Below are 57,671 nucleotides of genomic sequence, written 5' to 3'. Positions count from 1 at the left end.
TCGTGGCCTTTCCTGCTGCGCTGGCAAGCTCCTGAACCGCGGATGCCAGATGATTGATGCAGCTGCGCTGTAAGGGAGGGAGGTCATCAAAGTCAACCAGCACGACTTTAGGAAGGTCTGCGCCGGGCGCTACCAGCAGCAATTGCTGCCAGCGGTCTTCCGCCGTGACGCAACCCAGCTGGGTAATTTTGCGCTCAAAGCTACTGAGCCAGCGTGCAAAGGTACTGCAGTTAGCATCCAGAGTGAATTCGCTTTTTACGGCGGTGGCCTGCATATCCACCCTGGCGCGTAACAAATTGCCTCTGGCTTGTTTTGCCAGGTCTTCTGCTGAAGATGTCTGCAGCAGCCTGTAATCGCCATTTTGTTGTCGGTCCGCCGCAATGACTTTTGACCAAAGCTCTTTTTCCTGCAGTAACGATAGAGAGGTTTTAGGCTCGATATCGCCAGACACTATCGCGCTCTGCCAGCAAGCCTGCAGCCAATGGTCCAGAGCTTTGACCGCAACGGGCTGCCAGACTGACTTGCCCGCAGCGATTTGCAGGCGATCCCATTCGGCTTTGATTCGACGCGCCAGACGCTGGTTCGGCGTAAGTAACAAATACCCGCTCTCTAGCCACGGCCGCAGGCGCGTAAGGTCAAAGTGTTTGGAGGAACTGCTGGAAGAGCTATCTGTGGGCACTGTTAAAAGCCTCCTGCTGCGCCAGGGCCGGCGCCTACCCAAATCCGGTGTGCTGCTATAGAATAGCGCGCCCTTCCCTTCTGGGGTCAGGCGTCAACGTCGAGATTTACTGTATCAGGTAACAAGCATGAGCAACAACGAAGTACACAATATCAATGTCGATTCCCAGGGAGTTTTAGTGACCCCCGAGCAACTTTGGGAAGCCCTGCCCATGTCTGACGTCGTAAGCCAAACGGTCGCAGACAGCAGAGAGGTACTTGCGAACATATTGGACCGTAAAGACCACCGTCTGTTCGTGGTGGTCGGTCCTTGCTCCATTCACGATACCGACGCAGCCATGGATTATGCTCGCCGCCTGAAAGCACTGGCAGATGAACTGGATGACACTCTTTACATTGTGATGCGAGTCTACTTCGAGAAGCCTCGCACCACCGTGGGATGGAAAGGCCTGATTAACGATCCCCACCTGGATGATTCTTTCAAAATTGAGGAGGGTCTGCATATAGGTCGCAAGCTGCTCCTTGATATTCTTGAGCTCGGCTTACCTACATCCACTGAAGCCCTGGATCCAATTTCTCCCCAGTATCTGCAGGATCTGATCAGTTGGTCCGCGATCGGCGCTCGCACCACCGAGTCGCAAACTCACCGTGAGATGGCCAGCGGCCTTTCGTCTGCTGTGGGCTTTAAAAACGGCACCGATGGCGGGCTAACCGTCGCCACTAATGCCCTGAACTCAGTCTCCAAACCACACCGGTTCCTGGGTATTAATCGCCAGGGCCAGGTCTCTGTTTTTACCACCAAGGGCAATAGTTACGGACATATTGTGTTGCGCGGAGGCAGTGCAGGACCTAACTACGATTCGGTGCACATTCGTCTGTGCGAGGAAGCCCTGGAAAAAGCCGAGCTCGCCAGCAATATCATGGTCGACTGCTCTCACGCCAACTCCAGCAAAAAGCCCGAGTTACAACCGCTGGTTGTCGAAAACGTGGCCAACCAGCTGGTTGAGGGCAATAACTCAATAGTGGGCCTGATGATCGAGTCAAACATCAATGCCGGCAACCAATCGATCCCCGACAACCTTGGCGAGTTGCACTATGGCGTCTCGGTAACGGACGGCTGTATCGATTGGGAAACGACTGAAAGTTGCCTGCGAAAACTGCAGGACAAGGTAAAAGCAGCGTTAAAAAGTCGCCAGAAAGACGTGTAAGGGCGTGATGGCAGGCCTGCGCATTGCAGGGCCGCTTGCTCCGGTTATCCCCGCGCAGGCGGGGTTCAAGAAATTCGCTTAGTAGTACGCCTGCGACTTATCTGTGTGATCTGTCATATCGCGTACGCCGGCTAATTGTGGCAATTGCTCCAGCAGAGTCTTCTCTACCCCTCCCTTCAGGGTTTGGTCAACCGCAGAACAGCCCTGGCAACCTCCGCCAAAACGTAACACTGCAAAGTTGTCCTCGGTAATTTCAACCAGACTCACTTCGCCGCCATGAGCTGCTAGAGCCGGATTCACCTCGTTATAGAGCACGTAGTTAATCCGGTCCTCCATGGGGCTATTCTCGTCTACCCTCGGCATTTTGGCATTCGGAGCCTTGATTGTCAGTTGACCACCCATACGATCTTTCGAGTAATCCACCAGCGCGTCTTCGAGGAAAGGCAGCGAACGACCCTCAAACCAGGCGGTAAATTTTTCAAACTCGTGCACCTCGTCCTCGTCTACCACATCGCCTTCTCGACAATAGGCAATGCAGGTCTCCGCGCGCGGCGTTCCGGGTTGGTTGATAAACACTCTTACGCCCAGGGCGTCTTCCTGCTTGGTTAGTAGCTCAGCCAGATAATCCTGGGCAGATTCTGTGATTGTTACCATGTCTCGCTCAGTCCGAGTAATTCAGTCAGGTATTCTAAGAGAAATGGGGCGTTCAGGCGAGTTTTCAAGTCCGAATAGACCATCAATCTATATCAAAATATTTTGATATAGATTGATGGCTCTGCTAGGATGCGCTTCTTTTCAGTATGAGCAAACACCGCCCCATGAGTAAAACTTCCGAACAACACCTCATTCAATCACTACAGCAGCGCATTCTGGTAATTGATGGCGCCATGGGCACTATGATTCAGGAAGAAGGTCTGGAAGAAGCCGATTATCGCGGAGAACGCCTTGCCAGCCATTCGTTGGACGTGAAGGGAAATAACGATCTACTTTGCCTCACGCGTCCAGATATTATCGAAAAAATCCACCTTGAGTACCTTGAAGCGGGAGCAGACCTAATTGAAACCAATAGCTTCAACGCAACTTCTATCGGTCAGGATGATTATCAGCTGGGGCATCTGGCTTACGAGCTAAACCTCGCTTCGGCTAAAGTCGCGCGCAAAGCTGCGGACGCGGTGACGGCGCGGACACCAGAAAAGCCCCGATTTGTTGCCGGCGTGCTTGGCCCAACACCGAAAACTGCTTCAATCTCACCGGACGTTAACGATCCAGGCGCACGCAGCATCACCTTTGACCAACTCAGTGAGGTATACCTCGAGGCGACCCTGGCATTGATAGAGGGCAATGTAGATTTACTGCTTATCGAGACGGTTTTTGACGCACTAAATGCAAAGGCGGCGATTTTTGCGGTAAAGGAAGCGTTCGATAAAACGGGCATTGAGCTTCCCATCATGATTTCGGTCACTTTTCCGGATATCAGTGGTCGCGTGCTTTCAGGACAGAATCCGGAAGCATTTTATAATGCTATCGCTCACGCTAACCCGCTGATCGTAGGCAGCAACTGCGGGCGCCGGTACAGCGAAATCCGCCCGTTCCTGGAAGAACTATCGAATGTCAGCGATTGCTACTTCAGCGCGCACCTCAATGCCGGCCTCCCCAATGCTTTTGGCGAGTTCGACGAAACTCCTGAAATCATGCACGACGACTTTCGCGAATTTGCTCAACGTGGCTTTCTTAACCTTGCAGGTGGCTGCTGTGGCACAACTCCGGCGCATATCCGCGCTATTGCAGACGCTGTAGCAGACGTCGAACCAAGAAAACTCCCTGATATCGCTCCAGCATGCCGTCTGAGTGGTCTCGAACCTTTCAACATTAGCGCTGACAGCCTGTTCGTCAACATAGGTGAGCGCTGTAACGTAACCGGCTCGGCGAAATTCAAGCGGTTAATCCTGGACGACGATTATGAAGCCGCACTGGAAGTCGCGCGGATTCAAGTCGAAGATGGCGCACAAATTATCGATGTCAACATGGATGAAGGCATGTTGGACGCCGAAAAAGCCATGGTTACATTTGCAAATTTGATCGCCTCAGAGCCGGATATATCCCGGGTCCCCATCATGGTTGACTCCTCAAAGTGGAGCGCTATTGAAGCTGGATTAAAGTGTATCCCCGGCAAACCCGTGGTCAACTCGATAAGCCTTAAAGCCGGAGAAGAAGAATTTATCGAACAAGCTCGACTGTGCCTGCGCTATGGTGCTGCGGTAGTGGTGATGGCTTTCGACGAAGATGGCCAGGCCGATAATCTAGAGCGCCGCAAGCAAATCTGTAAGCGCTCTTATGATCTGCTAGTCGATAAAATTGGCTTTAACCCCAGAGACATTATTTTTGATCCCAATATTTTTGCGGTCGCCACCGGTATTGAGGAACACAACAATTATGCCGTGGATTTCATCGAGGGTACCCGCTACGTCAAGCAAGCACTCCCTGGTGCACTGGTTTCCGGTGGCGTCTCCAACGTTTCGTTCTCGTTCCGCGGCAACAATGCGGTACGCGAAGCTATTCACTCGGTATTTCTCTATCACGCAATCAAGGCCGGAATGGATATGGGCATCGTCAATGCCGGCCAGTTGGCTGTGTATGACGACCTACCTGACGACCTGCGCGATGCCGTTGAAGATGTGGTGCTCAACCGACGTGAAGATGGTACGGAAAGACTACTAGACGTCGCTGAGCAGTACCGGGAAACCGGCGGAGCAGAAGGCCGCAAAGAAGATCTCTCCTGGCGCGAGCAAAACGTTTCCAAACGAGTTGAACACGCCCTGGTCAAAGGTATTAACACTTACGTCGTTGAAGATGCGGAGGAAGCGCGACTCCAGTTTGATCGCCCCATACAAGTCATCGAAGGGCCACTGATGGATGGCATGAACGTGGTCGGCGATCTGTTTGGCGAAGGAAAAATGTTTTTGCCGCAAGTGGTAAAAAGCGCGCGAGTAATGAAACAGGCTGTGGCTCACTTGCAACCCTTCATCGAAGAAGAAAAATCCGGAGGGTCTACCAGCAACGGTAAAATCCTGATGGCCACGGTAAAAGGCGATGTGCATGACATCGGCAAAAACATTGTTGGTGTTGTGCTGCAGTGTAACAACTTCGAGGTCATCGACCTGGGCGTCATGGTAGCCTGCGAGGAAATTCTGCGCGTGGCCAAAGAAGAGCAAGTCGATATTATCGGGCTTTCCGGCTTAATCACGCCATCCCTGGACGAAATGGTTCACGTGGCGTCTGAAATGCAGCGACTGGACTTTCACGTTCCACTGCTAATAGGCGGCGCAACTACATCTAACGCGCATACCGCTGTGAAAATTGAGCCACAGTATAACAATGACATTGTCGCCTACGTGCCCGATGCTTCACGCAGTGTATCGGTGGCAACGCAATTAATGAATGAGACTAAAAACAGGTTCATTACAGAGCGTCGAGAACAGTACAAGACCGTACGTGAGCGCATCGCCAATCGGGAGCCAAAGGCAAAGCGACTCAGCTATGCCGAGGCAGTTTCTCGCGCACCGCAACTGGAGTGGGACAATTACCAGCCTCCTCGCCCCTCCTTTGTAGGCACCCGGGTGTTTGACGAATTCCCCTTGCAGGGCCTGATCGACACGATTGACTGGACACCTTTCTTCATTACCTGGGAATTGGCTGGCAAGTTTCCCGCGATTCTCGAAGACTCCATTGTCGGTGAGCAGGCAACAGAACTCTTCCGCGATGCGCAGGCCATGCTGAAGCGAATCGTCGACGAGGATCTACTGACGGCTAAAGGGGTCATCGGATTTTGGCCTGCCGCCCGCAAAGGCAGTGACGACGTGCAACTGTTTAGTGATGAATCTCGCGGCGAGACCCTCGCCACCCTGCACCATCTGCGCCAACAAACAGACAAACCAGGCGGCAAACCCAACCTGAGTCTGGCAGACTATGTTGCACCCGAGGGCAGTGGTATCGAAGACTATGTCGGTGGGTTCTGTGTTACTACCGGCCATGGGGTCGATGAACTCGCGGCCCAGTTCGAGGCTGATCATGATGATTACAGCAGCATTATGCTAAAGGCACTGGCCGATCGGCTGGCAGAGTCGTTTGCCGAGCACATGCACAGGATGGTGCGCAAAGAGCTATGGGGTTACGCTCCACAAGAGTCGCTGGATAACGCCGAACTGATTCGTGAGCGCTATCAGGGCATTCGCCCTGCCCCCGGTTACCCAGCATGTCCCGATCATACCGAGAAGGCGACACTGTTCAAGTTGCTGGACGCAACCAAAAACGCCGACGTGACATTATCAGACAGCTACGCGATGAGTCCCGCCTCCTCAGTAAGTGGCTTCTACTACGCGCATCCGGAGGCAAAATATTTTGCCGTCGGTAAAATCGGCAAAGACCAGGTTGAGGACATCGCCACTCGAAAAAATGAGTCGTGTGCTACCATCGAGCGCTGGCTGCGCCCCAACCTGAACTACTGATAAGAGAGTTTCTACAATGAGCGAACAGGACAAAAACGCCGACAGCAAGTCCTTAAATCCGTTTCAGGTAATCTCCAGCGTGTTCGCTGCCGGCCTCGGCGTTCAAAGTAGCAAAAACAGAGAGCGAGACTTCAATCAGGGGCGTGCAGGCGTGTTTGTTGCAGCCGGGGTGATTTTTACCCTGGGCTTTATCGCGGTGATGGTGGTGATCGTACAGTTGGTGATAAAAGGAGCGGGTCACTAAATTAGCGCCGCTCCTTTGGATGTCAGGATGGCATTCCTGAAAGCCACAGGTACATGGTCAGAACGACCAGTGAAATTACCGCTGTGGCGGCTATCGCGTCTGCTGAGCCGTCGCCATCTTCTTGGTTGTTGATATCTTCAGTCATTCTAGGGTTCCTGTAGTGGGTCTTGGGCGGTCGCCATTATAGCAGCTCGTCAAAGAATCCCAAGCACAGACTTGCTCCTGATATATTGTTCTAACCTTATGAAAATTATAACTATTTGACTGGATGCATTTTCTGGTAAAGTGCCGCCTGCTAAAACTGCGCCACACCCTGCCACAGAAACACAGGAACCGTAGATGTACGTTTACGACGAGTACGACCAGAAAATTGTTGATGAGCGTGTCTCCCAATACCGGGACCAGACACTGCGTTATCTGGATGGAAAGTTAAGCGAAGAGCAGTTTCTCCCTCTGCGCCTGCAAAATGGTCTTTACGTCCAACGCCTGGCACCGATGTTACGGGTCGCAGTCCCCTATGGACTCCTCAATAGCCATCAGCTTCGCAAGGTGGCTCAGCTGTCGCGCGACTATGATAAGGGCTACGTTCACATCAGCACGCGGCAGAACATCCAGTTCAACTGGCCGGCGCTGGCAGAAGTGCCTGACATGCTGGCGGAACTGGCAACCGTGCAGATGCACGCTATACAAACCTCGGGCAATTGTATCCGCAACACCACTACGGATCAGTACGCCGGTGTCGCCACCGATGAGCTTGAGGACCCCCGCCCCTGGTGTGAGATTATTCGCCAATGGTCTACCCTGCACCCCGAGTTTGCATTCTTGCCCCGCAAGTTCAAAATCGCCGTCTGCGGCAGCGACGAAGACCGTGCGGCTATTCATGCACACGATATTGGCATTGAGCTGGTGCGCAACAACGAGGAAGAGAGTGGCTTGCGTATACTGGTGGGCGGTGGCCTTGGTCGCACGCCCGTCATAGGCGTTGAAATATGCGACTTCCTAGAGCCCAGCCATCTACTCACCTACCTGGAAGCGATTTTGCGGGTTTACAACCAGCACGGACGTCGCGACAACAAATACAAAGCCCGCATCAAGATTCTCGTCAAAGCCATGGGTATCGCTGCATTCCGTGAGGCGGTAGAACAGGAGTGGAAAAGCCTGAAAGGTGGGGCAAGCACACTCACCCAGAATGAAATAGATCGCGCCAAATCTTTCTTCACTGAACCCGCTTACGCCAAGCTGGATGCTGCTGAGACAGCCGCCACGCTCAACTCACAATGCAAGATTGATCTGATTTTTGCTAACTGGGTCAAGCGCAACACGGTGGCACATCGGGTCAGCGGTTACCGAATTGTTAACATATCACTTAAAGCCACTGGCTACGCACCAGGTGATATCACCGACACACAGTTAGAATTAATCGCCGACCTCGCGGACAAGTACTCTTTTGGCGAGGTTCGCACTACGCATCAGCAAAACCTGGTACTGGCGGATGTGGAGCAAACCCAGCTCAAAGATTTGTGGCATTCCCTGCAAAAAGCCGGACTTGCCACGGCTAACATTGGCTATCTGACAGACATGATCTGCTGTCCTGGCGGAGATTACTGCTCTCTTGCCAACGCCAAATCTATTCCCGTTGCGGAGGCAATACAGTCGCGTTTCGACGACATGGACTATGTTTACGACCTTGGCCCTCTGGAACTAAACGTCAGTGGATGCATGAACGCCTGCGGGCATCACCATATTGGCCACATCGGTATTCTCGGGGTTGATAAAAAAGGCCAGGAGTTTTACCAGGTAAGCCTGGGGGGGCACCAGGGCAAAGATGCATCCATAGGCAAAATTCTCGGTCCCTCCTTCAAACAAGACGATATGCCTGAGGTGATCGACAAGCTTCTCACTACGTTTGTGGGCTTACGCCAGCAAGAAGAAACTTTTCTAGAGACTTATCGCCGGGTCGGCATCGGTCCCTTCAAGGAGCGTGTTTATGCCTAAGCTAATTAAGAACGGCAAGATTATTGAAGACCAAAGTCCGGAGGTATTGGATCTGGAGCAATGGCTACAGGCGAATGACAGGGCCACCCGCGCTGTGATGCTGGAGCCCGGCGAGACCCTCGCGCCGCTGCTGGAGCACATAGACGACATTCCACTGGTACTGGTCAACTTCCCGACCTTTATGGATGGCAGGGGGTTTTCCTACGGTAGAGAACTGCGCGAGCGCGGATACCGGGGCGAATTGCGAGCCGTTGGGCACTTTATGCGCGACCAGCTAACCTATCTTTCTCGCTGTGGCTTTGACGCCTTTCAATTTGAAGATGAGCAAGAGTTAGAAGAGGCACTGGCAAGTCTTGCCGATTTCAGCGAATACTATCAGGCATCTGTTGACCAGCCAGAACCCCTGTTTCGGCGTCGCGCCTGAACGGATTTCCTATCCATCAGTGGATTGTTACACTCTCCCTGTAATTGTTGCTCCCCTGCGGGCGATAATGCGGTAGTTGCAAGAATAGAACCTGGAGCCACTGGGTTGCCGTCGTTGCGGAGACAACGAAAGAAGATCAACCGGAGCCGCGCCTGAATGGATGTATCGATCACATTCTCTTTTTTCCTGATATTCACCGGGGCCGCTGTCTTTGCTTCCCTGGCGCTGGCCACCCGGCAGCCGCTGCTTATCGCCTACATCGCCCTGGGCGCATTTATCGGGCCCTATGGTCTTTCTCTGGTGACAGACACCAAGCTATTGGCTGACATCGGTCACATCGGCATCATCTTTCTGCTATTTTTGCTGGGACTGGACATGCAGCCCCAGGCGCTCTGGTCTACCTTACGAAAGTCTACGGTCGTTGCTCTGGCAAGTTCCGTGTTATTTCTCGCCATGGGCTTCGTCGTTGCCAAGCTGTCTGGCTTCTCCGACCTCGATGCGCTGATCGTCGGGACGGCAATGATGTTCTCCTCGACTATTATCGGCATCAAGCTACTGCCAACCACTGTGCTTCATCATCGTCATATAGGTGAATTGATGATTGGCATGCTATTGCTCCAGGACTTGCTGGCGATTCTGGTATTGGTAGTACTGTTTAGTGCTGCGGGAGAAGGCGATGGAATGGGCAGTGCACTCGCTCTCTCGATGCTCGGCTTGCCCTTGCTTGCTGGAAGTGCTCTGGTCATTGTTCGCTTTGTTCTGCTACCCTTAATCACGCGCTTCGACCGCTTTCATGAGTATATTTTCCTGCTGGCACTGGGATGGTGCCTGGGCATGGCAGAGGCCGCAAAGGCATTGGGACTGTCGGAAGAAATAGGAGCGTTCATTGCCGGTATCACCATCGCTACCAGCCCTATTTCCCAGTACATTGCCGTTAACCTGAAACCATTGCGCGATTTCTTCCTGATCTTATTTTTCTTCTCCGTGGGTGCGCGATTCGACCTGACAATGCTGCAATTGGTGTGGCTACCGGCAGTCGTTCTCGCGACTCTGGTACTGACCGTAAAACCTGCAGCTTACCGCTGGTTACTCAAGGGGGTGAGCGAAAAGCGAACCCTGGCATGGGATCTTGGTTTCAGGTTGGGGCAGGCATCGGAGTTCTCGCTATTGATTGCCTACGTTGCTACGAGTGCGGCACTCATCAGCGATAAAGCCTCGTTATTGATACAGGCAACGACGATCATAACGCTGGTCGCTTCTTCTTACATTGTCGTATTCAACTACCCTACTCCGATCGCCATTAGCGACCGTCTGCGGCGAGACTGAGCTAGAACGTTTCGCCGGGGCTAAGGGACTTAAAAAGGAGGTCGACCTTGCCAAGGCGCAACGTATCCCCATCAGTCAATACGCCCCGGTCGATTTTCTCACCATTGATACGTGTACCGTTAGTAGAGTTCAGGTCCTCCACATGCCAGGTATTTGACTGGAGATTCACCCTGGCGTGCACAGAAGAGATGGTGATATCGGAAACTTCAAGGTCGTTGGAGGTAGCGCGACCCAAGTCCCATGTGCTTTTACCAGCGGGCAGCGGCAGCAAAGTATTGCGCCCCGACTGACTGACAATCATGAACACCGCGGCATTTTTATCAGCGCCCACAGATTGTTGCCGCAGTTGATCCACTAACACACCGAGTAGCTTGCTGTTGGTTTGTTTGCTATCAACGGGGGTTTCGTCTTCCGACCAGCCAGGCGGTTTGGGGTAAGACATTCTTAGGCCCGTCACATTGGGATCGAATTGATCAACAACATAGTTCTCATCGATCGCAGCCAGTCGGCCGCCGACGATGGTACCCTGATCGGAAGCGCCCGAGTCCACGACCAAATAGTAGACCTGCCCAATATAAATAATATCGCCGCCGCCAATAATCTCTGGCTTTCTCAGTTGCTGCCCATTTAATGTTGTGCCATTTGTAGACCCGAGATCCTCTATCGTGAGGCGCCCGTCTCGGCGGGTGATCTTTGCATGCTGACGAGAGGCTTCACTGCAATCAACTACAATTTCGCATTCCGGACCCCGGCCCAAAGTAACAGAGCTGCTGATAAGTGGTATCGCTTCACTACTGCTCATGTTCTTAAGGACAAAATAATCTTTCATAGAGGCATTCCTTAACCGGGCTATTGCCGGTGGATACATCCTTAGCTTCGAGACAGTGACCCGGAGACCCTTAAGTCCTTGGGTCTCGCGTAATAACAAACCAAAAAAAACCGGCCTGATCGGCCGGCTTTCACTGGCTCCAGTCCGAATTATAGCTTACTTTCGAACTCAGGCAGTGCATCGAATAAATCCGCGACAAGTCCATAATCCGCAACCTGGAAAATGGGGGCGTCTTCATCCTTATTGATCGCGACAATAACCTTCGAATCCTTCATGCCGGCCAGGTGCTGGATCGCACCGGAGATCCCCACGGCAATATATAAGTCAGGAGCAACAATCTTGCCGGTCTGGCCGACCTGCATGTCGTTTGGCACAAAGCCTGCGTCAACAGCGGCGCGAGATGCACCGATTGCTGCACCCAGCTTGTCAGCAATACCGTCTAACAGCTTGAAGTTTTCGCCATTCTGCATACCGCGGCCACCGGAGATAACAATATCGGCGGAGGTAAGCTCGGGGCGATCTGATACAGCGACTTCTTCACCAACAAACGAAGAAATGCCGGCATCGTGCGCTGAGTCAACCGCTTCAACCGCAGCTGAACCACCTTCAGCTGGTGCTGCGTCAAAAGCAGTGATACGAACGGTGATCACTTTCTTGGCATCTGCGCTTTTAACGGTAGCGATAACATTGCCTGCGTATATCGGACGCTTAAAAGTGTCAGCTGATTCGACAGAAGTGATCTCGGAAATTTGCGCGACATCCAGCAAAGCGGCAACCCGAGGCATCGTGTTTTTGGCATCGGCTGTCGCCGGGGCAATAATGTTGTCGTAGCCAGCACCAACTTCTGCGATCAGCAGGCTAACATTCTCAGCCAACTGGTGCGCGTAGGCCGCATTGTCGGCAACCAGCACCTTACGGACGCCGGCGACAGAGGCTGCTGCCTGGGCTGCACCATCGCAACCTGCACCTGCGATCAGAATGTCGATGTCGGCGCCCATAGCCTGGGCTGCGGTCACCGCGTTAAGGGTGGCACTCTTCAGAGAGCCATTGTCATGTTCTGCAATTACCAGAGTACTCATGAGATCACCTTCGCCTCGTTCTTCAGTTTATCGATCAACTGATCTACATCTTCAACTTTGATACCCGCCTGACGCTCGGCTGGTGGCTCGACACCTACCTGGGTCAAGTGGGAAGTAACTTCAACACCCAGATCAGCGGGTGTGAAAACATCCAGCGGCTTCTTCTTTGCCTTCATGATATTGGGCAAGGAAGCATAGCGCGGTTCATTTAGTCTCAGGTCAGTGGTCACAATTGCTGGCAGGTTCAGAGACAGAGTTTGCAGACCCCCATCTACCTCACGGGTGACATTCATTTTGTCGCCATCGATCACTATTTCTGAAGCAAAAGTGCCCTGGGGCATGCCGGCTAGAGCGCCCAACATTTGTCCGGTCTGATTGTTGTCGCCGTCAATGGACTGCTTGCCAAGAATAACCAGCTGCGGCTCTTCTTTAACGACAACGCCCTTGAGCAATTTGGCAACAACCAGAGGCTCTACGGCGCCCTCGGTTTCTACCTGTATACCACGATCGGCACCCAGCGCCAGCGCAGTGCGAATCTGCTCCTGACAGGGCTTATCGCCAACGGAAACGGCAATAACTTCAGTCGCTATGCCTGCTTCTTTAAGGCGCACGGCCTCTTCAACTGCAATTTCACAAAAGGGGTTAATAGCCATCTTGACGTTATTAAGGTCAACATCACTACCATCGGCTTTGGCGCGCACTTTGACGTTGTAATCAACGACGCGCTTAACGGCAACAAGAACTTTCATGGAATCTCCATTAGTTCAGTAGGGGTGGGTTTACGGTGCCGGAGTGATCAATACATCCCCCCGGTACGTGCTAATTCGGCGAGCTATGGTGCCCACATTGTACCTCCGGGTCAATAGCCATTCGCGACATGAAAATGTTCCAAATGAGACAGACCAAGGATATCCATCATTCATCCCTGTGATGGCCTTTTATCCATCAAAATTATATACTTGCGACCTTTTTTGGAAGCACTGATGCAGGCCTTACCGGAGTGCAGTGCACACAAGTAAAAGTGCTATAGGGCACAGGCCCTGATGATAGCCCGTTACGAGAGAGGACACCGCTGTGGAACGCGAATCTATGGAATTTGATGTTGTGATCGTTGGCGCAGGCCCTGCGGGCCTGTCCGCTGCCTGTCGCGTCATGCAACTGGCTCAGGAAAAAGAGCAGGAAATCACGGTATGCGTGGTAGAAAAGGGCTCTGAGGTCGGAGCGCACACTCTGTCAGGCGCTGTTCTGGAACCACGCGCTCTGAACGAGCTATTCCCCAATTGGGAAGAGATGGGCGCTCCACTAAATACCAAAGTCAAAGGTGACAAGTTCTACTTTTATACCAGTGCTACCGGCGCCATTACTCTGCCGAATTTTCTTATTCCCAAGCCTACCCATAACGAAGGCAACTACATCGTCTCTATGGGCAACGTCTGCCGCTGGCTGGCAGAACAAGCTGAAGTGCTGGGCGTAGAGGTTTATCCTGGTTTTTCCGCCGCTGAGGTGCTGTTCAATGAAGATGGCAGCGTCAAGGGCATCGCTACAGGCGATATGGGGATCAGTGAGTCTGGAGAACACAAAGACAGTTACATGCCAGGCATGGAGCTACATGCAAAATACACCTTGTTTGCAGAAGGTTGTCGTGGCCACCTGGGCAAGCAACTAATACAGAAGTTCGCACTGGACGCAGGCAAAGATCCCCAACACTACGGACTCGGGATCAAGGAAATCTGGGAAATTGATCCCTCCAAGCACGATGAGGGTACCGTAGAACATGGTCTCGGTTGGCCCCTGTCAGAAAATAGCGCAACGGGCGGCGGCTTTTTGTACCACGCTGAAAACAACCAGGTGTATCTGGGGCTAATTACCGATCTCAACTACTCAAACCCGCACCTGAGCCCGTTTGAAGAATTCCAGCGCTGGAAACATCACCCTAGCGTGAGCAAGTTACTGGAGGGCGGCAGTCGCCTGACTTATGGTGCGCGCGCGATCACCAAAGGCGGGTACAACTCACTGCCCAAAATGCACTTCCCCGGTGGCCTGATTATTGGCTGCGACGCAGGCACGCTCAACTCAGTGAAAATCAAAGGCAACCATACGGCGATGAAAAGCGGCATGATTGCGGCAGAGTCGGTGGTAGACGCAATCCTCCAGGGCGAAGACCGCAAAGCCGACCTCGATAGCTTTGCCGAAAGCTTCGAGGCCTCCTGGGCCTATGAGGAGCTCTACACCACTCGCAACTTCTCCGGCTTCATGCATAAGTTTGGCTTTCTGATCGGCTCCGCCATGGTGTGGCTGGACCAAAACGTGTTTGGTGGCAAACTGCCCTTTACGCTCAATGATGACAAGCCCGACTACGCCACGATGAAACCCGCTGCAGAGTCAAAGAAAATTGACTATCCGAAGCCTGATAGCACTATCAGTTTTGACCGTTTGTCTTCGGTTTTCCTCTCTAACACCAACCATGAAGAAGACCAACCCTGTCACCTCACATTGATAGACCCCGAAGTTCCGATCAATGTAAACCTGCCCACGTGGGACGAGCCAGCACAGCGCTATTGCCCGGCAGGCGTTTACGAAATAGTTGAAGACGACGCAGGCAAGCGTTTTCAAATCAATGGCCAGAACTGCGTGCACTGCAAGACGTGCGATATTAAAGATCCTTCGCAGAATATTGTATGGGTAACACCTGAAGGTTTTGGTGGGCCCAACTACCCCAATATGTAGCGCTCCATGCTCCGGCGTTAAAACCAGGGGACTGCAATGATCTAAGGCGAGCTAAGGTTCGCCTTTTTTATTGAGCTACCGGGCTGACTCCAACGAGTCAAGAACCTAAGTGAGCTGGAAGGAAAATGCGCCGGCAGACACCAGTCCGTTGTCATCGGCACAGGCTGCCAGACGATACCAGGCGCCACGAGAAAACAGGGCAGTCAGACCATGCCAGAGCGTGACTGCTGCGACATTATCGACGGACGGGTCGACAAATAACTGATATTCGTCGCCAGGCGTAATCACTTTTCCGGTATTTAACGTTAACTGTAGATCGCCGTCGCCAATCTCTGCGTCGGTCACGATTAACGGATGCAGTTCTACCTGTATTCGCCACTTTTCGGCAGGCGTAACAAGATAGTATTCACCGTCTTCTTCTCGTCGCAAAATACTGGCAAACAAATTACGGAGGGACTCCCTGCGAATAGGCTCTCCGTCATGAAACCAGGTGCCGTCGCGAGCAATACGAATGTCTATATCCCCGGAAAATTCCGGCTGCCAGAGGTGCAAAGGAGGAAAGTCGAAATCGCGACTTCCCTCGACCTGCTGGCTGATAGCCTCTAAATCATCTGCCATCTCTGTGTCGCTCAGAGGCGCCCGGAGTCAGGCGCAGTCACCAATCATGCGGACATTAACAACGCCTTCCAGCGCTCGCATTTTATCCAGAACTTCATCTGAAGTATGGCCCACTACATCAATAAGGTTGTAGGCGATATCATTACGGCTTTTATTGAGCATATCGATGACGTTAATATTTTCATCCGCTAGGATGGACAGCACACTGCCAAGAATCTTGGGAACGTTTTCGTTTGTAACCGACAAACGACAACCGGAAACACGTTCCAAAGACAAGTTGGGGAAATTAACCGAATTGCGAATGTTGCCGTTTTCGAGAAAATCCTTGAGCTGATTCGCCGCCATGATGGCGCAATTATCCTCTGCCTCGTCGGTACTAGCGCCAATATGTGGCATCAGAATCACATTATCTCGACCAATAAGCGCCGGTGAGGGAAAGTCGGCGATGTATTTGCGCAATTTGTCACCATCAAGCGCCTGCACCAAAGCTTCCTCATCGACAATTTCCTGGCGGGCGAAGTTCAACAGACAGGTTCCCTCCCGCGTTGACGAGAGAAGCTCAGCGTTGATAAGCCCACGTGTGGAATCCAGTACAGGAAGATGCAGAGTAATGAAATCACAACGCCCAAACAGCGCTGACAGGGTGTCCGCCTTGCGCACCTGACTCGAAAGCCGCCACGCAGCTTCAACAGAAAGCGCTGGGTCGTAACCGACCACGTCCATTCCCATCGTCAGCGCCATTTCAGCAACCATTGAGCCAATAGCACCAAGACCGACAACGCCTAGCGTTTTACCCTCCAACTCACTGCCCTTGAACTGCTTCTTTTGCACTTCGAGAGTCTTGTTCATCTCGGTCTTATCAGCCATTGCAGACAAGGTATCAACGTACTGTATTCCCTCGACGATTCCGCGCGAGCCGAGCAGCAGACCCGCAGCCACCAACTCTTTTACTGCATTGGCGTTGGCGCCCGGTGAATTGAAGACCGGAATACCACGCTGGCTGCATTCGGCGACCGGAATGTTATTAACGCCAGCGCCCGCTCGGCCAATGGCTAATACCGAGTCGGCGATATCCTGTGCCTGCAGCTTATGACTACGCAACAAAATTGCATCCGGGTGGGAAAACTCGCTGGCGATCTCGTAGCTATCCCGCGGCAGTCGCTCCAGCCCCTTGAGTGAAATCTGGTTTAGTGTCAGTACCTGCTTGGCCATGTCTGTATAGTTTCCTTGATTACAATACGCTGATATCAGCAGAGTCTTGTAGACCTTGCCTGTATTCATTGTCGATCAGCTGGCCGTATTCGCCACCCACAATTTGTTCCAAACCAGCGCGATCAGACTCCGGCAAGCTCGCGAGCTCTCCCGGGCTAACCCTGGTCACTTCATAAACCAGCGCGTCGCCGTTGGCGCTAAGAACGTAATCAATAACTGAACTTCCCTCAGCGGGCGCCGCTAATTGAAACGCGCTCTGCAGTATGTCGGGTGGCACCATCGTGTTGCGACGATCCGCCGCCAATTCGACCTGCCACTGGTACCCCGCACTTGTGGCATAGGCTTCAACCTGCTCTCCAGCTCGCAAGCTGCTCGTCGCCTGCACCGCAGCTGCGTCGACCGCGGCCCTGGCACGCTCGTCAGTCAACTGCGCGACAATAACTCCCTGAACGTCCTCCAGCGGCATCACCTCTGCCGGATGATGCGCTCTAACACTCAGGACTACCCAGTGGTCCTGATCCAGCTCAATGACATCACTGTTGTGACCGGCATTGAGCACATCGTCAGAAAATGCAGCAGCGATGAGTTTGGCGTTTGCAAACAAACCGTCTTTCTGGTCTCTACTGATCTTCTCGGTTTGCCCTATTTGCAAGGAAAGTTCAGTGGCCGGATCAGCGAGGCTCTCTGCATTAAAAGCCAGATCTTTTAACGTCTCAACCATCCGCAACAGCTCAACTCGTGCCTCAGACATGGCCAACTGCTCTTCCAGGCCAGCGCGCAACTCTTCCAGCGGAGGCGCTTCGCCACTGCGGCGCTCGGTCAGTAAAATAATGTGCGTTCCGGCATCGGTCACCACCGGAGTTGATATCCCGTTTAAATCAAGCTCTGCGATGGCCTCTTCCATCTCTGCTGGGAAAGCATCGCCGCTGGTAAAACCCAAGTCACCTCCTGAAGAAGCCGAACCGACATCATCGGAAAGCTCCTGCGCGACGGCAGCAAACGCTTCACCTGCAGCAAGCCTGGACTGCGCGTCTGAGAGTCGCTCCTGGTAGGACGAATCACTTTCATCACCGCCCTGCTCAAAAAGGATGTGAGAAACGCGATTCTCTGTTTGGTACTGACTATTGGCAATTTCCTGCTCATAGGCATCAACAATCATCTGCTCTTCCACAGCTTCACGAAAGCTGTCGCTGCGCAGTTCAATATAATCCAGTTCAACAGCCTCTTCAGAGAGGAAACTGTCAGAGTTGTCAGCATAATACTGCTGGATCTGTGGGTCGCTGATAATCGCTTCGCTGGCATGAGCTTCCAGTGGAATTGTGATGTAACGCAGGTCGCGCTGCTCACCCACAATGCGCGCATTTAACTCAAGTTCGCCGGGAGTCGCAAATTCACTGCCAGCGAGTCCGCTGCGTACCTGACCCACCTTGATATCGTCAGTCAGCGTCGTCTTGAACAATAGAGGGGTAAAGCCTGCCTCTCCGAGCCTTGCACGATACAGCTCCGGGGAGAACTGACCATCCAGCTGAAATTGCTCCATACTGCCAATCAACGCACCGACCTGCGTGTCAGAAACAGTCAGACCCATATCGTTCGCGGACTGCACCAGCAACTTGCGCGAGATCAGCGTCTGCATTGCTTGCTGGGACAGTAACTGATCATCCAGCATTGCCGGATCCAGGTTTTCTCCCATCATTGAAATCAGCTGACGCTTTTGGTTGTTTACGGCCTGTTGTAGTTCCTGCGGGGTGATTTCTTCACCATTCACTTCGGCCACGGCACTGCCGCCGCCGCCCAACAGGATAGATTCGATACCAAAGCCGGCGAAAGCGACGACAATGATACCGACGATGATCTTGGCCAAGGTGCCCTGGCTATTTTTGCGTATGTCTTGGAGCATGGGTTGTTCTCTCGACTCTTAAAAAAAAAGCGCACCTGATAAGTGCGCCTTTCTATGCGTTCAAGGCCTCACCGTCGTGACATAGCAGTCAGTCGCAACGGATGAGGGATGCCTTAGGAGTTAACGGCGTCCTTGAGTGCTTTTCCGGCCTTGAAGCTAGGCACTTCAGACGCCTTGATTTCGATGGCGGCGCCAGTTTGTGGGTTGCGTCCTGTGCGGGCACTGCGGTGCTTCACAGAAAATGTACCAAAGCCAACCAGAGAAACCTGGTCGCCCTTCTTTAAGGCATCGGTCACGCTGTCGACGACTGCGTCCAGAGCACGGCCAGCATCGGCCTTGGACAGGTCCGCGGCAGCGGCGATTGCATCAATCAGTTCAGTTTTGTTCACAGTTATCCCCTTGGAATAGTGGTCAGCTTAATAAGTTATCTTTCGGCCCAGGGTGGGCTAACAGTTCATTTGTCTATTTTCATGCAAGATAGGCTGCAAGCCTTGTTGTAACAGCGTTTGAGCAACTCTGGCAGACCCAAGAACTGTATAACAGAGCGGGAATCCCGGTCAACAACGAACCCGTCTGTTAATGCGTATTTATGCGATTTTTTTCCTCTTCGGCCCCTTCCGGGCCTCCAGAGATGGAGCTTGCCATGTAGTCTTCGTCGCTCAGCGGCTCTGGCATAGATTCCAGGGCGATTGAAAGCACCTCGTCAATCCACTTAACGGGACGAATATTGAGGTGCTCCTTGATATTGTCCGGAATCTCTTTCAGGTCGCGTTCATTTTCCTTGGGAATGATGACTGTTTTAATCCCGCCACGGCGAGCAGCCAGCAATTTTTCCTTCAGCCCGCCAATAGGTAAAACCTCACCTCGCAACGTGATTTCGCCGGTCATCGCAACGTCTGCGCGCACTGGAATTTCAGTGAGCACGGAGACCAGCGCTGTGCACATGGCAACACCCGCACTTGGACCATCTTTAGGCGTAGCACCCTCGGGGACGTGGATGTGAACGTCGTGCTTCTCGTGATAGTTTGCTGGAATACCCAACATCTGCGAACGACTGCGAACAACGGTTGTAGCAGCCTGAATCGACTCCTGCATGACATCGCCCAGAGAGCCGGTTTTGACGTGGCGCCCCTTACCGGCGACCGCCACAGCCTCAATCGTTAGCAGCTCACCACCCACCGATGTCCAAGCAAGCCCGGTGACTTGGCCAATCTTGTTTTCTTCCTCAGCTATGCCGTAGTTATGCTTACGAACCCCCAGCAGTTCACTGAGCATCTCTGCATTGACCGAGCTGCCGCCCTCTCTCTCCTCAAGCGTAATCGCTTTTACCATCTTGCGACAAACCTTGGCTACTTCACGTTCCAGAGCACGCACACCGGCCTCCCGCGTGTAATAGCGAATAATGTCAGTGACTGCGTCTTCTGCAATGAACAGTTCGTCCTTCTTCAGGCCGTTGAGCTTAATTTGCTTGGGAATCAGGTAGCGCTCGGCAATATTGAGCTTTTCGTCTTCGGTATAACCCGGGATCCGAATCACTTCCATTCTGTCGAGCAGCGGTCCCGGTATATTCATGGTATTAGAGGTACACACAAACATCACGTCGGAGAGGTCGTAGTCCACCTCCAGGTAATGATCGTTAAACGCGTGATTTTGCTCAGGGTCCAGCACCTCAAGCATCGCCGAAGCTGGATCACCGCGATGGTCCATACCCATTTTGTCGATTTCATCCAACAAAAATAGAGGGTTTTTGACCCCCGCTTTGGACATTTTCTGCAACAACTTGCCTGGCATAGAACCGATATAGGTGCGGCGATGACCGCGAATTTCAGCCTCGTCTCGCACGCCACCCAAAGCCATGCGCACAAACTTGCGATTAGTCGACCGGGCAATCGATTCACCTAGCGATGTCTTGCCTACACCAGGAGGGCCTACCAGGCACAGAACCGGCCCCTTCACTTTGCGCACCCTCTTCTGCACCGCAAGGTATTCGACGATGCGGTCTTTGACCTCATCCAGGCCATAGTGATCTTCATCAAGAATACGAGTGGCGCGTTTAAGATCATGCTTGACCTTGCTGCGCTTGGTCCAGGGTACGCTAACCATCCAATCAATGTAGCTGCGAACGACCGAAGCCTCTGCGGACATCGGTGACATCATTTTTAACTTGCCCAACTCTGCCTCAGCCTTTTCTTTGGCTTCGGAAGGCATCTTGGCGTCTTCAATGCGCGTTTGCAGTTCATCGAGCTCATTGGGAGCCTCGTCCATTTCGCCCAGCTCTCGCTGAATAGCCTTCATTTGCTCATTGAGGTAGTACTCGCGCTGGCTTTTCTCCATCTGTTTTTTGACGCGACCACGGATGCGCTTTTCCACCTGAAAAAGGTCGATTTCCGCCTCCATCAATCCCATCAGGTGCTCTAGACGGCTGCGAATACTGGAAATTTCAAGGATGCGCTGCTTTTCTTCCAGGTCTACGCTCATGTGTGCTGCAATGGTGTCAGCCAAACGACCTGGTTCGTCAATGCCGGTCAGAGAGGTAAGTACTTCCGCCGGCACTTTTTTGCTCAGGTTGACGTATTTCTCAAACTGGCTGTTGGTAGAGCGAAGCAAGCCCTCAACCTCACCTTCGGGAATATCATCACTGACAATCTCGCGCACGCTGGCTACGGCAAATTCACCCTCGTCATCTACTGCATCGACCGCAGCGCGAAAACCGCCTTCAACCAGTACTTTAATCGTGCCATCTGGCAGCTTAAGTAGCTGCAAAATATTAGAAACAGTTCCTACCTGATAGATGTCATCTGCACCCGGGTCATCATCAGACGCATTGCGCTGAGCCGCCAGTAGCACCTGCTTATCGTTAGCCATGGCATCCTCTAATGCCTCGATAGACTTTTCCCTCCCCACGAACAGGGGCAGCACCATGTGTGGATAGACAACCACATCGCGTAATGGCAGCAGAGGAAGCTCAATAACAGAGGATGAACCCATAATAATCTCCGGGTTGGGCGGAAAAACAATCGTTGTATATCAGTAATGGGGTTTGTTACCCGAAATACAACCGCCAGGGGCTCGCCCTGGCAGATAAACCTGCGCCCACCAGAAGTGGACGCGGACTAACTATTCTTCAGTGGAGGCGGTGCGAACCGCAGGTTCACTGCTCTGATAAACCAGCAAGGGTTCAGAATCGCCCCGAATGACTGACTCATCGATAACCACTTTACTCACATCATCCCGCGAGGGAATATTGTACATGGAGTCCAGCAATATGCCCTCGAGAATAGATCGCAAACCGCGAGCACCGGTTTTTCGTTCCATGGCTTTTTCAGCCACAGCGTGCAGACCGTCTTCCCTGAAGTCGACTTCCACTCCTTCCATCTCAAACAACTTGCTGTATTGCTTGGTCAGCGAATTTTTAGGCTCTGTAAGAATCTGTACCAGCGCTTCTGCGTCCAGCTCTTCAAGCGTCGCAATGACGGGCAGACGCCCGACAAACTCTGGGATCAGACCATACTGCACCAAATCCTCTGGCTCGAGTTCGAACAGAAGCTCGCCTATGTTGCTGGTCTCGTCCTTGCTCTTGACCTCGGCACCAAAGCCAATGCCGCCTTTTTCTGAGCGGTTGCGAATCACCTTGTCCAAGCCGGCAAATGCACCGCCGCAGATAAACAGGATATTGGATGTATCAACTTGCAGGAACTCCTGCTGGGGGTGCTTTCGCCCGCCTTGAGGAGGCACAGAGGCCACGGTACCTTCAATAAGCTTCAACAGTGCTTGTTGAACTCCCTCTCCTGAAACATCTCGAGTGATGGAGGGGTTGTCTGACTTGCGAGATATCTTGTCAATTTCGTCGATGTAAACGATGCCCACCTGAGCCTTCTCTACATCGTAGTCGCACTTCTGCAACAGTTTTTGAATGATATTTTCCACGTCCTCGCCCACATACCCAGCCTCAGTGAGGGTGGTGGCGTCAGCGATCGTAAATGGCACATCCAGCAGACGGGCGAGCGTTTCGGCCAGCAGCGTTTTACCGGACCCGGTCGGGCCGACCAGCAGGATGTTACTTTTGCCCAATTCCACCTCTTCCCCGCGGGTCTGGCTTTGGGCGTGACGCAGGCGTTTGTAGTGGTTATACACCGCCACTGACAATACCTTTTTGGCTCTTTTCTGACCGATCACATACTCATCGAGTATGCCGTTGATTTCCTGAGGTACCGGGAGGTGGTCCTGAGGGGTGTCGCCCGCGCTCTCCTGCACCTCTTCGCGAATAATGTCATTACACAAGTCGACACATTCATCGCAAATAAACACCGAGGGACCAGCGATCAGTTTGCGCACTTCATGCTGGCTTTTGCCACAGAAGGAGCAGTACAACAGCTTACCGCCGTCATCGCCGGAATTGGTGGTTTCGTCACTCATTAAGCCGCCTTACGCAAAATTAGCTGAATTGGCATCATCGTAGACCCTAAGATGATGTTTTTTCCGGTGTTTTGCAAGTCCCAGAGGAAGCGAAAAGCAGGATTAGTCAGGCTATTGCCCGGCACCGCCCCTGCTTGTCACAACTTCGTCCACCAAACCATAAGCCGTGCTCTCCTCGGCATTCATGAAACGATCGCGCTCAGTGTCCCGCTCGATGACTTCGAGGGGCTGTCCGGTATGCTCAGCCATTAACTGGTTAAGCTTCTCGCGAATGATCAGAATTTCCTTGGCTTGAATTTCGATATCAGTAGCCTGGCCCTGCGCCCCACCCGAGGGTTGGTGAATCATGGTGCGCGCATTGGGTAAACAATAACGCTTACCCTTGGCGCCGCCACACAGCAGGAATGCACCCATAGACGCAGCCTGACCAAGACACATAGTGCTCACGTCCGGCTTGATAAACTGCATTGTGTCGTAGATAGACAAACCAGCAGTGACACTGCCGCCGGGTGAATTGATATACAGATGGATATCCTTGTCAGGATTCTCCGACTCAAGAAACAGTAGCTGGGCCACGATCAGGTTGGCCATATGATCTTCAACCTGGCCTACAACGAAGATCACGCGCTCTTTCAGCAGTCGAGAGTAGATATCGTAGGAACGCTCCCCTCGAGAGGTTTGCTCCACGACCATAGGCACAAGGCCGAGGTTGTCAATGGTTTGAGAATTGCGCCCGTCTGGCTGATATGGCATAGCGTACAGTCCCTAAATAATGATTATGCGTTTATTGGCGACGCGCAGTGCGCCGCCATCGGGAGTGGTACTATCAGGCCTCTTCCTGACCTGCAGGGGCGATTGCCTCCTGATAACTGCACTCCTTCTCCGCTATCTTGGCACTCTCGAGGAGTTTTTCAACCACCTGGTCCTCAAGAACCTTAGATTCTACGGACGCAAGCTGGTCTTGGTTGGAGTAGTACCAGGCAACGACCTCTTCCGGCTCCTGATAGGTAGAAGCCATTTCCTCAATGGTGGAGCGTACTTTGTCGCCGTCCGCTTGCAGTTCGAACTTGCCAATCAACTCAGCAAGAACTAATCCCAGCTTGACCCGCTTCTGAGCGTTTTCGGTAAACATGTCATCAGGCAGCAGCGATTTAAGGTCCATGTCTTGACCGCCGGCGCCACCAAATTGCTGGAACATCTGGTTGCGCAGAGCATCCACTTCCTGAGCGATGAGCGCGCGAGGAATTTCTACACCTTCATGAGCATCTACTACGGCATCCATGACCTGCTGTTTCACTTTGGCGTCGATCGCATTCTTTAACTCGCGAGTCATGTTCTCTGCAACTTCCTTACGAAACTGCTCTTCACCGCCCTCTTCAACGCCATACTGCGAGAACAGCTCTTCATTCAGTTCTGCGGGTACCATCTCTTCAACGGCATTCACGGTCACTTTAAACTCGACCGCTGCGCCCTGCAGGTCCTCGCTTTGGTAGTCTTCCGGAAACGTCAGCGCGAGCGTTACTTCTTCGCCAGCTTTGGCACCAACAACACCGTCTTCGAAGCCAGGAATCATGCGCCCTGAACCCAATTCAAGCTCGGAACCCTCAGCGCTTCCACCTTCAAACGCTTCACCCTCTCGAGTGCCGGCAAAATCAATATTAACCTTGTCGCCATCAATCGCAGCACGTTCTACAGCATTCCAGTTGCCCTGCTGCTTGCGGAACACTTCGATAATGTTATCTACGTCTTCTTCAGTCACTTCAGCGACTGGTTTTTCAACATTGAACTCCACCATTTCAGTGACTTCAACGTCAGGAAATACCTCAAACGTCGCGACGTATTCCAGGTCTTTGCCGGCGTCCAGAGACTTGGGCTCGATGCTGGGTTGGCCAGCGGGACGGAGCTTTTCCTGAATGACTGCCTCTTGGAAAGACTGACTCATAACCTCGCCCAGAACTTCCTGACGTACGCCCGGGCCGAAGCGCTGGCGCATTATCTTCATGGGCACCTTGCCGGGACGGAAGCCGGGGATGCGAACATCCTTTGTTGCCTTTTTCAGTCGGTCGTCAACTGCACCATCAACTCGTGCAGCGGGTACGCCAACGGTCAAGCGACGCTCCAGTCCAGAAGTCGTCTCAATAGAAACCTGCATGGTATTTCCTCATCAATAACCGGGTGTGCAACACCCTCGGTGCTGCACTTTGCTTTTTGTCGGATCGATGGGACATCGAAACCGCTCAGAATATGGTGCGGAAGGAGAGACTCGAACTCTCACGCCTTGCGGCACTGGTACCTAAAACCAGCGCGTATACCAATTTCGCCACTCCCGCATGTATGTTCCCTCCTACCCAGTAGCTAGAATTAGCTGGAGCTTTTTACACCTAACCAATTGATTGTTTGGGAGTATATAAGCCCTGCAAGCCGTACTTGGAGGTTCCATAAGGGCGCAGATTCTGCCACAAAGGACAGCGTGGTTCAACTGCTCAACGACGAGGTAATGCCAATAATAAAACCAGAGGCTGCATGGGATCGGATGAGCACAGCTGAAAGGGCCTTCCGCGTGGCAAAAACGCTGCTTCTTCAGCCTCCAGACGCAGACTATCGAGTGTCATGCACCCCTCTATGAGCATGAGCAACTGATAACAGGGCGCAGCATCCAAAGCCATCGAGCCACCAGCAGAAATAGTCACCCTCCGAACCTCAAAGTCAGCAAAGTCCACAATACGCTCAACGGTGATTCCGGTCTCTGACTGCAGCAACTGAAACGCTTTATCTTCCTGCGAAGTTAACCGCATTTGCCGCACGGCAGCGACGGTATCCCAGTGGCCTTGAGTGAGCACTTTTTGCGCAAAAGACAGAATCTGACGCTCATAAACCGGAGTTTGGAATTCAATGGTCCGCACGCCGTGCTGCAGGGAGTGAGGCATAAGCAATGGAACCACTACAACATCACCAACCTGCAGGGGACGCATATTGGTGAAATCATTCATGACCTGGCGACACAGCTGCTCTTGCTCTTCAAGCTCAGAAGGTGCGGCCTGCCCCTCAGGCAGCTCATCAATCTGCCGCCTCACCCGCTCATAGTCCTGAACAGCCGCAAGGTAATCGCGCCGAAAAGCCTCGTCACCGTCAGACTCGGCCAAACGATCGAGGTCGAAGCCATAACGAATACCTCCGATGCCATCAGGCCAGGCCTCCGGATCGATATGCGTCACTACATAGACTTCACGCTTCTCTTCATGCAGCTCAAAATATAAATCTCCAATCACTTCCTGAGGCACTGGATCCAGGATTTTCAGCAACACCAGCGGCTCAGCAGGAGGCCCTGCGAATGCACCCGGCGCTGCAGCCTGCACCCAAGGGATGGGGCAACTGTACTGACCATCGGTGAAACAACAGACGCCCCGCTCCTCCACACCGGTAAACCAGACCTCTTGACCCCAGGGCTTGGGAATACGCGCGGGTTCCAGGCCCAGTGCCCGCCCCGACTCAAAGACCGCAAACTGATTGAGAGTGGCCCACTCGCAAAATTGACTGCAAGCAGCGACCTCGGGCGGCGCTGGTGTTTTATCGGTGACAGAACACAGCAGCCTCTCACCGTTGCGGCAGTAGATCGCCTGCAATGGCAGGGCCGCGCTGTCTTCCAGCCACCACTGCTGCAACTCGAAATCGACTAGCAGGATGGCTTCGGCTGGCGCGTCTTCCAACCACCGACTAAGCACCGCAGCGGGTTCACCGGCGAGACGGGTCACCGTTAAGGTGGTTTGTGAGGAATTGGACAAGGGCCCCGCGCTCCTGTGATCTATAACTAGCCATAATTAAAATGACTATGGTTATTCCCAAATATGTTAAAAACGAGCCATTCTGCTGTGGAAAATTACCGGATTTGAGCGATACTAGATATGTGACTGCCTATGCCCTAGTTTAGTCGGGCGGTTACGGGAGCATATCCAATGCTTCTTTAAAGGAAGTAGTTCCTTTAAGTTTCACTCCTAATGGTCTTATTGGGTCCCTTTCGGGGCCCATTTTTTTATCTTTAAATACTACATAACAGAGACTTAAAGAGTATTTCAAGAAATTAACTTAAGAGTGCTACATGGTATGGGTTGGCCGATCAGACCCTAGCGAACCCGCCAGGTGATTTTCAATCTTAGCGTTGGCCGCCGCATCTTGCTCGCTGAACTGGACGCCAATACCTGCCGTACGATTTCCCTGCGCACCCCTTGGTGTCACCCAAACGACTTTGCCGGCAATGGGGACTTTCTCGGCCTCGTCCATCAAGGTCAGCAACATAAAGACTTCGTCGCCAAGCGCGTACGCTTTATTGGTAGGCACGAAAAGCCCGCCGTTTTCTAAAAATGGCATGTAGGCAGAGTACAGCACGGCTTTGTCTTTAATAGTCAGTGACAATATACCGTTGCGGCTGTTTTGCCTGGTGTCGTTCATAGCCCAACCTCCCCTGATTATGGCCCAATACTACCACCCGCGAGAGGCCGGCCCAACACGGATTGCAGCTTTTCCAATAAAACTTCTGTCAGCAACTGCCGGTTAGGGTTTGCCCCGCCCCGAACGGCCCGCTGAATTTTACCGACTTCATCTAAAAACTCGTATAAGCAACGCCCCGTCTGGCCATTGAGATTTTCTTTGTCCAGAGCCTTGATTGAGCCACGCGCCGTTCTCGCCATTTGCTCAAGCGCCTCGTCCATCGGCGCCTCTGCCAGCATAGTCGCTGCCTGGTTAGCACTAAGCTTGCCTGCTGCCAAACCACGACAAGCCGCCCTTATCGCAATCAGCTTTTCCCCGTCTGCACGCTGGTACATAGCCTCAGCCAGCATCGGCATTCCGTCAGCCAGGTCCAGCAAACGCGCACTCTCATCGCTGTCGCCAGTGGCCTGGTCCAACCAAGCCCTGCTGCTATCTAGACTCGGCGCTGGCACCTTGATGAGTTGACACCGTGAGCGAACAGTTGCAGGCAATCCGTGTAATTGGTCACACACCAATATCAGGAATGTTCCGGGGGAAGGCTCTTCTAATGACTTGAGCAAACCATTTGCCGCGTTAGTATTCATCGCATCCGCTGGAGCCAGAACGACAATCTTACGGTCACCAAAGCTTGCGGTTTTAGTGGTGAAAGTAACGACTTCCCTTACCTGATCAATTTTTATTGCCCGGCTTTTTTCCTCTGGCTGCAGCCAGCGAAAATCGCCATGACTTCCTGCAGCGCTCATTTCACAGGAATGACACTTGCCGCAATTCAACCCCCCATTGGGAGCGGTACAAAGCAGTAAGCGCGCCAGGGCGAGAGCAAGCCTGGATTTGCCACTGCCTGGCAGACCTGCAAGCACCAGAGCATGGGGCAGATTGCCGTCAGCCAACTGCTGATTAAAACGCGCCCACGTCGTTCCCTGCCAGGGCAAAGGGGCACTGATTGCAGGCAAGCCGCTAAGCTCCATCACCGGCGCCGCACCCCCCAGCAAGTTGCAAGTTCCGCACAGATTTCCTGCAACTGTTGTTCAACCTCTACCAGCTCTTTTGAGGCATCAACCACTCGGTAGCGCCCACTGCTTTCGCTGGCTAGTTGCAGGTAGGATGCACGAACACGTTCAAAAAAAGCAGTCTGCTCCAATTCGAAACGATCCAGTTCTCCCCGCTCCCGGGCTCGGGACATGCCTACCCCTACCGGCGCATCCAGCAGCAATGTGTAATCGGGGCGTAGTTCTCCCTGAACCAGTTGCTCCAGTTCACGAATCATAGCCACAGCCAAGCCTCTACCTCCACCCTGGTACGCGTAAGTAGCATCGGTAAAACGATCGCAAAGCACCCACCGTCCGTTGGCAAGAGCTGGTTCAACCACTTGCTCAAGGTGTTGTGCTCGCGCCGCAAAGATCAGCAACAATTCAGCACCGGAGGCCATGCTTTCTTGTCGCGGGCGCAGCAAAAGCTCGCGAATATCTTCGCCCAGCGCGGTGCCGCCAGGCTCCCGGGTAACCAGCAGGTCAATCCCCAGGTCTGTTAAATGCTGTTGCATGTAAGCCATGTTGGTTGACTTACCAACACCTTCACCGCCTTCAACGGTGATAAACAATCCACGTGATTCCATTGACTCCCTTATTGTTTTGCTGGACTGGAGCGATAGTCCTGTCTGCGTTGAAGCTGGTATTTACGCACGGCTGCCTGATGTTCAGCAAGGCTCTCACTAAAATAATGGCCACCATCGCCCTTGGCTACAAAATACAGACTTGCACCCTCGTTAGGGTGCAGTGCTGCATGTATAGCAGCCCTCCCCGGCAGCGCAATCGGGGTGGGGGGTAACCCCTTGTGGCGATAAGTGTTGTAAACGTTATTGTCATCCCTGAGATGCTCGCGCCGAAGGTTGCCATCAAAAGTATCTCCCAGCCCATAAATCACAGTCGGGTCGGTTTGTAAGCGCATGCCTTTACTCATTCGCCTCACAAAAACACCAGCGATTTCTTCCCGCTCGGCCGGTTGGCCGGTTTCTCGTTCGACAATACTGGCCATTATCAGTGCTTCATAGGCGTTTTTATAAGGAAGCTCTTGTTCCCTGCCCTGCCATTCTTCCTCGAGGATGACCGTCATGGCTGCGTGTGCCCGGGATAAAACATCCCAGTCAGAAGCACCTCGCTCGAATTGATAACTGTCAGGAAAAAATAAACCTTCGGCACTGGCGCGAGAGCGAGTCAGCGTCTTGATCTTCTCATCGTCAACGCCTGAGAGTTCATGTTCCAACTCAGCATTTTGCGCCAATATCTGCAGCGCTTTGACCACCGTAATGCCCTCTGGCAACGTCACTTGGTAACGAATTACCTTTCCTTGCTGCAATAGCCGCAACAAAGCCACAGGGGTTGTACCTGTTGGAACAAGGTACTCACCACGTTTGATTTGTTGATCAAGTCCAGTCCAGCGGCCGTAGCGACTCAACATCCAGCCGTTTTGGTAAATACCGTCTGCCTCCAGTTTGGCAACGACTGAACGCAGGGTTTGACCGGAGCCAATCTCCAGGTGATATCCCTCGGCGTCTATCTTGAGCGGCTGCTGCCACTGATGCTGCAAATATTTCGCTGTGGATGCGAAAAGTACAACCACTACTACTATCGTGAGGACTGCCATGACCCTCTTCAGCATGCCATGGCGTCCACGTAACGTTGGTGCAAGGCCTCACACATCGAAAAATTCGTCCACGATCTATCCCCAAGACTCGCTACGGCCTGCAGGCCGCGAATACTGTTGCAGCAAATAACCGCATCAGCTTCTAATAATTGCTCGGGGCTGATGTGCGCCTGCTCTACAGCAACCCCCAGCGCGGGTGCAAGTTGTTCAAGCACGAGTCGCCTGCGTGTTCCGGCAATGCCGCAGGTTTCCAAAGAGGGGGTGAGGAGGCGACCAGATTCAAGCAAAAACAGATTCCCTGCAGACAGCGAACAAACGTTGCCCTGCTGATCGAGCACAACAGCATCGTCCCAGTGAGAATCCCGGGCCTGATTTGCCACCAGTACTTGCTCCAGCCGATTCAGGTGTTTGATTCCCGCTAAATGAGGCTGACTTGACCAACGCAGGTCTGCCCAACCCAGATGCAGTGGTGCTGCCTGTTGGCTTCTATCCGCCGCCAATCCGGCAGCTGTAATGACTATACGTGGCATCGCTTCAAGAGGCGCTGCGTAGCCCCTGGGAGCACTACCGCGCGTGAGCGTGAGGCGCATGGCAGCCCAATCCAGGTCACTAAGCCTGGCAGCGCTGTGACTCAATTGAGCCTTGGCCGCGTCAATACAATCGGGAAAGGAGAGCAGGTCAACTCCCGCCGCCAGACGTTCCATATGAAGAGGCAGGAAAAGCGGCACGCCCTGGCGCACCAGCAAGGTTTCGAAAAGGCCGTCACCGAAGTCCAGGCCGCGATCGGGAAGCGGCAGCGCCTGAGCGGGTTCGCCATCTACCCAGATCAATGGACTTGAGCTCACCCCGCCACCATTTAGTCTAGTTTGCTAAATAACAAAGACCCATTAGTGCCGCCGAATCCAAAGGAATTGGAAAGTACACTATGAATCTCACGTTCCTGGGCGCTATGTGGCACGTAGTTCAGGTTGGCCCCTTCGTCCGGATGGTCAAGATTAATCGTTGGCGGGCAAACCTGATCCCGGATGGCCAGCACTGAAAATATCGCTTCAACTGCTCCAGCAGCGCCCAGCAGGTGCCCGATCATTGACTTTGTTGAACTGACGGCCACTTGGTCCGAAGCTGAACCGAGCACAGTTTCAACCGCTCTGCTTTCCGCCACGTCACCCGCAGGCGTCGATGTGCCGTGAGCATTGATGTAATTGATTTTGTCGACCGCAACACCGGCATCTCGAACCGCGTTGGCCATAGACGCGGCAGCGCCTCGACCGTCTTCCGGTGGCAATGTCATATGATAAGCGTCGCCACTCATGCCAAAGCCGGCCAGCTCTGCATATATCGTCGCGCCGCGCGCTTTCGCCGACTCATACTCTTCCAGCATGATCACTCCGGCGCCATCACCGAGGACAAAACCGTCTCGATCTTTATCCCAGGGTCGAGAGGCCGCCTGGGGATCGTCATTGCGCGTGGACAAAGCCCGGGCTGCGGCAAACCCACCCAGCCCTACAGGAGTCGTGGCCATCTCAGCACCACCGACCAGCATGGCATCGGCATCACCTAAAGCGATCATGCGCGCGCCCAGGCCGATGTTGTGAGTTCCTGTCGTACAAGCTGTAACGACGGCAATGTTTGGCCCCTGCAGATTGTATTTCACAGACAGGTTGCCCGAAATCATATTGATAATGGAGCCTGGAACAAAAAACGGAGAAATGCGACGGGGACCCGACTTATTAACTATTTCGGTGTTTTTTTCGATCTGGCCTATACCACCTATGCCAGAGCCTATTGCACAACCTATTCGCGCCGCGTTCTCCTCTGTAACTTCATAGCCACTGTCTTCAAATGCCTGAATACCGGCCGCCATGCCATACTGGACAAAAACGTCCATTTTGCGTGCGTCCTTAGGCGCCAAATATGCGCTGATATCGAAATCACGCACGCTGGCGCTGAACCGGGTGCTGTAAGCGGAAACATCAAACGCGTCAATGGGAGCTGCGCCACTTTTTCCTGCAAGAATGTTCCCCCAGGTTTCAGTGACCGTATGGCCCACCGGACTGACAATACCCAGCCCTGTCACAACGACTCTTCTGCCAATCAACTTAGCATCTCCTCTATCGTGAGTTTACAGGTAGCATAAAAAAGAAAAGCCGCTCTATCAAAAATAGAAACGGCTTTTCGAGAGAGCTTGGTGTATCAGGCGAGGTTTGCGTTGATATAGTCGATCGCCAGCCTAACAGTGGTAATCTTCTCCGCTTCCTCATCGGGGATTTCAGTTTCGAATTCCTCTTCGAGTGCCATTACTAGCTCTACAGTGTCCAGAGAGTCCGCACCCAGGTCTTCGACGAAAGAAGCCTCGGTCTGCACTTCTTCTTCTTTTACGCCAAGCTGTTCTGCGACGATCTTCTTAACGCGTTCTTCGATGCTGCTCATGATTATTCGTATCTCCTGAGATTTAGTGCTTTTTCAAACCCGTTTTTACGGCCTGATGCGGCATTTTACTCTGTTTTGTCCAAGAGTAATAAATATTTTTTTACGCTATGTTTCAACTACGGGGTTCGCGGGCTATTCAACCAGCTAAGCCATGTACATACCACCGTTAATATGAAGGGTTTCACCGGTAATATAGCCAGCCATGTCGCTGCACAGGAAGCCCACCAGCGCAGCGATCTCTTCCGGCTGGCCCAGTCGACCAAGCGGAATCTGGCCCAGCATCAGGTTGCGCTGGTCATCGGTCAACTCGCGGGTCATATCGGTATCAATAAAACCGGGTGCGATACTGTTGACAGTCACGGAACGGGAGCCGAGCTCACGTGCCAGGGCCCTCGAAAAGCCTTCAGCGCCAGCCTTGGTCGCAGCGTAGTTGCTCTGGCCCATGTTGCCCATGGAGCCCACGACTGAGGTGATATTGACAATTCGGCCCCATCGGGCTTTGGTCATCCCACGCAGGCAAGCCTTGCTTACCCTATAAAGCGCGTTGAGATTGGTATCAATAACATCGCCCCATTCATCCTCTTTCATTCGCATGAGAATGTTATCGCGGGTGATGCCGGCATTATTGATTAGGATCAGGGGGGCAGCGTACTGCTCGGCTATCGCCTTTAGCACCTCTTTAACGCTTTCGCTGTCGGCCACATCCAACTTCATACCGCAGCCTTCATTGCCCGAACCCTTCAGGTAGGCACTGATATTCTCTGCCCCACCGTCGCTGGTGGCAGTGCCAATGACGACATAACCATCAGCTGCTAATTGCTCTGCAATGGCCTTACCTATGCCTCGGCTCGCTCCTGTAACCAGCGCCACTTTGTTATCTTCATTCATCGACTATCTCCGTGTATCTAGCGGGCTTAGCCCAATTCTTGTCGCGCCGCCATCAAGGAGTCTGGCTCCTCCAGTGAAAAACTGGACAGCGATTTATCAATTCTACGATTTAAACCACTGAGCACTTTACCTGGCCCGCACTCAACGACATTGGTCACCCCGGCAGCAACGATAGCCTGCACGCAACGGGTCCATTGCACGGGACTGTATATCTGCTGTACCAACAATGCGCGTATCTTCTCCGGGTCGCTCTCTGCCTGGGCATGAACATTATGGATAACAGGGACCTGCGGGGGAACAATGGTAATGTTGGCCATAGCGGCTGCCAGCTGCTCGCCTGCCGGCTTCATTAATTCGGTATGGAAAGGCGCGCTCACTGGCAGTGGCAGAGCTCGCTTTGCGCCAGCCTCCTTAAGCTCTGCTATCGCACTCTCTACTGCGGCCGTATGACCGGCGATGACCACTTGCCCTGGAGAATTAAAATTGACCGCAGCCACAATCCCTTCGCTTGCCTCGCAAATATTGTTAATCGCCTCGTCATCCAGACCAATGATCGCCGCCATGGCGCCCTCGCCCACAGGCACGGCGGTCTGCATGAACTGACCACGACTTCGAACCAGTTTTACGGCGTCAGCAAAATCCAGTGAGCCTGCACAGACCAGCGCAGTAAACTCACCCAGGCTATGGCCAGCCATTACCTCAGGCTGCCTACCTCCCTGCTCCTGCCACGCCCGCCATAGGGCCACTGAAGAGGAGAGCAGCACCGGCTGCGTGGTCTCCGTGAGATTAAGTGCATCCTGTTCACCATTTTGAATCAGATCCCATACGTCGTATCCGAGCGCATCTGACGCCTCGACGTAGGTTTCTCTGACGCCGGCGAAGCGCTCATGCGCTGCAGCCAGCATCCCAACTTGTTGTGAACCCTGGCCGGGAAAGACAAATGCGTTATCGTATTCTGACATGGCTTCTTCCTGGATGATCTATAGCATTCATTTTAGGGTTTCCTGCCGATCTGCCAACCAACTAATTAGAGAGCGAAGCAAACAGTAGGGAGAGTTTTCGGGGGCTAGAAATGTTGACAGCGCTCCTATTGGAAGCGCTGTCAGGGCGGCGGAGGCCATAGCCACCGCTGAAGTTACAAACGGTACTGATGACCGCCTGAACCGATTTTTAGTCGTCGGAGCCAGTGTCTACGACTTTCTTGCCGCGGTAAAAGCCGTCAGCGCTCACATGGTGGCGCAAGTGGGTTTCTCCGGAAGTCTGGTCTACTGACAACGTGGATCCTGACAGTGCATCGTGTGAACGACGCATTCCGCGACGAGAGCGGGTCTTCTTACTTTTCTGAACAGCCATGGTTAACTCCTGATTTACTTATCCGTTTTTAACTGTGCCAGTACGTCGAAGGGGTTGGGTTTCTGATCACCCTCGCCCTCTTCAGGACCCGGCCCGGTATATTCGGACAATATCTGTTTACAATCTTCTGTGTCGTGGTAACTGAATGGAGGCAGTGCGAGTATTAGCTCATCCTCTACCAGTTCCCACAAATTACAACTCTCTTCCGGCACTATCAGCGCGTCTAGATGCCGAGGAAGGTGCTTGGCTTGTTCGTCTGTCAAGACGACGCCCAAGCTGTTATCACCGGTCATGCTCAACGGCATGGCTTGCAAGCAGCGCTGGCAAATTACCGAGATTTTCGCCTCGAACTCTACTGCGACTACCGCCCGATTTTCCTCGTCACGAGAAAACGCCAAGCCGGCCATGATCTCACCCGTATCATTGGCCAACAAGGCCATAAAACGGGGCAAATCGACGGGCTTTAACGCTCCGCTGATACTCACTCCACGCGCCGCTGCCTTGCGGACATCCAGCGTGTTGGGGAGGGGCTCAGTCAACATAGGCGCGCACTATAGTGACGCAACCCCCCTTTGTCAAAAAAAATTCTATAAAATACAAGCAGTTCTCTCACTTATTCACACCAAGTAGGCCCACTAATGGATCTGATTCTCGCCTCCACATCCCCTTATCGACGACAATTGCTGGAAAGGCTACAAATTCCATTTCGCTGCGAGTCACCAAACGTGGATGAAACTGCACATCCGGGTGAGTCGCCAGCGGCACTGGCCCAGCGTCTGGCCACAGCTAAAGCCCTTGATATTGCCAGCACTAATCCCGGTGCTTTCGTTATTGGCAGCGATCAGGTTGCGAGCCTCGCTGGCAGCTGTATTGGCAAGCCCGGTTCTCATGCAGCAGCGAGCAAGCAACTTCACGATAGTGCCGGGCAACGGGTAGACTTCTATACCGGCCTGTCGCTTATTAACCTGTCCATCGACTATCACGAAACTCTGATAGAGCGCTTCAGTGTGGTTTTTCGAGAACTCGAATCTTTGGAAATAGAAACCTATCTGCAAAAAGAAAAGCCCTATGACTGTGCAGGGAGCTTTAAATGCGAAGGCCTGGGTATTGCTCTATTTGAGAAAATGATCGGAGATGATCCAACCACTCTCGTCGGCCTGCCCCTGATCGCCACCTGCAGACTGCTGAAGGCAGCCGGAGCGCCTGTTCTTGAGCACTAGAATCCGGACGCCGCTGATTATCGCTTACCGACCTGCGAGTTCGGGTAGTTCCAGCAGTTGCGGCAGTGAGTCGACGATCGCCACCGGCTTATGGACTGCCAGGCGCTCAATGCTGTGAACGCCAAAACTCACCCCCACCGAAGAGATGCCCGCATTAACCGCCATTTCCAGGTCATATTCAGTATCGCCAATCATCAGGGCACGCTCTGGGGAGATACTTCTCTCTAATAGAAGCTCGTTGAGCATCAGGGGATCAGGTTTGGACGTCGTTTCATCCGCACATCGCGTCGCGTCAAACATGTCCTCCATACCCATTACTCGCAGAACCCTATCAAGGCCTCTGCGGCTTTTACCTGTCGCCACGGCAAGTTCAAAACCTCGCCCCCTTAACTCGTTCAGGGTTTCTAATGCACCGGGGAACATGGCAGGAGGCGCTTCCTCATTGGCCACATAGTGGCTGGAATACCCGCTGATAAGCTGCTCAAGCTCGGCAGGCGGCACCTCGGGGAACAACACCTCCATCGCCCGGTGCAGGCTTAGCCCAATAATATTGGCAGCCTCTGCCTCACTGGGAACAGGAAGGCCCATCTCGCGCGCCACGCCCTGAACCGAGCGTACGATCTGCGCGACCGAGTCACATAAGGTGCCATCCCAGTCGAATATAATCATTTAATTACAACCATTTACGTAATTTATCTAATGCCATTTCAAGATCTTTATCGAGAGGCGCCTCGAGCTCCATACGCCCCACATCAGGCAACTTAAAACGCAGTGCCCGGGCGTGTAAAAACAGTCGCTTTAGACCGATCTGTTCACACAAAGCCTCGCCTTTAGGAGAGCCGTATTTACTATCTCCCAACAGCGGGAAGCCAGCGTGCAATGCGTGTACCCGTATTTGATGAGTGCGGCCTGTCACAGGTTTCGCCTCGACCAAAGTCGCACCTTTAAAGCGCTCAACGACAGTAAAGTCAGTAATTGAACGCTTGCCCTCCTTCGCCACCCTGACCATACGCTCGCCAGACTGCAGCACATTTTTTTGCAAGGGGGCGTCCACCCGCACTTTACTGCGCGGCCATTTGCCCGCCACCAGAGCCAGGTAGCGCTTATCAACATGGTCTTCTCTTAACTGACGATGCAGTTCGCGTAGGATAGCTGGCTTGCGGGCAACCATGATTAAGCCAGAAGTATCCCGGTCGAGTCGATGCACTAACTCCAGGTAGCGATCCTCCGAACGAATTTGGCGCAAACTCTCAATCATGCCGAAATTAAGACCACTACCACCGTGCACTGCCAGCCCAGACGGTTTGTCTACCACCAGCAGGCCACCGTCCTCATAAATAACACGCTGCTTGAGTTGCTCGGACCAATAGCGAGGAATGGTTGGCGGATCTGATGGCGCCGGGGTTCGGAGCGGAGGAATTCGAACCAGATCTCCTGTGACCAGGCGGTAATCTGCTTTAACCCTACCCTTATTGACCCGGATCTCGCCCTTACGCAAGGCGCGATAGAGGCGTGTCCGGGGAACGCCCTTCAATTCGCGGGTAAGGAAATTATCCAGCCGCTGGCCGGAGGAGTTTTCGTCCACGGTGAGGTGGCGTACTACGGGCCTGGATTGTTCGCTTTCTGACATAACTCACGGAATTCGTTTAATTTTCCAGCAATAGCTGATATAGTCCTGCGCGTGTGATCGAACCCGCCCGTGGACTTACCGGTGCCGGTGAACAATCAAACACCCTGGCGATGTTTGGGCCTGCCGAAGAATGTGCAGGTACCGTCAGACAGAATCACACAACGGATGTCGACGCGAGGATCAACAGCCGGGCAATGCCCGATCATACCCCGCAAAATCGACGATTACTAAAACCGAGCAGTAAAGACTGCCGGGACACAGAATCAGATTACACAGCGTTGTCGATAGCCCCAGGTGCTGCGACACTAACAAAAAGGCGGAACGAGTACCATTCATTCCCCACCCGACGCTGATACGACCATCGATAAGACGGTAGTGTAAATAGAATACCTGGATGCCGGGAGTGGCATTCAAACCCAGTGCCTATAAGGCACCTGCACGCAAGTAGCGTGTTTAAACAGACCTCTCCCAAAGGCCATTAGGCCTGCACACTGATTCCTGCCCCGCCAGCCTGCTCTAAAAAGGCTTAGGCAACATGAAGAAAATGCTAATCAACGCAACTCAACCCGAAGAGTTGCGCGTCGCACTGGTTGATGGCCAGCGACTCTACGACCTGGACATTGAAAATCGTACCCGCGTCCAGAAAAAATCAAACATCTACAAAGCTAAAATCACTCGAGTGGAACCCTCCCTGGAAGCCGCTTTTGTAGACTTCGGCGCCGACCGACACGGTTTCCTGCCTCTTAAAGAAATTGGCCGCGAATACTTTTATCGCAAGTCGGACGGCGAAGGCCGGATGAAGATAAAGGACGTGGTTAAGGAAGGGACTGAAATCATTGTTCAGGTTGACAAGGAAGAGCGTGGCAACAAGGGCGCTGCCCTGACCACGTTTATCTCCCTGGCCGGCCGATACATGGTCCTGATGCCCAACAACCCTCGCGCTGGCGGAATCTCTCGCCGCATCGATGGTGACGATCGCTCGGAACTGCGAGAAGCCCTCTCTGCACTGGAAATCCCCAACGGCATGGGCGTTATTATCCGCACTGCCGGCGTAGGGCGATCCTCTGAGGAATTACAATGGGACCTTAATTACCTGTTGCAGCTTTGGGAGAAAATCACCGAAGCCAACAATGAATCCAAGCCTGCCACTCTGTTGTTTCAGGAAAGCAATGTCATTATTCGCGCCATTCGAGACTATCTGCGCGACGATATCGACCAGGTACTGATCGACTCCCCCGAGGCTTACCAACAGGCAGATGACTTCATCAGCCAGGTTATGCCCCAATTTAAGAGCAAACTGCGTGTCTACGAAGACAGCATCCCCATGTTCAATCGCTTCCAGATAGAGAGCCAGATAGAGACGGCATTTCAACGTGAAGTACGCCTTCCTTCCGGCGGCTCTATTGTGATTGACCCAACAGAGGCACTGGTCTCCATCGACATCAACTCTGCCCGAGCGACCAAAGGCAAGGATATTGAGGAAACAGCCCTCAAAACCAACCTGGAAGCCGCGGACGAGGTTGCCAGACAACTGCGCTTACGCGATATGGGCGGCCTGATTGTTATTGATTTCATCGACATGTTAGCCGCAAAAAGCCAGCGCCAGGTTGAAAACCGGATGCGTGACGCTCTGAACATCGATCGTGCACGAGTGCAGGTTGGGCGAATCTCTCGCTTTGGCTTGCTGGAAATGTCCAGGCAGCGCTTGCGTCCGTCACTGGGCGAAACCAGCGCCAAGGTCTGTCCACGCTGCACCGGGCAGGGCACTATTCGTGACACCAAGTCGCTGGCATTATCTATTCTGCGATTGTTAGAAGAGGAAGCCATCAAGGAGCGCAGTGCCGAAATTCGCGCCATTGTTCCCGTAGATGTGGCTGCCTACCTGCTCAACGAAAAGCGCACCGCGCTTGGTGAAATTGAGCGCGACGCCAAAGTACGCGTGCTGGTTGTTCCCAATCCCAATTTGGAAACGCCCCACTTTGAAGTACAGCGTCTACGCGATGATGAAATCGATGGCGATCAGGAAATCAGCTACAAAATTGAGGTCGCCGAGCCTGATGTAGAGTCTATCTCCGACACTCACACTGCCGCTATCCCGCAGCAGGAAGCAGCTGTTCAGGGTGTGGTGCCGAAAGCGCCCTCCCCTCAGACCGCGAAGGAGTCGACCACTGCCAAGCCAGAACAAAAAGGCAAGCAGCATTCGGGCAAAAGTACCGCGGAGAAGTCGCAACCTGGTTTGGTCGCTCGCTTCTTTGGGAAACTCTTCGGTGCCGCTGAAGAGAAACAACCGAAAGAGGAAGAGAGCAAGCCGAAGAGTAAGCAATCCGGCCAGAAATCCTCTCAGGGCAACCGCAATAATCGCAACCGGAATCGCAACCGACGCGGCCAGGGTCAACAGGCTCGGGGCGAGCGCCAGGATGATAAGCGTAACCAGCAGCAGAGCCAGTCACGCACCGGCGGTTCAGGCGAACAACAGAAACGCAGGGACAGCGAGAAAGAGCGCAGCCAGAGTGGCAACAACCGCAACCGTCGTCGCAATAACAAAGATGGCCAGCGCCGCAACCAGGATATAGCGCCAGAGGCGGCCAACGACAGCAAAAAGGCCGGAGGTGCTCAAGAGCAAGAGCAACGCGAAGGCCAACCTCGCAAGCGCCCATCAGATATGAAGCGCAGCGAACCACAGCGTCGGCGTCGCAACCGTAGCCGCAAGCCTGCCGAGGGCCAGGAAAACATGCCAACGGAAGCCGCAGTCGACACTGTAGCTGACGCTCCCGAAGCAGAGGTTGTCGCAGCCAAAACAGAAGATTCACCCAAACCCGCAATGGCAGCGCAAACACCTGCACCGGTAGAAACGCCAGACACTGCTGAGCCCGTGGCTGAAGTTGTAGCCGCCCCAGAGGTGGACGCCAAAGCTGTTCAAGCCGAGCGAGCAACAGAAGCAGAGGTCGTCGCGATTTCAGAACCGGAAGTTGCAGCGTCTGAAGTGTCTGCCCCTGAGGTTGCAGTTCCAGTTGAAGAGCCCCAGGCAGAAGCAACAATTGCCGAAGCTCCAACACCAGTCGCAGAGGAACCCGCTATTGCAACGGGGATCAATGAAGAAGGGCGAGCGATTAATGATCCAAGAGTAGAGGCACGACCCGTTGCCTCTGTTGAGATCTCCACCGCCCAAGTTGCACTGTTCAAAGATGAAGTAGCGCCCGCTGCGGAACATAGCGGCCGTGCAGCACCTCGCGCCAGCAATGATCCGCGCGGCCCTCTGCCTTCTGTGCAGGTGGCAGAGGCGGCATCGGGCAACTAAAAGTACTGAAATTAGTGCACAAGGGGCTTTCCAGCTCTTGTGCACAGTTTCCATAACGGTATAATCTCGCCTGCTTCGCCATACGGTGTAGCAGCAAGCAATAGAGTTTTTCGGTGGGCTGGCTGAGTGGTCGAAAGCGGCGGTCTTGAAAACCGTTGAGGGTTTATCCCCTCCGTAGGTTCGAATCCTACGCCCACCGCCATATCAAAGGGTTTCGAGAGATTGAAGCCCTTTTTTTGTGCCTGTTCAAAGGTGTCCGTGTCACAACGATGTCACAAGACTATCGTGTATAACGGAGCCTACATATGAAAAAGAACATCTAAGAAAGAACCACCACTGCAGGGGTCGTGCGCTACAACGCACAGGTACGCTGCAAGGGGTATGAAACACAGTCCAAGACCTTCTATACCTACCAGGAGGCTGCCGACTGGGTGAGCGACCAGGAGCGCGACATCCGTGACCGCGCCATTGATCCTCGCTGTATCGCTCGCAGGAACAATGTCGCCGGCATGGATAAGCTAGCCTGTACGGAAGCTACCAAGAACCGATACCTCGGCGCGTTCTCGGGCTGTATCACTCGGTGTCGAAACAGACACTCCGAAGCGACCCCCTGTTCATCGGGCCCAACCCCTGCAAGCTCATCCAACGCGGCGATGACGCAAAGGAGAGACAGCGCATCATCAAGCCATGCGAGTGGAAGCTACTGATGAAGCACATCGACCAGGCCGCAGAGATGACCCCTGCCGTCCGTAAACCGCTCAAGGCGCACATGAAGGAGTTCAAGAAAACCGGCCACCCCCAGGTCTTCCGTGGTCGTGTGGCAGGCAAGCCGGCAGACTTCGATGAGCTGATCCGCACCGCGATCCATGAGATGATCGAGCCAGACTTCAGGGGTGAGATGCCGGTGTTCCATACCGTGCGCCACACAGCTGCCACGGAGATGGGTGCCGCCGGCGCTACAGAGACCGAGATCATGGCCGTTACCTGGCACAAGACCAGCGTGACTGCACAGGCACCCGATGACTCTGATCGCACCTAACCTGCAGGCACAGCCCTGGTGACCGCATCTGGTGTTTCAGCGGTCGCAGCACTATAGAGAATATTCAGGCGATACGGAGGGCTTTTTTAATTGTTTTAGCAGCGCCTGCTGTTAGCACGACAAATCGAGCCAGTTAGTCGGTCTAACCGATACGCATCATCCTCTGCCGCAACTATCTCGTACCGCCCAAAAAGCATGAAGATCACACCAGTACCCAAAATCACGCCAAGCATAAATCTCTTGGTCAAATGGCTCACTCAATAACGCCTTAGCTTCACATTAGGTAAAACAGAGATTCCATCGCACAGGGGTTAGCCTTTCTACCGAGTGATAGCTAATAACCCTGCGCTGCGGTTTCATAGCCTACTGACCCCGTGGGGCGCAAAGGGGTCGCTAATGTCCGCTATCACCTCAAAACTGAGAGGCTGATTATGCTTTTGTATTGCCCAATCACAGGTTGATACCTCGCGCTGCCATTATCCTGTCCACAACGGGCACAGCGGACAACCAGTCTGACAAAATGTGCTTTTTACGCGGCACCCGATCTAGACGAACTGCCTCTCAAGATATCTTCTAGCTTGGATTTTCCAATCACTGTACCGTCTCGAGCTAAACTCTCCGCTAGCAATCCGTCCGGACTAAATATGTTGAACAATACGAGGGCACCTTTAGGGCCGCCATACTCCATGTGCACGTCATAAGGCTCTTTACAAACGTAGTCTCCCGCATTGCGAACTCGATGACTAGTCTCTTCACCCGAATCTAAATCGATGTCTACTACATGTAGCTCTCCGGCTAATACTGTCGAGGTTGTTCTAGCTGTGTGCCTATGAAAATGGCAGTAACTGTTTGGTTCCCATCTATACAGCAGATCGACATGTCCATCATCGCTGGCACGAAGTAAGGCTGCCCAATAGTCAATCGGGTAGTCGAAGTCCTCTCCTCCGACAAAATGTTTCCATTTAAGTTTGCTGTTTTCAATCAGATTCAAACCAAGTGTCCTTCATGTTAATTGTCTGTCATTCTGTTATCGCTGCCATTAGCACTCCAAGCGACATAAGGCCGCAAGCAGTGGCGCCGGTCACGACGTTCCAGCACAAAGCACCCTTGCTGCCTTGGCTTGTTAGTTGTGCCGACTCTCACCGTACTGTCCATAGCTAGCCCATTTCCATTTCGCATGCGATGAGATAGTAGCAAACGCTTGATACCAGAATAGCAAACAAAACTACGAAAGTAGACTCCAGAGGATGTCGCAGCGCCTAGTGCCAGCGCAATGATAGATGCCTCACGATCGTCTATCTTGAGTCGAAAGCAGGCATCTCAGATGCTTCTAACTTAGGCGAAAGCGGAGCTTTTGGGCCTGAAGCGACCCCGGAGGGAAACGTCCGCTATCACCTCATAGCGGTCATTCAAACTGGAGCGCAAGTCGCACATAAAACCCCATAAATAACCGGTATTTTGCGCCTGCCTGTAACTAATAAAATTTGGCGTTCTAGTATAAAGGACGCTACTCTGTCGGCAACGCATAATAAATAAATCCACTGGGACGTTGCCTCATGTCTTTTTCAAAGTACGCTGTAGCTCTGTCTGCTCTCGCCACAACGGGCACTGCACTGGCTCAATCGGGCGGTACATTAACTTATGGGCCTGCCGCAGCTGCTGCCGGCACTGTTGCTGCTCCTGTACCCTTGCCTTCCTTATTTCTATTGCCATTGGGTATAGCACTGGCGTTCTTTGGCTATCGAGCCATTAAGAAAAACGGTGCGGGGTCGGTACTTGGTGTCCTGTTACTGGCGCTAGGGGTTACTGCTGGCGTTACCAGTAGCCTGAACATTCAGAAGGCCATTGCAGCGGCAATGGTTGAACTGAACCAGCCAGCGGGAGGTACGGTTAATATTCCGGCGGGTGATGCGATCTATACCAACACCTCGGGCGTAGCGCTCGAAATAGGAACAGTGGTAGCACCGCCTTCCTGTGCCACCTCTGCCCCGGCCGATGAATGTATAAGTGGCCTGGTACTCGAAGATACCCAAAGTTGCAGCACCGTTTACGACTGTGACCAAACCATCAGCTTTACCTCAACGGCGCCTGCCGATGCCACTGTCGGTGGTGCAACCTATGCAGTCACTGCAACTTCCACCTCCGAATTGGCAGTGAGCTTTAGCACCGCAAGTTCTGCTTGCAGTATCGCGGGTTCGACCGTTTCCTTTATCGCTGCGGGTGACTGCGTGATTGATGCCGATCAAGCAGGAGATGCCGACTACAACGCAGCACCCCAGACATCCCAAGCGATAACCGCAAGCTTACCGGTCGTCACAGTGACAAAGAAAGCCGACGGCGTAGAGGCCGAAACGCCCACACCCGGCGCCTTTACGATTTCTCGCACCGGTGGCACGACTAACCTACTCACTGTGAACTTTGTACTCACTGGGACAGCGAATGGCGTCACGGGTACGCCATCAACACCAGCAGTTTTGACTGACGACGAGGACTACACCGTCAGTAGTCTGACACAGGTTGAAATCCCGGCAGGCTCATCGTCGGTGGACGTCACTATCACGGTATTGGATGACGAGGTATACGACCCGACAGAAAATGTAATTCTGACGTTACAAGCTGATCCTGCCGCCTATACACTCTCAGCATCAGATGCCACACTCGAGATCGCTGCGATGGATAAGCGGATATTCGTGACCGCGGCTACGTTTAAAGGAAACTTGGGTGGGATAGGTGGCGCGGATCTTAAGTGCAATGCAGATACTAATAAACCGGGAGTCGGCACTTACAAGGCTATGATAGCCGGAGAAAGTATCCGGAGCGCGTTCCCGCCTGTTGACTGGGTCCTCACTGCGGGAACGAGTTATTTCCGGCCTGCGGATGAAGTTTTAATTGCCCGCGCGCTCACGGATGCGGTTTTTACGTTCCCATTGAACGCGACTATAGTCGACCAGGGGATGACAAGAGTATGGGTTGGATTGAAGGCGGACTGGACGCAGAGTGGCGGCATTTGTGGAGCACAGGGATTGCCTTGGACGCAGGAAGACCTCCCATACGTCGGACGATCTGGGAGAGCATCAGAGTATGATGGTTTAGCGTTGTTAGCAGACTTCGGCGCAATATGCGACGATGAGCTTGGGTTATATTGCGTCGAACAGTAACCGACGTAATATCGGGATCAAGCAAGTAACGGCAAAGCCCCAACGTCATTGTTCGGGCACGATCCCATTGCAAATGTCGCCAGCCTTACTGCGCTGAGGTCTGGCGCCATCGCCCCCAGCCCGCCAGTGGCCCATCCCCGCCAACGGCGCAAGTACGTCCCAAGAATCGCTGACCTTTGAGGGTCGGCGTTCTTTTGCTCATAAAGCCGGTGTAGCGTACTGCGCATATTGTCCAGGGTTGTGCAGGCCAGTTGCAGGCGGCCGCGGCTGAAGCGATAGCCGAGGAAGTCAAATCCCCGCTCGATTCTGCCGATGCTCGTTTTGTCGGGGTGCTTGCTCAGCCTAAGCTCCTCCAGCCCCCGGTTCAGTGTTTTGATTGCCTTGCGCAGATGCCAGCGCGTTCGGGCCATCACCAGAATGTCGTCCATGTAGCGAACATAGAACAGCCCACGCCGCGTCATGGCTCGGTCCACTGCGTCTAAGTACAACGCGCCCAATAGCGGACTCAGGGGCGAGCCGCGCCCAATACCACGACGGATATCCCGGTAAACTCCACCGTACTCGACCGTGCGACCGATGAATTGAGACAGCAGGTTCATGGCTCGACGGTCTTTGATCCGTGTGGCCAGTTGTGCCAGCAACAGGTGCTGGTCGATAGACTCGTAGTAGGCTTTTACATCGGTACGAATGAAGAAGCGAAAGCGAGGGCTGTTGCGCTGAACGGCTCGCACTGCGCCCTTCAGGCCACCGTTGCCCTTGGTATGAGTACAGCGTTTTGAGATGCCAAGCAGCGGTGCGATGGCCATCGCCAGAGCTTTCGCCACCAGAGCGTCTGCGGCACTCCACAGATGGATTACCGTACCGTCTGCCTTGCGAATAGGCTGCAGGGGCGAAACTCGATAGCGGCGCTGGCGCAACTCACCCAAAATGCGCTCACGCTCTGCCTGCCAGTGGAATCGCAGGTGCCAGATATCCGCATTATCAGGATAATGCCTGCGCTGCTGGCAGAGCCACTGATAAGCCGTGTCCAGATGGTGTGACTCGATCATCTATTGAGGGTAGACACATGTCCGCTATTAGGCGAAAGCGGACGTTATGGAAGCGTTCGAGGACGCTGGTAAGTTGGAGCATCGCCGGGTATCAAGCGAATACTAGAAATGAATTACTTTGGCTTTGGTCTGTCAGCTGCGTGCTTGTTGAAGTTCTTATATTAATCTGCGACAACCTGTGACCATGGCTTACCCGCAGCGGCCATTGCATCACGTTGACGCTTCCGCTGTGGTACCTTTTGTTCTCACAGTTCAGGACTTCTACGCAAACCACATAGCGAGATTGAAGGGTGTCGATACAAACACGCTAAAGCGTCAGGGAAAGGTCAGTCGGTGACAGCTTGTGGGCAAAACAATCAAAAATTATGGATTAATTGATGAACGCAACTAGTTTGGCGCTGTTATCTTCAGCCACTTTTTTTCTCACTGCACTGTTGCTGGGCGTCTGGAAATATCGAGCAATGGCTGCCAGTCCTTCAGGTCAAGCACATCCTTATATCGACATTGCCCATCGGGCATCGCTTTTGTATGCCTTTGCAGCTTCTATGCTGGCAGCCTTCACTGAAGTCAGTCAGCTCAGTAATACTCTGGAACTCATTGCAGTCACACTGCTGGTTGCCTACTTTGCCATTGCCATCATCGGCTACATTATTCACGGCGCAAAGAAAGACACTGATAACCAGATAAAAAATATGAGCGCTGGAATGGGTGCCCTCATGTGGTCGCTGATAGTGGCCGAAATCGGCGGTTTCCTGATTATTTTTTACGGGTTGATAACGGCATTAGTATGACTATTCATCGGCGAAGGGGTTCTCCAATTCCAGGCTGACCGCATAATTGCCCAGGCGTACTTCTTTAGCGTCCAGTTCGACGTCCTTATCGTGCAAAACTCCATGATCAAAGCGATACACCGGTTCCACCGTCCCTGCACTCATGCCTGCGTCATAGTCTCGCTGCATTTGCGCAACCTGCTCATTGGCCAATTGCCACGCCTGCCAGTCTCTGTCTGAATATCGCTGCTTTAACATCTGTTGGGTCGCTGCTGGACTGAGCATGGTCGCCGTTGCATTGTTACCGCCAAAGCCCTTTGAATTAATCACCGCGTACTGTGCATCTTTCGGATCAAAGCGACGGTGCTCAGCACTGAAAGCCAGATGGTCTGTGCGCACGTCATCAGCCAAAGCATCGATAGTATTAATGCCCGGAATCAAACCGTGATGCCACATTCCAAGCGTAGCAGTCACCTGATCCCCCGATGCAGCACCCAGGGAATGTCCGAGATAACTTTTGAGTGCTGCAACAGGCCAGCCTTCAATACCAAAGGCCTCTGCTGTGCGACTGAGTATTTCTGATTCTGTGACCCTGTTCTGGGGAGTGCCGGTCCCATGTGCCTGCACCAGTCCGCCTCTGCGCATTGCGTCTTCGCCCAAAATGGCTCTCACTGAGGCGACTGACTTTGCCATGGTAATGTAGTTGCCTACACCAGGTCCGGAAATTGATTTTTTGTAACCGTCTGCATTCACAAAGACATCGGTTGCGGCACCATAAATCGTAGCACCCAATTCCATCGCCAAAGCGTCGTCAAACAGCACTACCATTTGTGCCGACTCAGCAATGGTAAACCCACAGTTTTCGGCAAAGGGGCGACAAGCGCGTCGCTGGTCTACCGCTTCGTTGTCACCGAGTCCATCTAACTGACGCAGTTCTTTCTCAGTGGCCAGGGCACCCATTGCGGCGTAACCCTCCATTACCTCGGCATTGATTGGCGCCTCAGCAGCGCCGATAAAGGCAACACGGGCACGACCCGATCGAATATCAGCAATTCCGTTCTTCAAGTTGTAAAGAAATGATGCACAAGCACCCAGCGTGGCGCCCGTTGACCCCATGGCACCCAATACATAGGCATTAATAAAATCGGAGGGCATTTCTGCAAGGCTAAGCGGACAATATTTCGAGGTGACTCGCTTGCCATTGTATCTGGCTTTGAGCATGCCGCCGGCGCCAGCACTGTCCAACTGGCCCATGGCGCTACCCGCATAAACGCTGACCTTATCTGCGGGCACCCGCCGTTGAATCATGTCCCAATCGAGCCCGAGGTTACCCAGAGCATCGGAAGCGGCACACACCGTCATCTCTAGCCCTCGGGGATGACTGCGCGATGGATAAAGTGAGCCCGGCTCATAGCCGGTGGGTAGCTGGCCCGCGGCCTTGACCTCAAACTGTCGATTAGTGGGCAGCAAAAACTCCTGATGGCCCTGGATATTCACATTCACATGGGTCACTGACGTAGATGTCACTTTCCAGGAGGGAGGAATATCGTCAGGCAGGTGCTTACGTTCTATATCAAAGTTGACCGGGTGGCCATTGCTCTCGGTAGGAAAGCGCTGATTCCAGAGCACCGCATCCACATCAAAATGATTGCCTTCAACCCGGCGTATCAGGGTGTGATCCAATATGTATTGCTCTTGATCACGGGCCGAAGGCAAGCCCATCATACTTGCCAGAGACTGCAGGGTGCGTTGCTTCTGACCCTGATCGAGCGCGTCGTAGCCCATCCTTGCCAGTGCATGATGCCCAGACGCGCGTCCTGCGCCATTGATACCACCGAGGCTCACGATTACCGGTAAGGGCTGTCTGGCCATTAATTACTGCTCCAAAAGAGATTAACCATCGATAGGAGAAGTCTACCGGCGCAAAACATATTACAATAAGGCAAATCTGCCATATAATAAGTTATATCAGCCATTTTCGTGGACTCGTCATGTATCGTGTCGCCGCCCTGCTCTATCCACAGGCCCTGACTACCAGCATCACCTTGCCCCTGGAAATTCTCACTGCCGCGGCGCAAATCGCGCAAGTAAAGTCTCGCCTGAACGCAGGTGTAACGGTAAGCCTGGCAGCGGCAGACGCAGCGCCGCTTTCTCTGTTTGGCGGCATCACTCTGACCCCTGATATCAATTATCGGGAGCTGCCGCCGCTAGACCTATTGATTGTGCCTGCGGTGTGGAGAAATCCGCGACCGATGGTTAAGGCCGCAGGGCCCTTGCTAAGCGAACTAATCCGAGTAGCCAGCGAAGGCACCAGGGTATGCGCGGTTGGCACCGGTGCCTGTTTACTGGCTGAGGCAGGCCTTCTGGACGGACGTCCGGCAACCACCCACTGGAACTACCTGGACAGGTTTGCCACTGACTATCCTAAGGTGCTGCTTAAATCGCGTCACCTGATCACCCAGAGCGATAACATTTATTGTGTGGGCAGCGTTAACTCTATCGCCGATCTAATGGTCCACGTTGTTGAAGAATGGTATGGCCACGGCGTAGCCCGATCAGTGGAGAATCAGTTTTCACCAGAAATTCGCCGTCCTTTTAGAGCAGCAGCCTATCAGACCGATGACAATCACAGTCATCATGATGAAGTCATTATGGAGGCCCAGCACTGGCTACAAGACAATCTTCCGGACTCTCCGACTCTAACCACACTGGCTGCAAAGTTCGGCTTAAGCACACGCACGCTCAACCGTCGTTTTCATCAGGCTACTGGAATGAGCCCGCAGGCCTGGTTGCAGCGAATGCGTATTCACCAGGCCAAAGAATTACTGCGCCACAGTAACCTGTCGATCGCAGAGATTGGCTGGCAGTTGGGGCTGCAGGATGTTAGCCACTTCGGTAAGCTGTTTCGTGAGCATGTGGCGATGACTCCCGGAGCATACCGAGAGGCCGTTAGAGGCAAGCTTTTCATCCCCGAGCGAACTTGAGGAAAGCACCCGCCTGTGGCTAAATGGGCGCCCTTTTTAGACACACCCTCACCCCGGATAAAAAATTCCTATGAGTAAAGAGTCAGTAGTCATCGTCGATGGCGCCCGCACACCCATGGGAGGACTCATGGGTAGCCTCTCGGCTGTACCGGCGACCGAGCTAGCCAGCACTGCTGTGGCTGCAACAATAGAGCGAAGTGGTATTGATTCCGGGTCAATCGATGAAGTCTTTATGGGTTGCGTGCTACCTGCGGGACTTAAACAATGCCCCGCGCGTCAGGCCGCGATTGGCGCTGGCATTCCTGTTTCAGCGGGTGCTGTTACGATAAACAAAGCTTGTGGCAGTGGCATGCAGGCTACCATCTTCGCCTTTGACTCGATCATGGCCGGCAACAATAAACTTGTCATAGCCGGTGGCATGGAAAGCATGAGTAATGCGCCGCACCTGCTACCACCGGGTGCGCGCGGCGGCCTGCGCAACGGCCACGGCAAACTCCTTGATCACATGTTTATCGATGGCCTGGAGGATGCCTATACCGGCCGCGCCATGGGTAGCTTTGCTCAGGAGACTGCTGATGAACGCGGTCTCACTCGAGAGCAAATGGACGCATTCGCTGTGGAGTCCCTGAACCGTGCCAAGCGTGCCATAGAAGAAGGCGTACTGAAGGCAGAAATAGCTCCGGTGACTATACATACCCGCAAGGGTGAGATCCTGATAGAGGACGATGAACAACCGCACAAGGCCGCCGTTGATAAAATCCCCTCCCTGCGACCGGTATTTGCCAAAGATGGGACTATTACTGCCGCTAATGCGAGCTCAATTTCTGACGGCGCTTCGGCATTAATGCTAATGGCCGGTAGCGAGGCAACTGGCCATGGTATCGAGTCAATGGCAACCATCGTTGGCCACTCCAGACACAGCCAGGCGCCTGGCGAGTTCACTATTGCTCCCATTGGCGCTATCAAAAAGCTGTTGAAAAAAACCGGCTGGAGCATTGATGAAGTAGACTTATTTGAAATCAACGAAGCTTTTGCCATGGTCACCATGCTAGCCATTGATGACCTTGGACTAGACCACGCTAAGGTCAATATTCATGGCGGTGCCTGTGCCCAGGGACACCCCATAGGCTCAACCGGCTCACGCATTATCGTCAGCCTGATGTACGCGTTGAAAAAACTCGGCAAGAAACGTGGCATAGCCGCGCTGTGCATAGGCGGCGGCGAAGCCACGGCCGTTGCCATCGAACTTAACTAAAGGAAACTGCCCATGGCATTGTCCAGCGTACCCGATATTCTCGACGACATTCGAGCAGGAAAAATGGTCATCCTGATGGATGATGAGGATAGGGAAAATGAAGGCGATCTGATTATCGCCGCCGAAGCCGCCACACCGGAAATGATTACTTTTTTCTCCAGTGAAGCCTGCGGATTGATTTGCATGCCGATCACCGAAGAACGTGCTCGCCAGCTTCAGTTACCGTTAATGGTGCGGGACAATCGATCGCAACACGAAACCAATTTTACCGTGTCAATTGATGCGGCAGACAGGAAAGGCCCCGGCATCAGCTCTATCCAGCGTAGCCATACCGCACGGCAGGCGGTGGCTGCCGATGCACGGCCATCTGACATCATTCAGCCCGGTCATATTTTTCCTCTAGTAGCAAAACCAGGTGGTGTGCTGCGCCGCGCTGGCCATACCGAAGCCGGCGTTGATCTTGCGCGCATGGCAGGCTTTGAGCCCGCCGCGCTGATTGTAGAAATCATGAATGAAGATGGCACTATGGCCAGGCGTCCAGAGCTGGAAATTTTCGCGGAAAAGCACGGCCTGCGCATGGGCACCATCGCCGACCTCATTGAGTACCGTTCTCTGCATGAGCAATCGATAGAGCTGCGAAACAGCAAGACGGTCGACACAGAGTTTGGCACATTTGAGCTGCACACTTTCCTTGACCTTATTGATGATACCGTGCACTACGCCATGACCTGTGGTGACATTGATGAGAGCGAAGACGTTTTAGTCAGAGTACAAGCGCAAAACACCCTGCGCGATGTGCTGGCCACTCAAATAGAAGGCGCTGAAGGATGGTCCTATCGGCGAGCAATGGAAGCCGTTGCGGCTGAGGGTAAAGGCGTAGTCGTACTCATTGGTCAGGAAGTCAGCCCAGCGCAAGCTCTCGCTGAGGTGGTGCAGTTTCCTGAGCCTCCCAGCGTGACCGGACCTGCTGATACGGCCGGCCAACAAAACTACAGGGTGATTGGCACCGGGTCGCAAATCTTAAAACGACTAGGCGTCGGTAAAATGCGACTCATGTCAGCACCGATACACTTCAATGCGCTCTCCGGCTTCAATCTCAAAGTCACCGATTTCGTCCAGCCCTGAAGAGTTCACCGCAAAAAAAAGGCGCTATCACTAGCGCCTTTTTTGCTTACTTTGCTTCTGACCTACACAGGGTCTTAGGACAACTACTCTTCCACGGTCAAACGGCGTATTTCCTGTTCGTCGCGATCGGCCTCGCAAAAGGGCATATCGATCCAACCACTGTTGGAGTACAACTCGGTCGCGTCAGCGTAATGCGGCGAGGCTGGGTCAGTAGACTGTGAATACGTCAAGATCGCGTTCGCATCAGGACAATCGGTTTCATCCCAGCTGACCGCATGTATATAGCTGTTACCGGCTCGCACATCGGAGTAGCCCTCTCCTTCAACAAAGCCCGCGCTGATCACGTTAAACAGCATTGAGCCAGAGCCGCCTGGCAGCGGTATGCGCTCCCCACTTCTTTCTATAAATTGCACCTCACCCCAGGGAGCATCGAGTGCAATATTGTTTTCCTCTAAAAAGACAACCGAGTCAGCCAGCGCCTGGCGCACCGCCTCGACCAACGCAAGGTCACTAACATTCAGCGTATTTGGCGTATTAACCGGGTCGGTGGCATCAAACGGCACTGCCCATAGGTTGCCGAGGCGCCCCACCCGTCGCCATAACTCGTAGAAGATATGACCGCCCACGCTATCAATGGTATGACGCGTGTCCCAGGCACCCAGAATTTCGCAGGCTTCAATCATGGAAGCATCAGCGGCGCTATAGACAGACCAGTCATCCACCGAATCGCACAAAGCCACCACATCCTCGTTGATCAATTCAGCCGCATAGTTGCGCGCAGACGTAAAGATGTCACGAGCCTGTTGATTGGTAAAGCCTTCACCTTCAAGGTCATCCTCTCCCGCAAGGCGCTGCTCGGCCTGCACAAAAGTGAGTCGAGTTCGAAGACTCTGCTGGTACTCTTCCGGCCCGATGGCGGGGGTAAACCCGGTAAGCAAGTTGCGAGGATTGGGCAGCCAATAGCTGTCGTTGGCATTGGCTCCGTACTCTGTAGTACGAAGCTTGGGTAAACTATCGTAGCCCAGTAAATTGGGTGGTGCCCCTTCGTCGTTACCCAGTTGGCAGTCCGGATCCGAGCCATCCAATGTCACAATTCTTGCGACTACCAGAACCGGCACAGCAATAGGCCCACGAACGCACGAATCTATTAATTGTTGAGGCGCATTGGGAACTGCAGAAATATCACCGTAGAAGCCATCGCCATTGCGGTCAGCTGCAATTGTATTCACCCAGGGAATCCCAATTGTTTTAGTTGCTTCCAGAATATCGTCAAGGCTCTCGGCCTGACCGAAGTTGATCCAGTTTTCCAGGCCTCGTAAATTTTCTTTATTCGCATCATTGAAAGCAAAAATGGTGCCGTTAAAGGTAGGCCAGCCACCGAAGGCTTCGAGCTGATTGCTCAGGTCCGCGATGGTGCCAAACTGGCTCTGATAAAACGTGTGCTCCACGGTCTCGCCATCGCCATCGACAGCGCTGACGGTAAGGGGTGTCAGGTCGACCAATTCCTCGCCGAAGAAATACTGCAGTGGGTTCTCTGGATTTATTTCGAGCTCATGGAGAGTGAACCGACGTGCCGTAGACACCGTGTGGCTCCAGGCGGTGTCTTTATTGAACCCGATATTAGCCAACGGGATACCGAACAGCCCCGCTCCCATCACATCGTACTCGCCAGGAATCGTGTAGTGCGCCATAAAGAAGCGGTTCACGCCCTGCCAGGGGAAATGCGGATTACCAAAGAGCACGCCGCTGTCGATACCAGAAGCGTCCCGACCAATACCGTAAGCATTACTGCCCAACACATCGGTAGCTGGGAAATTAAATCCGGCTAACAGTTCCTCTGGCGAAGTGGCTGCGATCTGTGCCATTGCCACTTGGCGCATTTGGTCCGACATCGGCGTCAAAGCAGCAACCGTATCGGCCGGCGGAACAGCATTCACCAGTTCGCGATAAAACGGATCGGCCGAGGCCCGCAATATGGTCTTGTGACCGGACCTCAAAGCATCATCGAGCGTAACCGGTCTCACCCAGGCCTCTCCGCGGCAACCTTCATCGCCCTCAGCGAGGTTGTCCACTCCGGTGTCTTCGAGGTAGCGACTTATCCCAGCGGCATAGCCTTCAAACAGCGAAACTCCGCGCTCACTCATTTGTTCTTTAACGCGCTCTATTGCCTCATCGGTATTGTAAAGTCGCATCACAAAATCAAATTCAAGGTTGCCATCATCACCAAAATATTCAGCAGACTCACCATTGGCTCGCACAACTTCTCGCATGTAGCTGCAGAAATTTTGCTCAGCAAACGCGTAACCCGCACCATAGCCCAAACTGCCCCAGTCATCGGCTGTGATATGAGGTATGCCATATTCAGTCCAGATCACCTCTGCCTGGTAGGTAAGTTCGGGTTCTGGAGGGTCTACCGGTGGAGGATCGACAGGAGCTGGGCGATCAGATGAATCACTGCTACAGGCGATGAGAAACGCAGAAAGGATAGACACAAGTGGCAAACGAATTCTGCCAAGCAAATGATTCATGTAGAAACCCTCTATTTAAAAAGTTAAGTGGCAAACAGTGTACGCTTCAAAGATCAACCGATGCGGATTACCTTGAGTCATATCGGGCCACCCATCAGTTATATGTGGCCAGGCCTAGAGACCGCGAAAGTTTGGCGCTCGTTTCTCCATAAACGCAGTAATCGCCTCCATGTTTTCTGGCGAGCCGGCCTGCCTGGCCATCGCCTCCTGTTCAGCCTGCATAGCGATCTCAATTGCAGAAAGATGATGCATTCTCAAACTCCGTTTGATTTCGCGCAAGGCGTTTACCGGCCACTGGGCTATTTCCCTTGCTTTGGCCATGGCGTGGTCAAATAGCTCTTCAGCCGGCAAAACCTGAGCCACAATCCCCTGACTAAGCGCTTTTTCAGCATCAACCCATTCGGCGGTATAAAACAACTCAGCGGCGCGCTGTGCGCCAATGTTTGCCTGCAACATGTAGCTGCTACCCCACTCCGGCGCCAGACCGAGGCTGGCAAATGGCAATCGCATGCGAAAAGTATCGGCCGCGTAAACAATATCGGCATGAAAAAGAACCGTTGCTCCGCCACCCACCGAGGCACCCTGTACCGCAGCGACCAAGGGTTTATCGAACTCGGCGACAGCTAACGCCGCGGCATTAAACAAAGCCTGCGGGTCTGCGCCCTCTTCGCTAAAGCCGGACAAATCAACCCCGGAACTAAAGTTGTCTCCAGCACCACATAGCAGCGCGCAGACCACTGAACTGTCTTCAGACGCACTCCGAAAGATATCGCATATGCCCGCCCACATGGCATTACTAATCGCATTTTTCTTCTCTGGCCTGTTAAAGGTAACAACCAGCACACCATCAATGTTTTCGGAAAGAATTTGGTCTGTCATATCAACTCTATTGGTGAAAGGTAACAGTATCAGCAAGCACTGCGCGATCAGTAAGACATGCATTTGCCGGCGCATTTGTTTCGGGGTAGCCAAAGGAAAGGCCGAATAATAATTTGTTGTTGGCGTCAACACCCAGGACTTCGCGAATCCAATCAGCCTGAAAACTTAATGCAGTCTGCGGACAGCTTCCCAGGCCATGGGCAGTGAGCGAAAGCATCACGGTTTGCGCATACATACCAAGGTCCGCCGCTTCACGCAGGCCAAAAGGTTCGGGTAGAAAGAAAAAAGCAACGTGTGGCGCATCAAAAAATGTGAAGTTGCGCATGAACTGTACATGGCGAGCTGCTTTATCTGCGCGTTCAATGCCTACTGAGTCATACAATGCCTGCGCTGATCCATGTTGTCTTTCCTTGTACACGCCATCGTATGAGCCGTCATAAGGAAAATCCATAGACATTTCACCGGCCATGAAACGACCTGACATCTCAGACCTCAGCTTTTCAATACTGGCGCCAGAAGCAACATGCACCAGCCAAGGCTGCGTATTACAGTTACTGGGTGCCCGCTGAGCGACCTGAAATACCTGCGTCAGCAATTCCTCGCTCACAGCTTCAGGTTTGAATGCGCGTAAAGAGCGGCGCCCTTCTACAACTTGGGCAAATGCTGCACTAAGGTCAGACATACTTATCAATTCTCCAGATAGCGGATCGGCATTATGGGCAGTTGTCAGTTGCCAGTAAACTCAGCGGGGCGTTTTTCCTTGAAAGCCCTCATACCCTCTTTCGCATCGCTGGACGCAAAAACAGGACCGGCCAACTTGTCTGAAGCGACCATCGCATCGCCTTCCGAGAGACATTCCTGATGTTCGCGCAACGACTTCACCACAGCCCTCACTGCCAACGGGCCATTACTACAGATTTTCTGTGCATATTCTTTTGCTGTGTCCAGGGTTTTACCCGCGGGAACCATTTTATTAATCAACCCAAAATCTAATGCCTGCTGAGCGGTAATATGTTCGCCACACAGCAGCATTTCTGCAGCCAGGCAATAGGGAATCTGCCGACGCAAACGGATGGTAGAGCCAGACATCGGATAAAGACCTCGAGCCACTTCAGTGACGCCAAAGATAGCGTTATCGGCGCCCACGCGGATGTCTGTTCCCTGCAAAATTTCAGTGCCGCCCGCCAGTGCATAGCCCTCAACGGCTAGGATCAGTGGTTTGTTCGGTCGGTTTTCGCGCAGTAGCGCCTGCCAATGAATATTAGGTACTTCAGCCATCAGCGACATGAACTCTTCGGTCGAGCCTTGTTCACCATCAGCACCCGCCTTAAGGTCCATGCCAGCACAAAAAGTATCTCCGTTGGCGGTAAGAATGGCGCAGTGCAGGTCGTCTCGCTCGTCCAGTAATCGCCATGCCTTGTACATCCCCAGCAGCATCTCAGGGCTGAAGGCATTTTTAGCTTCAGGGCGATTGAGAGTTACTATGAGAACGTTACCCTCTTGTTCGACAATGCAGTTCTTGGTGCTTATTTCTAATTCAGCCATATTTCTCTTCCATCAATTCAGATATCAAGCAATTAGACATTTACCTGACAAGGCGATTTCCAGGGCCTTTGGGTAAGCGGGCTTACCGCTTGGCGCACGAGGAACTTCATCCACTAAATGCAATTCTCGTGGAAGTTTGTATCCAGCAATATAATTTCTGGCGTTTTCCTGTAAAGAGGCGAGGCTTAACTCACTATCGCCTCGCAACGCGACAACGGCGGTGACCTTACT

52 protein-coding genes and 2 tRNA genes (2 of these 54 running past the window's edge) are annotated in these 57,671 nt (G+C 53.1%); 17 read left to right on the top strand and 37 right to left on the bottom strand.

Features of this window, described 5'->3' with window-relative positions:
- Nucleotides 1-679 carry the 5' end (the start) of a PD-(D/E)XK nuclease family protein gene (locus EYC87_RS06070; RefSeq protein WP_279252098.1) on the bottom strand. It extends 2,015 nt beyond the left edge of the window, so only the first 679 of its 2,694 coding nucleotides appear in the window; the start codon lies at nt 677-679; its stop codon lies off the left edge, out of view.
- A 127-nt stretch (nt 680-806) separates the two neighbouring features.
- On the opposite strand from EYC87_RS06070, the gene EYC87_RS06065 reads away from it, so the two are divergent.
- On the top strand, nt 807-1,886 hold the full coding sequence (locus EYC87_RS06065) for a 3-deoxy-7-phosphoheptulonate synthase (RefSeq protein WP_279252097.1): 1,080 nt from the start codon (nt 807-809) through the stop codon (nt 1,884-1,886).
- Nucleotides 1,887-1,964: 78 nt separating this feature from the next.
- On the opposite strand, the gene nfuA is transcribed toward EYC87_RS06065, so the two are convergent.
- Nucleotides 1,965-2,540 (bottom strand): Fe-S biogenesis protein NfuA, encoded by a 576-nt coding sequence (gene nfuA, locus EYC87_RS06060; RefSeq protein ID WP_007228026.1) that lies wholly within the window; start codon nt 2,538-2,540, stop codon nt 1,965-1,967.
- 164 nt (nt 2,541-2,704) lie between these two features.
- On the opposite strand from nfuA, the gene metH reads away from it, so the two are divergent.
- Complete coding sequence (metH, locus tag EYC87_RS06055) at nt 2,705-6,391, top strand: methionine synthase (protein WP_279252096.1); 3,687 nt, start codon at nt 2,705-2,707, stop codon at nt 6,389-6,391.
- Nucleotides 6,392-6,407: 16 nt separating this feature from the next.
- A complete protein-coding gene (locus EYC87_RS06050; RefSeq protein WP_279252095.1) occupies nt 6,408-6,635 on the top strand; it encodes a DUF2970 domain-containing protein in 228 nt (75 codons plus the stop codon).
- Nucleotides 6,636-6,657: 22 nt separating this feature from the next.
- Here the strand turns inward: EYC87_RS06050 and EYC87_RS06045 are convergent, their stop codons facing one another.
- Complete coding sequence (locus tag EYC87_RS06045; RefSeq protein WP_007227891.1) at nt 6,658-6,780, bottom strand: hypothetical protein; 123 nt, start codon at nt 6,778-6,780, stop codon at nt 6,658-6,660.
- A gap of 194 nt (nt 6,781-6,974) precedes the next feature.
- Here EYC87_RS06045 and EYC87_RS06040 point away from each other — a divergent pair, with 194 nt between their 5' ends.
- The 3 genes from EYC87_RS06040 (at nt 6,975) to EYC87_RS06030 (ending at nt 10,380) form a co-directional block, all read left to right on the top strand.
- Complete coding sequence (locus EYC87_RS06040) at nt 6,975-8,630, top strand: nitrite/sulfite reductase (protein WP_279252094.1); 1,656 nt, start codon at nt 6,975-6,977, stop codon at nt 8,628-8,630.
- Complete coding sequence (locus EYC87_RS06035) at nt 8,623-9,054, top strand: DUF934 domain-containing protein (protein ID WP_007227719.1); 432 nt, start codon at nt 8,623-8,625, stop codon at nt 9,052-9,054. Before EYC87_RS06040 ends, EYC87_RS06035 begins: the two co-directional genes overlap by 8 nt.
- 156 nt (nt 9,055-9,210) lie before the next feature.
- Complete coding sequence (locus EYC87_RS06030; protein WP_279252093.1) at nt 9,211-10,380, top strand: cation:proton antiporter domain-containing protein; 1,170 nt, start codon at nt 9,211-9,213, stop codon at nt 10,378-10,380.
- 1 nt (nt 10,381) lies between these two features.
- Here EYC87_RS06030 and EYC87_RS06025 read toward each other — a convergent pair whose 3' ends face one another.
- The 3 genes from EYC87_RS06025 to EYC87_RS06015 all read right to left on the bottom strand — a co-directional run bounded on the left by EYC87_RS06025 (nt 10,382) and on the right by EYC87_RS06015 (nt 13,037).
- Complete coding sequence (locus EYC87_RS06025; protein ID WP_279252092.1) at nt 10,382-11,209, bottom strand: FHA domain-containing protein; 828 nt, start codon at nt 11,207-11,209, stop codon at nt 10,382-10,384.
- Nucleotides 11,210-11,358: 149 nt separating this feature from the next.
- A complete protein-coding gene (locus EYC87_RS06020; RefSeq protein ID WP_279252091.1) occupies nt 11,359-12,288 on the bottom strand; it encodes an electron transfer flavoprotein subunit alpha/FixB family protein in 930 nt (309 codons plus the stop codon).
- Nucleotides 12,285-13,037: an electron transfer flavoprotein subunit beta/FixA family protein gene (locus EYC87_RS06015; protein ID WP_279252090.1), complete on the bottom strand. Its 753-nt coding sequence runs from the start codon at nt 13,035-13,037 to the stop codon at nt 12,285-12,287. Before EYC87_RS06015 ends, EYC87_RS06020 begins: the two co-directional genes overlap by 4 nt.
- Before the next feature lie 325 nt (nt 13,038-13,362).
- Here EYC87_RS06015 and EYC87_RS06010 point away from each other — a divergent pair, with 325 nt between their 5' ends.
- Nucleotides 13,363-15,015, top strand: coding sequence for an electron transfer flavoprotein-ubiquinone oxidoreductase (locus EYC87_RS06010; protein ID WP_279252089.1), 1,653 nt, complete (start codon nt 13,363-13,365; stop codon nt 15,013-15,015).
- 105 nt (nt 15,016-15,120) lie between these two features.
- On the opposite strand, the gene EYC87_RS06005 is transcribed toward EYC87_RS06010, so the two are convergent.
- The 21 genes from EYC87_RS06005 to EYC87_RS05905 form a co-directional block, all read right to left on the bottom strand.
- Nucleotides 15,121-15,633, bottom strand: a complete 513-nt coding sequence (locus EYC87_RS06005) for a DUF1285 domain-containing protein (protein ID WP_279252088.1) — start codon at nt 15,631-15,633, stop codon at nt 15,121-15,123.
- Between the two features lie 27 nt (nt 15,634-15,660).
- Nucleotides 15,661-16,845, bottom strand: coding sequence for a phosphoglycerate dehydrogenase (locus EYC87_RS06000; protein ID WP_279252087.1), 1,185 nt, complete (start codon nt 16,843-16,845; stop codon nt 15,661-15,663).
- A 19-nt stretch (nt 16,846-16,864) separates the two neighbouring features.
- On the bottom strand, nt 16,865-18,745 hold the full coding sequence (locus EYC87_RS05995) for a SurA N-terminal domain-containing protein (RefSeq protein WP_279252086.1): 1,881 nt from the start codon (nt 18,743-18,745) through the stop codon (nt 16,865-16,867).
- A 113-nt stretch (nt 18,746-18,858) separates the two neighbouring features.
- Complete coding sequence (locus tag EYC87_RS05990; protein WP_007227657.1) at nt 18,859-19,134, bottom strand: HU family DNA-binding protein; 276 nt, start codon at nt 19,132-19,134, stop codon at nt 18,859-18,861.
- A 187-nt stretch (nt 19,135-19,321) separates the two neighbouring features.
- Nucleotides 19,322-21,733 carry an endopeptidase La gene (gene lon, locus EYC87_RS05985; RefSeq protein ID WP_279252085.1) on the bottom strand — a complete coding sequence of 804 codons (2,412 nt, stop codon included), beginning with the start codon at nt 21,731-21,733 and terminating at the stop codon, nt 19,322-19,324.
- Nucleotides 21,734-21,862: 129 nt separating this feature from the next.
- On the bottom strand, nt 21,863-23,161 hold the full coding sequence (gene clpX / locus EYC87_RS05980; protein ID WP_279252084.1) for an ATP-dependent Clp protease ATP-binding subunit ClpX: 1,299 nt from the start codon (nt 23,159-23,161) through the stop codon (nt 21,863-21,865).
- Between the two features lie 111 nt (nt 23,162-23,272).
- Nucleotides 23,273-23,914 carry an ATP-dependent Clp endopeptidase proteolytic subunit ClpP gene (gene clpP, locus EYC87_RS05975; RefSeq protein WP_007228041.1) on the bottom strand — a complete coding sequence of 214 codons (642 nt, stop codon included), beginning with the start codon at nt 23,912-23,914 and terminating at the stop codon, nt 23,273-23,275.
- 73 nt (nt 23,915-23,987) lie between these two features.
- Nucleotides 23,988-25,313, bottom strand: coding sequence for a trigger factor (gene tig, locus EYC87_RS05970; protein WP_279252083.1), 1,326 nt, complete (start codon nt 25,311-25,313; stop codon nt 23,988-23,990).
- Between the two features lie 93 nt (nt 25,314-25,406).
- Nucleotides 25,407-25,491: transfer RNA gene (locus EYC87_RS05965), tRNA-Leu, on the bottom strand.
- Nucleotides 25,492-25,644: 153 nt separating this feature from the next.
- Entirely contained in the window at nt 25,645-26,943 is a 1,299-nt protein-coding gene (locus tag EYC87_RS05960; protein ID WP_279252082.1) for a hypothetical protein, read from the bottom strand.
- Between the two features lie 310 nt (nt 26,944-27,253).
- On the bottom strand, nt 27,254-27,607 hold the full coding sequence (locus tag EYC87_RS05955) for a PilZ domain-containing protein (protein WP_279252081.1): 354 nt from the start codon (nt 27,605-27,607) through the stop codon (nt 27,254-27,256).
- 17 nt (nt 27,608-27,624) lie between these two features.
- Nucleotides 27,625-28,599, bottom strand: a complete 975-nt coding sequence (holB, locus tag EYC87_RS05950; protein WP_279252080.1) for a DNA polymerase III subunit delta' — start codon at nt 28,597-28,599, stop codon at nt 27,625-27,627.
- Between the two features lie 14 nt (nt 28,600-28,613).
- Nucleotides 28,614-29,261 carry a dTMP kinase gene (gene tmk / locus EYC87_RS05945; protein WP_279252079.1) on the bottom strand — a complete coding sequence of 216 codons (648 nt, stop codon included), beginning with the start codon at nt 29,259-29,261 and terminating at the stop codon, nt 28,614-28,616.
- Between the two features lie 8 nt (nt 29,262-29,269).
- Nucleotides 29,270-30,304 (bottom strand): endolytic transglycosylase MltG, encoded by a 1,035-nt coding sequence (gene mltG, locus EYC87_RS05940; RefSeq protein WP_279252078.1) that lies wholly within the window; start codon nt 30,302-30,304, stop codon nt 29,270-29,272.
- On the bottom strand, nt 30,298-31,134 hold the full coding sequence (pabC, locus tag EYC87_RS05935; RefSeq protein ID WP_279252077.1) for an aminodeoxychorismate lyase: 837 nt from the start codon (nt 31,132-31,134) through the stop codon (nt 30,298-30,300). The genes mltG and pabC overlap by 7 nt, the downstream gene beginning before the upstream one ends.
- 11 nt (nt 31,135-31,145) lie before the next feature.
- Nucleotides 31,146-32,387 carry a beta-ketoacyl-ACP synthase II gene (fabF, locus tag EYC87_RS05930; protein WP_279252076.1) on the bottom strand — a complete coding sequence of 414 codons (1,242 nt, stop codon included), beginning with the start codon at nt 32,385-32,387 and terminating at the stop codon, nt 31,146-31,148.
- 95 nt (nt 32,388-32,482) lie between these two features.
- Complete coding sequence (gene acpP / locus EYC87_RS05925) at nt 32,483-32,719, bottom strand: acyl carrier protein (RefSeq protein WP_279252075.1); 237 nt, start codon at nt 32,717-32,719, stop codon at nt 32,483-32,485.
- Between the two features lie 144 nt (nt 32,720-32,863).
- Nucleotides 32,864-33,607: a 3-oxoacyl-ACP reductase FabG gene (gene fabG, locus EYC87_RS05920; protein ID WP_279252074.1), complete on the bottom strand. Its 744-nt coding sequence runs from the start codon at nt 33,605-33,607 to the stop codon at nt 32,864-32,866.
- A gap of 26 nt (nt 33,608-33,633) precedes the next feature.
- Nucleotides 33,634-34,569, bottom strand: a complete 936-nt coding sequence (gene fabD / locus EYC87_RS05915) for an ACP S-malonyltransferase (protein WP_279252073.1) — start codon at nt 34,567-34,569, stop codon at nt 33,634-33,636.
- Between the two features lie 208 nt (nt 34,570-34,777).
- Nucleotides 34,778-34,960, bottom strand: a complete 183-nt coding sequence (rpmF, locus tag EYC87_RS05910) for a 50S ribosomal protein L32 (protein WP_007229330.1) — start codon at nt 34,958-34,960, stop codon at nt 34,778-34,780.
- Nucleotides 34,961-34,974: 14 nt separating this feature from the next.
- Nucleotides 34,975-35,502 carry a YceD family protein gene (locus tag EYC87_RS05905; protein WP_279252072.1) on the bottom strand — a complete coding sequence of 176 codons (528 nt, stop codon included), beginning with the start codon at nt 35,500-35,502 and terminating at the stop codon, nt 34,975-34,977.
- 96 nt (nt 35,503-35,598) lie between these two features.
- Here EYC87_RS05905 and EYC87_RS05900 point away from each other — a divergent pair, with 96 nt between their 5' ends.
- Nucleotides 35,599-36,180 (top strand): Maf family protein, encoded by a 582-nt coding sequence (locus EYC87_RS05900; RefSeq protein ID WP_279252071.1) that lies wholly within the window; start codon nt 35,599-35,601, stop codon nt 36,178-36,180.
- A 24-nt stretch (nt 36,181-36,204) separates the two neighbouring features.
- Here EYC87_RS05900 and EYC87_RS05895 read toward each other — a convergent pair whose 3' ends face one another.
- The gene (locus tag EYC87_RS05895; protein WP_279252070.1) at nt 36,205-36,849 is read right to left on the bottom strand and encodes an HAD family hydrolase; all 645 of its coding nucleotides are present in this window, start codon (nt 36,847-36,849) and stop codon (nt 36,205-36,207) included.
- A gap of 4 nt (nt 36,850-36,853) precedes the next feature.
- On the bottom strand, nt 36,854-37,810 hold the full coding sequence (rluC, locus tag EYC87_RS05890) for a 23S rRNA pseudouridine(955/2504/2580) synthase RluC (RefSeq protein WP_279252069.1): 957 nt from the start codon (nt 37,808-37,810) through the stop codon (nt 36,854-36,856).
- A gap of 535 nt (nt 37,811-38,345) precedes the next feature.
- Between rluC and rne the strand changes: the two genes are divergently transcribed.
- The 4 genes from rne to EYC87_RS05870 all read left to right on the top strand — a co-directional run bounded on the left by rne (nt 38,346) and on the right by EYC87_RS05870 (nt 42,147).
- Nucleotides 38,346-41,108 (top strand): ribonuclease E, encoded by a 2,763-nt coding sequence (rne, locus tag EYC87_RS05885; RefSeq protein ID WP_279252068.1) that lies wholly within the window; start codon nt 38,346-38,348, stop codon nt 41,106-41,108.
- A gap of 112 nt (nt 41,109-41,220) precedes the next feature.
- Nucleotides 41,221-41,310, top strand: a tRNA-Ser gene (locus tag EYC87_RS05880).
- Between the two features lie 145 nt (nt 41,311-41,455).
- Complete coding sequence (locus EYC87_RS05875) at nt 41,456-41,815, top strand: hypothetical protein (protein ID WP_279252067.1); 360 nt, start codon at nt 41,456-41,458, stop codon at nt 41,813-41,815.
- Entirely contained in the window at nt 41,815-42,147 is a 333-nt protein-coding gene (locus tag EYC87_RS05870; protein WP_279252066.1) for a hypothetical protein, read from the top strand. The genes EYC87_RS05875 and EYC87_RS05870 overlap by 1 nt, the downstream gene beginning before the upstream one ends.
- Before the next feature lie 529 nt (nt 42,148-42,676).
- On the opposite strand, the gene EYC87_RS05865 is transcribed toward EYC87_RS05870, so the two are convergent.
- Entirely contained in the window at nt 42,677-43,138 is a 462-nt protein-coding gene (locus tag EYC87_RS05865; RefSeq protein ID WP_279252065.1) for a hypothetical protein, read from the bottom strand.
- Between the two features lie 565 nt (nt 43,139-43,703).
- Between EYC87_RS05865 and EYC87_RS05860 the strand changes: the two genes are divergently transcribed.
- A complete protein-coding gene (locus EYC87_RS05860) occupies nt 43,704-45,305 on the top strand; it encodes a midcut-by-XrtH protein (protein WP_279252064.1) in 1,602 nt (533 codons plus the stop codon).
- Between the two features lie 17 nt (nt 45,306-45,322).
- Here the strand turns inward: EYC87_RS05860 and EYC87_RS05855 are convergent, their stop codons facing one another.
- On the bottom strand, nt 45,323-46,354 hold the full coding sequence (locus EYC87_RS05855) for a reverse transcriptase domain-containing protein (protein ID WP_279252063.1): 1,032 nt from the start codon (nt 46,352-46,354) through the stop codon (nt 45,323-45,325).
- A gap of 377 nt (nt 46,355-46,731) precedes the next feature.
- Here EYC87_RS05855 and EYC87_RS05850 point away from each other — a divergent pair, with 377 nt between their 5' ends.
- Nucleotides 46,732-47,145, top strand: coding sequence for a hypothetical protein (locus EYC87_RS05850; protein WP_279252062.1), 414 nt, complete (start codon nt 46,732-46,734; stop codon nt 47,143-47,145).
- Here EYC87_RS05850 and EYC87_RS05845 read toward each other — a convergent pair whose 3' ends face one another.
- Nucleotides 47,146-48,996 (bottom strand): beta-ketoacyl synthase, encoded by a 1,851-nt coding sequence (locus EYC87_RS05845; protein ID WP_279252061.1) that lies wholly within the window; start codon nt 48,994-48,996, stop codon nt 47,146-47,148.
- 119 nt (nt 48,997-49,115) lie between these two features.
- Here EYC87_RS05845 and EYC87_RS05840 point away from each other — a divergent pair, with 119 nt between their 5' ends.
- The 3 genes from EYC87_RS05840 to ribB all read left to right on the top strand — a co-directional run bounded on the left by EYC87_RS05840 (nt 49,116) and on the right by ribB (nt 52,488).
- A complete protein-coding gene (locus tag EYC87_RS05840) occupies nt 49,116-50,108 on the top strand; it encodes a GlxA family transcriptional regulator (protein ID WP_279252060.1) in 993 nt (330 codons plus the stop codon).
- Between the two features lie 70 nt (nt 50,109-50,178).
- On the top strand, nt 50,179-51,363 hold the full coding sequence (locus EYC87_RS05835) for a thiolase family protein (RefSeq protein WP_279252059.1): 1,185 nt from the start codon (nt 50,179-50,181) through the stop codon (nt 51,361-51,363).
- Between the two features lie 12 nt (nt 51,364-51,375).
- Entirely contained in the window at nt 51,376-52,488 is a 1,113-nt protein-coding gene (gene ribB / locus EYC87_RS05830; RefSeq protein WP_007229377.1) for a 3,4-dihydroxy-2-butanone-4-phosphate synthase, read from the top strand.
- 83 nt (nt 52,489-52,571) lie between these two features.
- Here the strand turns inward: ribB and EYC87_RS05825 are convergent, their stop codons facing one another.
- From EYC87_RS05825 to EYC87_RS05805, 5 genes are all read right to left on the bottom strand, one after another.
- Entirely contained in the window at nt 52,572-55,016 is a 2,445-nt protein-coding gene (locus EYC87_RS05825; protein ID WP_279252058.1) for a penicillin acylase family protein, read from the bottom strand.
- A gap of 114 nt (nt 55,017-55,130) precedes the next feature.
- Nucleotides 55,131-55,895 carry an enoyl-CoA hydratase-related protein gene (locus tag EYC87_RS05820; RefSeq protein WP_279252057.1) on the bottom strand — a complete coding sequence of 255 codons (765 nt, stop codon included), beginning with the start codon at nt 55,893-55,895 and terminating at the stop codon, nt 55,131-55,133.
- 7 nt (nt 55,896-55,902) lie between these two features.
- Nucleotides 55,903-56,577, bottom strand: a complete 675-nt coding sequence (locus EYC87_RS05815; protein WP_279252056.1) for a nitroreductase — start codon at nt 56,575-56,577, stop codon at nt 55,903-55,905.
- 44 nt (nt 56,578-56,621) lie between these two features.
- Nucleotides 56,622-57,440 carry a crotonase/enoyl-CoA hydratase family protein gene (locus tag EYC87_RS05810; RefSeq protein ID WP_279252055.1) on the bottom strand — a complete coding sequence of 273 codons (819 nt, stop codon included), beginning with the start codon at nt 57,438-57,440 and terminating at the stop codon, nt 56,622-56,624.
- A 24-nt stretch (nt 57,441-57,464) separates the two neighbouring features.
- On the bottom strand, nt 57,465-57,671 hold the end of the coding sequence (locus tag EYC87_RS05805; RefSeq protein ID WP_279252054.1) for an acyl-CoA synthetase. 1,422 nt of this gene lie beyond the right edge of the window; the window shows 207 of its 1,629 coding nt (coding positions 1,423-1,629); the start codon falls outside the window, past its right edge — the gene reads right to left on this strand; it ends in the stop codon at nt 57,465-57,467.

Origin of the sequence: Candidatus Seongchinamella marina (assembly GCF_026262685.1) — a bacterium.
In the GTDB taxonomy this organism is placed as follows: domain Bacteria; phylum Pseudomonadota; class Gammaproteobacteria; order Pseudomonadales; family Halieaceae; genus Halioglobus; species Halioglobus marinus.
This window is presented reverse-complemented; position numbering and strand designations above follow the sequence as displayed.

What these genes read in the sequence shown, in the direction of transcription:
- EYC87_RS06065 (WP_279252097.1), top strand. Translation starts at nt 807, where the DNA reads ATGAGCAACAACGAAGTACACAATATCAATGTCGATTCCCAGGGAGTT.
- nfuA (WP_007228026.1), bottom strand. Translation starts at nt 2,540, where the DNA reads ATGGTAACAATCACAGAATCTGCCCAGGATTATCTGGCTGAGCTACTA.
- metH (WP_279252096.1), top strand. Translation starts at nt 2,705, where the DNA reads ATGAGTAAAACTTCCGAACAACACCTCATTCAATCACTACAGCAGCGC.
- EYC87_RS06050 (WP_279252095.1), top strand. Translation starts at nt 6,408, where the DNA reads ATGAGCGAACAGGACAAAAACGCCGACAGCAAGTCCTTAAATCCGTTT.
- EYC87_RS06045 (WP_007227891.1), bottom strand. Translation starts at nt 6,780, where the DNA reads ATGACTGAAGATATCAACAACCAAGAAGATGGCGACGGCTCAGCAGAC.
- EYC87_RS06040 (WP_279252094.1), top strand. Translation starts at nt 6,975, where the DNA reads ATGTACGTTTACGACGAGTACGACCAGAAAATTGTTGATGAGCGTGTC.
- EYC87_RS06035 (WP_007227719.1), top strand. Translation starts at nt 8,623, where the DNA reads ATGCCTAAGCTAATTAAGAACGGCAAGATTATTGAAGACCAAAGTCCG.
- EYC87_RS06030 (WP_279252093.1), top strand. Translation starts at nt 9,211, where the DNA reads ATGGATGTATCGATCACATTCTCTTTTTTCCTGATATTCACCGGGGCC.
- EYC87_RS06025 (WP_279252092.1), bottom strand. Translation starts at nt 11,209, where the DNA reads ATGAAAGATTATTTTGTCCTTAAGAACATGAGCAGTAGTGAAGCGATA.
- EYC87_RS06020 (WP_279252091.1), bottom strand. Translation starts at nt 12,288, where the DNA reads ATGAGTACTCTGGTAATTGCAGAACATGACAATGGCTCTCTGAAGAGT.
- EYC87_RS06015 (WP_279252090.1), bottom strand. Translation starts at nt 13,037, where the DNA reads ATGAAAGTTCTTGTTGCCGTTAAGCGCGTCGTTGATTACAACGTCAAA.
- EYC87_RS06005 (WP_279252088.1), bottom strand. Translation starts at nt 15,633, where the DNA reads ATGGCAGATGATTTAGAGGCTATCAGCCAGCAGGTCGAGGGAAGTCGC.
- EYC87_RS06000 (WP_279252087.1), bottom strand. Translation starts at nt 16,845, where the DNA reads ATGGCCAAGCAGGTACTGACACTAAACCAGATTTCACTCAAGGGGCTG.
- EYC87_RS05995 (WP_279252086.1), bottom strand. Translation starts at nt 18,745, where the DNA reads ATGCTCCAAGACATACGCAAAAATAGCCAGGGCACCTTGGCCAAGATC.
- lon (WP_279252085.1), bottom strand. Translation starts at nt 21,733, where the DNA reads ATGGGTTCATCCTCTGTTATTGAGCTTCCTCTGCTGCCATTACGCGAT.
- clpX (WP_279252084.1), bottom strand. Translation starts at nt 23,161, where the DNA reads ATGAGTGACGAAACCACCAATTCCGGCGATGACGGCGGTAAGCTGTTG.
- clpP (WP_007228041.1), bottom strand. Translation starts at nt 23,914, where the DNA reads ATGCCATATCAGCCAGACGGGCGCAATTCTCAAACCATTGACAACCTC.
- tig (WP_279252083.1), bottom strand. Translation starts at nt 25,313, where the DNA reads ATGCAGGTTTCTATTGAGACGACTTCTGGACTGGAGCGTCGCTTGACC.
- EYC87_RS05955 (WP_279252081.1), bottom strand. Translation starts at nt 27,607, where the DNA reads ATGAACGACACCAGGCAAAACAGCCGCAACGGTATATTGTCACTGACT.
- tmk (WP_279252079.1), bottom strand. Translation starts at nt 29,261, where the DNA reads ATGGAATCACGTGGATTGTTTATCACCGTTGAAGGCGGTGAAGGTGTT.
- mltG (WP_279252078.1), bottom strand. Translation starts at nt 30,304, where the DNA reads ATGCTGAAGAGGGTCATGGCAGTCCTCACGATAGTAGTAGTGGTTGTA.
- acpP (WP_279252075.1), bottom strand. Translation starts at nt 32,719, where the DNA reads ATGAGCAGCATCGAAGAACGCGTTAAGAAGATCGTCGCAGAACAGCTT.
- fabG (WP_279252074.1), bottom strand. Translation starts at nt 33,607, where the DNA reads ATGAATGAAGATAACAAAGTGGCGCTGGTTACAGGAGCGAGCCGAGGC.
- fabD (WP_279252073.1), bottom strand. Translation starts at nt 34,569, where the DNA reads ATGTCAGAATACGATAACGCATTTGTCTTTCCCGGCCAGGGTTCACAA.
- rpmF (WP_007229330.1), bottom strand. Translation starts at nt 34,960, where the DNA reads ATGGCTGTTCAGAAAAGTAAGAAGACCCGCTCTCGTCGCGGAATGCGT.
- EYC87_RS05905 (WP_279252072.1), bottom strand. Translation starts at nt 35,502, where the DNA reads ATGTTGACTGAGCCCCTCCCCAACACGCTGGATGTCCGCAAGGCAGCG.
- EYC87_RS05900 (WP_279252071.1), top strand. Translation starts at nt 35,599, where the DNA reads ATGGATCTGATTCTCGCCTCCACATCCCCTTATCGACGACAATTGCTG.
- EYC87_RS05895 (WP_279252070.1), bottom strand. Translation starts at nt 36,849, where the DNA reads ATGATTATATTCGACTGGGATGGCACCTTATGTGACTCGGTCGCGCAG.
- rluC (WP_279252069.1), bottom strand. Translation starts at nt 37,810, where the DNA reads ATGTCAGAAAGCGAACAATCCAGGCCCGTAGTACGCCACCTCACCGTG.
- rne (WP_279252068.1), top strand. Translation starts at nt 38,346, where the DNA reads ATGAAGAAAATGCTAATCAACGCAACTCAACCCGAAGAGTTGCGCGTC.
- EYC87_RS05870 (WP_279252066.1), top strand. Translation starts at nt 41,815, where the DNA reads ATGAAGCACATCGACCAGGCCGCAGAGATGACCCCTGCCGTCCGTAAA.
- EYC87_RS05860 (WP_279252064.1), top strand. Translation starts at nt 43,704, where the DNA reads ATGTCTTTTTCAAAGTACGCTGTAGCTCTGTCTGCTCTCGCCACAACG.
- EYC87_RS05855 (WP_279252063.1), bottom strand. Translation starts at nt 46,354, where the DNA reads ATGATCGAGTCACACCATCTGGACACGGCTTATCAGTGGCTCTGCCAG.
- EYC87_RS05850 (WP_279252062.1), top strand. Translation starts at nt 46,732, where the DNA reads ATGAACGCAACTAGTTTGGCGCTGTTATCTTCAGCCACTTTTTTTCTC.
- EYC87_RS05845 (WP_279252061.1), bottom strand. Translation starts at nt 48,996, where the DNA reads ATGGCCAGACAGCCCTTACCGGTAATCGTGAGCCTCGGTGGTATCAAT.
- EYC87_RS05840 (WP_279252060.1), top strand. Translation starts at nt 49,116, where the DNA reads ATGTATCGTGTCGCCGCCCTGCTCTATCCACAGGCCCTGACTACCAGC.
- EYC87_RS05835 (WP_279252059.1), top strand. Translation starts at nt 50,179, where the DNA reads ATGAGTAAAGAGTCAGTAGTCATCGTCGATGGCGCCCGCACACCCATG.
- ribB (WP_007229377.1), top strand. Translation starts at nt 51,376, where the DNA reads ATGGCATTGTCCAGCGTACCCGATATTCTCGACGACATTCGAGCAGGA.
- EYC87_RS05825 (WP_279252058.1), bottom strand. Translation starts at nt 55,016, where the DNA reads ATGAATCATTTGCTTGGCAGAATTCGTTTGCCACTTGTGTCTATCCTT.
- EYC87_RS05820 (WP_279252057.1), bottom strand. Translation starts at nt 55,895, where the DNA reads ATGACAGACCAAATTCTTTCCGAAAACATTGATGGTGTGCTGGTTGTT.
- EYC87_RS05815 (WP_279252056.1), bottom strand. Translation starts at nt 56,577, where the DNA reads ATGTCTGACCTTAGTGCAGCATTTGCCCAAGTTGTAGAAGGGCGCCGC.
- EYC87_RS05810 (WP_279252055.1), bottom strand. Translation starts at nt 57,440, where the DNA reads ATGGCTGAATTAGAAATAAGCACCAAGAACTGCATTGTCGAACAAGAG.